Source organism: Arthrobacter sp. UYCu511 (assembly GCF_040547105.1).
Classification (GTDB): domain Bacteria; phylum Actinomycetota; class Actinomycetes; order Actinomycetales; family Micrococcaceae; genus Specibacter; species Specibacter psychrochitiniphilus.
Map to the genome: position 1 here is coordinate 403,140 of NZ_JBEPPB010000002.1, position 57,671 is coordinate 460,810.

Here is a 57,671-nt window from a genome sequence, read left to right on the forward strand (position 1 = left end):
GATTCAGTTTCATCCGCAAAGAATTGCTCACCAATAAATTTTTGCGTTTCAGGCACGTCTAATTGCCTCTGTACTAAATTCAAGACCGATCCCACTGCAACGCTCATGGCGCATTCCTTCCAGCATCCCCAGCATTTTGATCTTCCCTTGATCGTTGCTTTAGACACTACGGGCGGGCAGGAGGCACGGCATCGGTAATTACTACGTATCTTTCACCCGGAGGGGCACCACTGCATGGTTTGGTGCATGCGAAAAAATCAGGCCAGCGGGGATTGCAAGGCCGGCCAGCGGGCGCTGAGGTTGTCTCCTGAAGATACCCCGCGCAGGCGGCGGCTCACCCAAGGACCCACGTATTCTTTGGTCCAGGCTGCGTTTTCCTTGATGGTGACAGCCGTGGTGCGCACCGGGATGGGCGGCAAATCCGGCAGCGGAATACGGACAGTTTCACCCAGTTGTTCAAGGACCCGGTTGGCCATGTTGATGTGGCCCGGGGTGGACATGTGCATGCGGTCAATGCCCCAGAGACGCCAGTCGTTGTACTCGCGGAAACGCCAGTAGTCCACAAGTTCGGCGCCGTGGGACTCGGCAACCTCGCGGACAAGTTCGTTGTAAACAGCGGTGCGGCCGCGGATGCTGGCGAAGACCTTGGATGAGCTGGCGTCGTACCCGGTGAAGACCAGCAGGCGCGCACCGGTGGCCGCCAATTTGCCCAGCCCGTCGGAATATTTGGCGATCATGGCATCAATGTCCACCTTGGGGCGCAGGATGTCATTGATGCCCGCGTAAATGGTGACCAGGGTGGGGTTCATGGCCACGGCCGCATCTATCTGCTCAGCGAGAATCTGGTTCATTTTCTTGCCGCGGATGGCGAGGTTGGCATAACCCCAGGACTCTTCCGGGTGGGCCAGGGCCATTTGCTCTGCGGTCCTGTCCGCCCACCCCCGGACCTGGTTGGGAAGGGCAGGGTCGGTGTCACCCAGGCCTTCTGTGAATGAGTCGCCCAATGCCACGTACCGTGCCGAGAAATCCACGCTGCTCCTCGCCGCCAATCAAGCAAATAGCCGATCACCTGCGGTCTTGTTTCGCCAATAAATTAACTACGCTAATCCTATGACTTGGTTCCACTTTTCTAGGGTTCCACTTTTTCTGCGAGTGGGCTCGCCAGCCAGTTTGTGGGCTAGCTGGTACCGCAGCGCGGCAGGAACAAGCGGAACTTAGATGAGCCTTCGCAGGTCGGGGCTCCTCGGCTGGGCCGATTTAGGCGACCGTTTCGAGTTCTTCGCCCGCGTGTTCTTCTTCGCGGGCGGCCCGCAGCGCCGCGTATGCTCCTCCGGCGTCCCGCAGCCCTGCCGGTGTGCCCACTTCGGCGAGCAAACCACCGGCGAGCACTGCCAACTGCTCGGCGTCTTCCACCGTGGAGAGCCGGTGCGCGATGATCAGCGTGGTGCGTCCCACCGCCAGATGGTCCAGAGCCAGCTGGACTGCCGCTTCCGTGGTGTTATCCAGCGCCGAGGTGGCCTCATCCAGCACCAGCACCCGCGGATTGCGCAGAATAGTGCGGGCAATGGCCAGCCGTTGCTGCTCGCCCCCGGAGAAGCGGTGACCGCGGGCGCCCACCAGTGTGTCCAGCCCCTCCGGCAGAGACGCAATGAGGTCCGCAATCTGGGCTGATGCGAGCGCCTGCCACAGGGTTGCGTCGTCAGCATCCGGAGCGGCCAGCAACAGGTTTTCGCGGATGCTGGCGTGGGCTAGGTAGCTTTCCTGCGAAACCACACCAACAATTCGCGCCAGCACATCCGGGGCAATCTGGCGCACGTCCACACCGTCAATTGTGACGCGGCCACTCGTGACATCGTGCAGCCGGGGCAGCAAAGAGCCCAGCGTTGACTTGCCGGAGCCGGTAGGGCCAACCACGGCGGTGCTGGTGCCAGCCAACAGCGCAAGGTCGATGCCGCGCAAAACGTCAGCTCCGCCGTCGTACGCAAAATGGACATTTTCAAAGCGAACCTCACCCCGCACTGTGGCGGGATCCAGAGGAACCGGGTTCTCGGGGGCGGTGATCTCCGGAACCATGTCCAGGTATTCGAAGATGCGGCTGAACAGGGCCATGGCGCTGACCCACTGGACGCCGAGGTTCAGCAGGCCCATGATGGGGCGGAAAATGGTGGATTGCAGGGCGGTGAACGCCACGATGGTGCCGATGCTCAGCGTGGTCCCGGGCAGACCGCCGACGAAGTAGATCAGCGCGGGAATGGCGGAGAAGATGATGCTCATGGTGGCCATCCGCCAGCGGCCGGCCAGCTGCGAGCGCAGTTCCAGGCCAATGAGCCGTTCGGAGCTTTCGGTGTACCGGGCGGCGTCGCGGCCCGTGGTACCGAGCGTTTTGGCCAGGCGCACCCCGGATATGCTCAGCCCCTCCTCGACGTACGTGTTCATGGTGGCGAGCTCGGCCTGCATGGTAGAGGTGATGTCGCGCCGCAGCAGGGCCACGCGGCGGGAGAACCAGACGGCGGGCGGGATCACTAACAGGGACAGCAGAGACAGTTGCGGGGACAGCACCACCATGGCCACCGCAGTGGCAACGGCGGTGGTCACATTGGAGGCAATGCCCGTGGCCGTTGAGGTGATGACTGATTGCATGCCGGAAATGTCGTTGTTAAGCCGCGATTGCACCTCGCCGCTGCGGGTTCGCGTAAAGAATGCGAGCGACTGTTTTTGCAGGTGTGTGAACAGCCGGGTGCGCAGTGTGTGCATGATTTTTTGGCCCATGGCCGTGGTCATCCACGTCTGAATCACGCCGATAAACGCGGTTGCCGCGGCCACGGCAATCATGGCGCCTGCCAGCAGACCCAACAGCTGCAGGTCCTTGGCGGGCAGCGCTTGATCGATGATGCCGCGGACCAAAAATGGTTGCGCCAGTCCAACAATGCTGGAGACGCTGATGAGAAGCACCACGACGGCGATGGTCCCCTTGTGGGGTGCAAATAGTGCCGCGATGCGGTTGAGGCCAACGGGGTGGAGCTGGATCTGCTTCTTGTCCGCAGGGTTGATGCGGGCGGGGCCGCGCATGGTGAAATTTGAGGGGCCGGTGTCTTCACGGCCTGAATTTTGCGAGCGGTTCTTTTGAGGGCGGATGTTCTCCGTCATGGGCGACACCTCCATATGGTGTGCGGGGCACGGGACTCGCGCCAACTCATACAGAGGTTACCTCACTATGTGGTTTGAGGTCAAATTGTTATGCTTGGGCCTATGGCTTCCCCTGACGATGCACCCGAGCTCGGCGAGCTCTTTCACGCCACATTCCGGGGCTTACGCCGCACCTGGTCCGAGCAACTTGCCCCGTGGGGTCTGACCCCGCACCAGTGGCGAGCGCTGCTGACCCTCATGCGGCCTGGAGGTGGCGCCCCGGCCGCAGACTGCACCGGTTCCGGTGATGTGCGGTTAAAGGATTTGGCGCAGCGGCTGCGGATAGCCCCGCGATCGGCCACCGAAGTGGTTGATCAGCTCGAGGCCAAGGGTTTGGTGCGCCGCGAACCGGATCCTGGCGATAGGCGGGCCACACACATTGTGGCCACGGCATCCGGGGAACAACTTTTCGCCAACGTTCAAGCGGAGCGGCGCGGTAAATCCAGCGAATACTTTGCCCGGCTCAACGAGGCGGACCGAACCGACCTGGCCAGAATCCTGTCCCAACTCCCTCACTGACGGGTGCGCTCCCGCACTTTCGGGGCGTTCCCTAGAGACCGTCGGTTACCTTACGGGGGTTTTCACCGCACCCTCCGCACCCAACTACCGTCCCTATCCCAGCAATGGTGCGTTTTCGGCCGACGCTATCCCGGATCGACACGGCGCAGGCACTGGCCACCGTTGATGCGGCGCTGGCTCTGCTGCGGGAGCCAGCCACCGTCTCATAGGCAGCCGGGTTCATAGGCCACCGGAACCAAAAACGCACGGAGCATCACCCGGCTGGGCTCAGCCCTGCGGGGGTCCGGGGATATTAACCATCCATGGGACGCCGAATTTGTCCGTGAGTATGCCGAACGTGTCACCCCAGGGTGCTGTGGTGAGCGGCTCGGAAATGATTGCCCCGTCGGCGAGCGCGTCCCACCAGCCTCGCAGCACGGCGCCGTCGTCCCCACTGAGGGAAACGTTCGAATTGGCGATGAAGTCCATGCCGTTGGGGACATCGGCGCACATGATCACAAGTCCGTGCTCGCTGGTCAGCATGCCGTGCATGATCTTGTTTGCCTCGGCGGGGTCCTCAAACATCGGCATCTGCCCATAGGTACTTAGCTCTAGTGCCCCACCAAACACTAAGTGGTAGAACTCCAAGGAGGCACGAGCGCTGTCGCGGAAGTTCAGGTAGGGGTTCGGTCGCACAGTCATGGCATTCCTCCTGCGGGGTGGCGATTCACGGTGACCGTTGAGATTGCCCTCCCCAGGGCTGCCCACGTCACCCATTGGGTGGGAGAGCGTTCGTCAAAAACGCCCCGAAGGTGGGAGAGCGTTTGTCAGAAACGCCCCGAAGGTGGGATAGCGTCGGTTCTTCGGGTCAGCCGGGGAGCGCTTGGCCTTTGCGCCAATAGCCCATGAAGGCGACGGCGTTGCGGTCCATCCCCACATCCCGCACTAAGTAGCGGCGTAGCGTCCGGATGGTGGCCGCTTCCCCCGCAAGCCAAGCGTAAAGCCCGTGGCCGGGGCTTGCGGCCGGGGTCTCCCACAGGATGGAGGCGTCGATGTCCACGTCCTCGGGCTCCTCTCCGCGTTCGCAGGCGGCAGGGGCAATAAGAGCCTCCACATCCGCCACTAACGCCTGACCGTGCGGCTTCTCCCCCCGAGCAAACCAGCGGACCTCAACCCCAGGCGGGACAGCCAGGTCCAGGAAATCCTCGGCGGTGGGCACTTCTAGGACTGCGTGGCCGGTGGCGTGCTCCGGCATGCTTTCCAGGATGGCGGCAATGGCGGGTACGGCCGTTTCGTCCCCTACCAGCAGCATCCGGCGGCCCTCGCCCGGCGCGTACTCAATGCCCACGCAATCTCCCCACCGGGAGCACGGACCAATGATCATCATGGAATCCCCTGGCGCGGCAGCCGCAGCCCATTCGGCGGCCGGCCCCGAGCCGCCGTCGAGATGCAGCACAAAGTCAACATCCAGCTCGGCCGGAACGGCAGGGCGGCCACCGGCAGCGGGCACCGCACGGCGCAAGGCCCGGACGGTGTAGGTGCGCATAACCCCGCGCACCGACTCGTCCAGGGCGCGCCATTGTGTGTACCAGTCGTTCTGCAGGGAGCCGCGGATATGGCTCAGCTGCGGCAATGCGTGCCCGGGCGAGGGGATCATGACCTTGATCCGCAAATCCAGCGTTTGCCCGGCTGCGTTGGCACCAAACAATGCCAGGTCATCCCCACGGAAGGTGATGCGACGGAAGTGCGGGCTCAGCTGTGCCACCGCACTGACTTTTAGGTCAAACGCCCTGATGGGCCGGATCTCGTCCGCCTGCACGGTGCCGACTTCCCCGTTCTGTTCCTCAACTGCTGCGCTCATGCCTGCACTCCTTCCACTTCGGGCACACTCTCAAGACCCTGCAATTTCGCCGCCGCAGCTTCCGCCAGCAGCGCGGCCCGGCGCCCAATGGGCACCACCATGGGCGTGCCCACCACGGGATCGGCCACCACCACGGATTCAAGCCCAAACACTTTCTGCACCAGCTCCGCCGTCATGACCTTTTCGGGCGCACCCTGAGCCACCACTGCCCCGTCCTTCATGGCAATCAGGTGATCGGCGTAGCGCGCGGCCAAGTTCAAATCGTGCAGCACAATGGCCACCGTAATCCCGCGCCGCGCATTTAATTCCGAGACCACATCCAGCACCTCCACCTGGTGCGCCAAATCAAGGTACGTGGTGGGTTCATCCAGCAGCAGCACATCGGTCTCTTGCGCGAGCGCCATGGCAATCCAGACGCGTTGGCGCTGCCCGCCGGAGAGTTCGTCAATGCTGCGCCCGGCCAGTTCCGCCGTACCTGTGACGTTCAGCGCGGCAGCCACAGCGTCATCATCCGCCGTGCTCCACTGCCGGAACCAGCCCTGGTGCGGACTGCGCCCACGCCCCACAAGGTCGGCCACGCTAATGCCGTCCGGTGCGGTGGGCGTTTGCGGCAGGATGCCCAGCTTGCGGGCCAGGGTACGGGTGGGGACCTTGTGAATATCCTCCCCGTCCAGATGGACGACGCCGGCACCTGGCTTGAGTAGCCTGGCCAACCCGCGCAGCACCGTGGATTTGCCGCAGGCGTTGGCGCCCACAATGATGGTCACCTTCCCTGCCGGCAGTTCCACGTCCAGGTCCGCCACAATGGTCCTCTCGCCGTAGCCTAGCGAGAGGCCGGTGGCACTCAGGGTTGCTACCGGGGGCATCGCATCCGGGTTGTTTGGGCGCATGGCCATGTCAGCCTCCTTGGTTGGCACGGTTGGTGTAAATGAGCAGCCACAGCAGGAACGGCGCACCAAGCGCGCCGGTGACAACACCCACGGGCAGGGACGTTCCGGGTATGGCATTGACGGCGACAAAGTGGGCTGCGAGCACTATTGCGGCCCCCACTAAACCGGATAGAGGCAGCGACGCCGCTCCCCCGTTCAGCCGCTTGGCGATGGGTCCGGACAGGAACGCCACGAAGGCAATGGGCCCGGCAGCCGCCGTCGGCAGTGCCGCGAGCAGCACGCCGAGAATGGTCAGCAGCAGCCGGGCACGCGGCACATTGAAGCCCAGGCCCGCGGCCGTATCACCGCCCAGCGAGAGCCCGCGCAGCTCCCGCGAACCCACCGCCACGAATGGTGCCAGCACCACAAGGGCAATGGTCAGCAGGCCCACCCGCTCCCAGTTGGCGGAGTTCAGCGAACCGGTCAGCCACACCATGAGCTCCTGCGCATTGCTGACGTCCGCGCGCGACATTAAGAACGTGACCACGGCCTGCATGAATGCTGCAGCGCCGATCCCGATCAGGATCAGGCCTGTGCCGCCGCGTCCCCGTGCGAGCACTGTAATCACCAAGGCCACAAGTAGCGCGCCAATGATCGCGGCCACCGAAACACCCGCCCCGCGCACCCCGAACAGCACCACGGCGGCAACCGCGGTGGCACTTGCCCCGTAGCTGATGCCAATGATGTCCGGGCTGGCAAGCGGGTTGCGCAGCATGGTCTGAAACACGGCACCGGCCACGCCGAACGACGCCCCAGCCAGCATTCCCAACAGCGCCTGCGGCAGCTTGTTTTCCATGACAATAAAGCTCGCCCCGGGGATGGTCTTCCCGCCGAGCATGGCGAAGAAGTCGGGGATGGTGACGGTGTAGCTGCCGAGCAGGATGTTCACGGCCAACAGCGCAAACACCAGAGCAGCCATGGTGCCCATAAGGCAGGCACGACGGCGGCGCGGCGCCTTCCGCGCATCCCTCACCCAGGAGCCATCCACCATACTGGGCGCAGTCTTGCCATGACCTGTCACGGCAGTCTGGAAACTCACAGCTCTGCCTGCTTTCCGCGCCGCACCACGGCAATGAACACCGGGGCGCCAATGAGCGCAGCCAGAATCCCGGCAGGCACCTCACTGGGCAGCAGAACGACCCGGCCCACAACATCGGCAGCCAGCAAAATGGCGGGTGCGCCCAGCAGTGAAAGCGGCAGCAGCCAGCGGTAATCCGGGCCCACCAGTCCGCGCAGCAGGTGCGGAACTACGAGTCCAATGAACCCAATGGGGCCGGCGAGCGCCGTCGCGGAGCCGCAGAGCAGCACAATGCCGACGGCGGAAATGGCACGCCCCAGCCCTGGCCGGTGGCCCAGACCGCGGGCCATGTCATCACCCAGTGCGAGCATGTTCAGCAGCCTTCCTGTGCACAGCAGGATCACGGCGCCGACGGCCACAAACGGCAGCACCGCCACCACTGAATCCCACGACTTCCCGGCCAAGGCGCCCACCTGCCAGCGGCGAAACAGCTCCAGCGAATCCTGGCTCGTGACCAGCATGGCGCTCATGAGCGAGCCCATCCCGGCCGCAATGGCAGCCCCGGCCAGGGCTAGTTTCACAGGAGTTGCGCCGCTGCGACCCAGACTGGCCACGGCATAAACCACGACGGCGGCCACCGCGCTCCCCGCAAACGCCCACCACAGGTAGCTGGAGACGTTCGCAGCACCAAGGAAGAAGATCCCGGCCACCACGGCCAACGCGGCACCGGCATTGATGCCCAGAATGCCCGGATCGGCCAGCGGGTTGCGGGCCACGCCCTGCATGGAGGTGCCGGCCAAGCCCAGTGACAGGCCAACAATGAGCCCGGCCACGGTTCGAACAACACGCGAATGCACAACAGCATGGTCGCCATTGGCCGGATCAAAATGGAACAGCGCATCCAGCACCGTGCCGGGGGCGATGCTACGTGCGCCGATGGCCAGCGACACCAGGGCCACCACGCCCAAGACGAGCACCAAGGCAGTCAGCCACAGCAGGCGTCGGCGCGTGCCAAACGTCTTGGCCGGCACTGTGGGAAAACGCTGGCTAGAGCCCTGGCTGGCGGCAGTTGTGCGACCCGGGGTGGGCACAGCGGCAGCGGCGAAGGGCACGGAGGCTGGCTCCGGCGTCGTACCTTCCTTCACTGACACTGCTGCGCTGGCCATAAGATACGGCCCTTAAACCTTCTCGGCAGCGGTGTTGATCTGCGGCAGGAACGTGTCCAGCGCCCACGGCAGGCTCAGCGGTGATGCAGCAGAAATAGCCAGGGTGAGGGTTTGATCGGAATCGGCCACGAAGGCGCCCGTCTTCACTGCCGGGATCTGTCCCAGCAGTGGGTCCTTCGCAATGGCTTCCTTGGTTTTGTCATCCGGCACCCAGCTGACAAAGACGTCGGAGACCAGCTCGTTGGCCTTCTCAGCGGACCAGGGGAGGTAGAAGTTTTTGGCGCCCTTTTCGGCCTCTACAACAACGGGAGCCAATTCCATGCCGATGCTGGTGAGGAACTTGGGCCGGTTGTCGCCGGAGAGGTAGACGTTGACGCCGTCGGACTTGGCCGGCTCAAGATTGCCGTAAATGAACGTCTTGCCCTTGATGGCGGGGTACTTGGCGGCCTGCTCGGCAACGGTCTTTTCCGTGGCACCAATGAGGTCCTTGGCGGCCTGCGAGCGGCCCAGTGCTGCACCGATCATGGTGGTGGAATCCTGCCAGGCGGTGGCGTAAGCGTCCTTCGGGAAGGCGATGACGGGGGCGATTTTGCTGAGTTTGTCGTAGTCTTCCTGCGTGATGCCAGAGTAGGCGGCCAGGATCAGGTCCGGGCTGGTCTTGGCAATTTCGGTGAAGTTCACGCCGTCGGCCTCCGAATACTGTACGGGCGCCTTTTCGGTGCCAATGGCGGCGCCGAGCTTCTCCAGCGCGGCATCCTTCCACGGCGCCGAGCCCTGGGCATTGCCGCCCCATTCATTCGTGGGCATGCCAACGGGGACCACACCCAGGGCAATGACAATATCGTCATTGACCCAGGAGACGGTGGCGATGCGCTGCGGGGCGGACTTGATGAGCGTCTCGCCGTAGATGTGCTTGATGGTGACGGGGAATTTATCCGCTGCGGCCTGCGTGTCCTGCGGCTCAGTTCCACCCACTGCGCCCGTGGAACAGCTGGCCAAGCCAACTCCCAATACGGCGAGCGATGCGCTCAGACCCAGCTTGAGACCCTGGCGGCGAGTAATTTCCATAGCACTTCCCATTCCGTAAACCCCCAAAACTACGCTCGCCAGAGTTAGGCAAGCCTTAGCTACGTTACGGCACCTTGAAGTGATTAGGCAACATTTTGCTGGCCTATTTGACGGTCGGGGCTTGGTGGTAGCAAAAACTCGGGCATTTTTACGCTGAAATGTGCCTAGCATCACGCTCCCGAGTCAGCTGGACGGCACCTCAGGGATCGGCGCGGCAATTAGGTGCGGGTTGAACCGGGCGCAACGTCCAATGGCTCTCATCCAGCCCCTGTACCAGTTTGCGGCCAATGCGGGCCAGGTCAGCAGCGTCCTTCGTGCTCAGTTGATCGAACACGCTGGCCCGCACGGACTCCACATGAAGTGGCGCCAAGGCCCGAATGAGTTCCATCCCTGACTCCGTAATGGATGCCTCGGTTACCCGGGCGTCCTCGGCATGGACGGAACGCTCCACGAGGCCGCGGGCCTGCAACTTTTTGACCACATGAGATAAGCGTGAAAGGGATGCGCTGGTGCGGGCGGCCAGTTCACTCATGGGCAGCATCTGCGCCTCGGTCTGCGCCTCGGAGAGCATGGCCAGGATGTTGTACTCAAAAAGAGAGAGCTTAGCTTCCCGCTGAAGCGCCCCTTCGAGCGCACCTGGCAGCAGTGTCATTACGGACAACAGGGAGAGCCACGCGGCGCGCTCCTGCACATTCAGCCAGCGGGGCTCCGTGTTTGTCATGGCGCCATCTTTTCACGCCCCGCCCAACAACACGGACACCCCCCGCGCCCTCAACACTGCACACGCTCTCAGGCATCCACGGGACGCGTTGGCGCAGTGCCCGCTCCGAACGGCCGACCTCCCAGGGCTTCACGCCCGTGCGCCGTGGCCCAGCCCGAGGTGTCCGGACCAACCGGGACAATCTGTGTGGGGTTCAGATCCGTGTGGACAATGTAGTAGTGCGCTTTGATCTGCTCGAAATTCACGGTGTCACCGAACCCGGGTGTCTGAAAGAGATCACGGGCGTAGGCCCAGAGGACGGGCATCTCGGTGAGCTTGTTCCGGTTGCATTTGAAGTGACCGTGGTAGACCGCGTCAAAGCGAACCAGCGTAGTAAAGAGGCGCACGTCTGCTTCCGTAATGCTCTCACCCATGAGAAAACGCTGGGTTGCCAGGCGCTCCTCGAGCCAATCGAGCGCCGTGAACAGGCGGCTGTAGGCTGCCTCGTAGGCTTCCTGGCTACCGGCAAACCCACAGCGGTACACGCCGTTGTTGATCTCGGTGAAGACGCGCTTGTTGACTACTTCCATCTCCTCGCGCAGGGCTTCCGGGTACAGGTCCGGGGCGCCCTCACGGTGGAATTCACTCCATTCTGTGGAGAAGTCGAGGGTGATTTGAGGGAAGTTGTTGGTTGCCACTGCCCCGCTGGGTATATCCACCATGGCTGGGACGGTGATGCCGCGAGGATAGTTGGGGGTGCGTTTGAAGTACGCTTCCTGCAGACGTGCAATGCCCAGAACCGGATCAACCCCGCCTTCGTCTAGATCGAAGGTCCAGGAGCGGACATCATGAGTGGGACCGCACACACCGATAGAAATGGCATCTTCAAGGCCCAAGAGGCGCCGAACAATGGTGGAGCGGTGCGCCCACGGGCACGCCCTAGAGACCACCAACCGGTAGCGGCCAGCTTCAACGGGGTAGCCATCAGCGCCATCACGCGTAATACGGGTTTCAATATAATTGGTGTCCCGCGTGAACTGTGCTCCCGTCACGTAGGCGCTTTTGGTGCTGAATTCTGTCTCGCTTTTGGTGCTTTCTGTGGCCATAAAATTAGCCTATGCCCCAGCTATCCAATCCAGCCACACCTACCGCTCCGAATAGCTCATGAACCCCTCCCGCGATGTTTGCTGCCTGAATCCATCCGGGGTAAGTTCGCTGTCACAGACAATGACTCTTTACTCTGAAATTTTCCCTTGCCTATGATCTATTGGCAGAAGCTAAGCATCAGCAACAGTCAGGACTATCCATGGCGCCACAAGAAGCCACGGCAGCAACGCACGGCACCAGCATCTCCGCGCGGGAAACCATCGGCAAGGCAGGGCGTGCCATGGTTGAATTCCACGGCGTCAGTAAGATCTATCCGGGTCAAGCCGCTGTTGAGGACCTCACCCTGAGCGTGGATACGGGCAAAATCACTGTCTTTGTGGGCCCGTCAGGTTGCGGGAAAACCACGTCGCTGCGCATGATCAACCGCATGGTGGAACCCACTTCCGGCACCATTACAGTGGGCGGGCGCGATGTCAGTAGCATCCCCGCCCATGAGCTGCGCCGTTCCATGGGCTATGTCATGCAACAAGCAGGGCTACTCCCCCACCGCACAGTCATCGATAACGTCTCCACCGTGTTGCGCCTGAACAAAGTTCCGCGGGCGCCCGCCCGCCAACGCGCCTTGGAGCTGCTAGAAACCGTGGGGTTGCCTGCCTCGATGGCAAAGCGCTACCCCAACCAACTCTCCGGCGGACAGCAACAGCGTGTTGGAGTGGCCCGTGCTCTGGCCGCCGATCCTCCCGTGCTGCTCATGGATGAACCCTTCTCCGCGGTGGACCCGGTGGTCCGTGCAGAGCTCCAACAAGAACTGCTCCGGCTGCAGCGAGAACTGGCGAAGACCATCATCTTCGTCACGCATGACATTGACGAGGCCACCATCCTTGGTGACCGTGTGGCTGTTTTTGCCACCGGAGGCAGGGTTGCTCAATATGCGCCGCCCGAAGAAATCCTGCGCGCCCCTGTGGACGATTTCGTGGCCAACTTTGTTGGCCGAGACCGCGGCTTCAGGCACCTTTCCTTCAGTCCGGGCGCCTCCATACCCGTGCACCCGGCACCGCTTTCAACAACACCGCAATCCGGCTGGACTCTGGCCGTAGATGATGAGCAGCGGCCGCTGGGCTGGCACACCCCCGGCACGTCCGCCAGTCCCGGTAACGCCAAAGCCACCACGGGCCTGATCCCCGGCGGCTCCCTATTCCGTGCGGGCGATCCCCTTCGCAACGCCCTCGACGCGGCGTTGTCCTCCCCCTCCGGGCTGGGAGTTGCCGTTGATAGCGAAGGGCGCGTGACCGGCGTCGTCCTTGCCTCCGAAGTGTTGGCAGCCATTGAGGCCGCCCGGGAAGGCCGGCTCTGATGGACTGGTTCCTGGCAAACCTGCCGCAGGTGCTCAACCTGACCGGCTACCACCTGATTCAGTCCGTAGTGCCGCTTGTTTTGAGCGTCATCATCGCGATCCCGCTCGCGCAGCTGGCCCGCTTGAATAAGGCCGTAGGCGCAACCATTCTGTCCGTGGGCTCCCTGCTGTACACCATCCCGTCGCTGGCACTGTTTGTGATTCTGCCCAGCATTCTTGGCACCAAAATACTGGACTTCGCCAACATCATTGTTGCCCTGACCATCTACGCCGTAGCCCTGCTGGTCCGTTCCACACTGGACGCGCTCAACTCAGTTGAGCGCACCATCCGCGAATCCGCCACCGCCATGGGCTACCGGCCGCTACAACGCTTCCTCACGGTGGATCTGCCGTTGTCCATCCCGGTGTTATTTGCCGGTTTGCGCGTTATCTCCGTCAGTAACATTTCCCTTGTCACGGTGGGTTCACTGCTGGGCATCCCCAGTTTGGGTTTCTTCTTCACAGATGGATTGCAACGCAATTTTCCAACTGAAATTGTGGTCGGAATTGTCATTACCCTCATTTTGGCCTTGCTCATGGACGTGCTTTTGGTGCTCTTGCAGCGCTTGCTGACACCGTGGTTGCGGGCCAGCAAGGCGTCCCCGCAGACCATGGAGGTGAGCGCATGAGTGCCACAGCAATGCTGCTTCCGGCCACGAAATACACTGCTTCTGGCGCTTTCGCCCAGGGCTGGCAGTGGCTCACCGATCCGGTTAACTGGCAAGGACCCATGGGAGTGCCCACACGCGTGTTGGAACAACTGGGTTATACCGGGCTGACCTTGGTAATTTCCTTAGTGATCGCGGTTCCGGTGGGCCTGTATGTGGGGCACACGGGCAGGGGGCGCGCCATCATCATTGCCCTCGCCGGCATGCTCCGGGCCCTGCCAACTTTGGGTGTCATGACATTGTTTGCCCTGATTGCCACCTCCACCTTGTCTCTCATGCCAGCCATTTGGTCACTGGTGTTGTTGGCGGTGCCGCCCATTGTGAGCGCCACCTATGCCGGAATTTCCTCCGTTGAGCGGGACTTGGTTGATGCCGCACGCAGCATGGGCATGACCGAGCCGCAGATCCTCTTCGGAGTAGAGGTACCCAACGGGCTGATAGTGATGCTTGGCGGCTTCCGCTCAGCGGTCCTGCAAGTTGTTTCCACAGTGGCAGTGGTGGCACTCTTGGGCCTTGGCGGTTTAGGCAGGTACATCATTGACGGCTTGGCGGTGCAGGACTACGGTCAAGTTCTTGGCGGCGCAGTGGTAATTGCCGGGTTGGCCATAGCTTTGGACGGGCTACTAGTCTTGGCCCAACGGCTTATTGTTTCTCCCGGGTTGCAGCGTTCCGCCGCTCCCACCGAAGTGTCGGCACCACAGGCACAGCTGGCAGAACCGGCACCAACCCGTTAGTCACGTCGATTTATGCAGTCTCATCTAGAGGAGTAAGAACATGAACAAGCACTTGCGACCCACCCGCCGGGCCATCCTGGGGGCGGCAGCTGGCCTCTCCGTGGCACTAGCAGTGACGGCTTGTGGCGGCGGAGATCCGCTGGCCAGTGACAGCAGCGCACCCGCTGGCGGCGGCGAATCGGTAGTTGTGGGCTCCGCCAACTTCCCCGAAAGCGCCACGGTGGCAGAAATTTATGCCGGCGCAATCAATGCCGCAGGCGTTACCGCCACCACAAAGCTGAACATTGGCGCCCGTGAGGCCTACATCACCGCGGTTAAAGACGGCTCCATTGACATCATCCCGGACTACAGCGGGAACTTGCTGGGCTATTTTGATGAGAACACCAAGGCCACCACGGCCGAAGAGGTCCTCGCTGCCCTGCCGGCTGCCATGCCCGAAGGCCTCTCCGTGCTGAATGCCGCCAAGGCAGAGGACAAGGACGCCATGGTGGTCACCGCAGAGACGGCCGCCAAGTACAAGTTGACCTCCATTGAGGACCTGGCGAAGGTGTGCAGCGAGCTGACCATAGGTGCCCCTCCGGAATTCGCCACCCGCTCCTACGGGCTCCCCGGCTTGAAAGCAAACTATAACTGCGTGCCAAAAAAGTTCACACCGATCAGTGACGGCGGCGGGCCGCTGACGATCAAGGCGCTCCTGAACAATGAGATCCAGGTGGCAGACATCTTCACCACGTCCCCTGCCATCCCGGCCAACAAGTTGGTGGTCCTGACCGACCCGAAGAACAACTGGCTGGCACAGCAAGTTCTGCCCGTGATCAAGACCGCCTCGGTCAATGACGCAACCAAGAACGCTTTGAACAAGGTTTCCTCCCTCCTGACCACGGAAGATCTGATCAAACTCAACGATCAGGTGAGCGGCACAGCGAAGATGGACCCCAAGGATGCCGCGGCACAGTGGCTCAAGGACAAGGGCATCACCAAGTAAGGAACTCTCATGGCCTCCAAGAACAAGCCCGAAACTGTTGATGTTGTGGTGCTCGGCATGGGTCCGGGCGGCGAATCGGTTGCCGGTGAGCTGGCTGCCGCGGGCTTGTCCGTGGTGGGTGTTGAGGCCCGGCTTGTGGGCGGGGAATGCCCGTACTATGGCTGCATCCCGTCCAAAATGATGATCCGGGCAGGCAATGTCATGGCCGAGGCATTGCGTATCCCAGACCTCGCCGGAACCGTGGAGGTGGCACCGGATTTCACTCAAGTGGCCCGGCGCATCCGTACCGAGGGCACCGATAACTGGGATGACACGGTAGCCGCCGAGCGGTTTACGGCCAAGGGCGGCGTGCTGGTGCGTGGCACGGGCCGGCTCACTGGTCCCCGTGAGGTCACTGTTTCCACGCACGACGGCGGCCACCGCACCTTCCGCGCCAGGCTAGCCATAGTGCTCAACCCGGGCACGAATCCTGCGGTTCCGGAGGTGCCGGGCCTTGCTGGGACGCCGTTTTGGACTAACCGGGAGGCGGTCCAGGCCGCGGATGCCCCTGCCTCCATGGTTGTGTGGGGCGGGGGACCCATCGCTGTTGAGTTGGCACAGGCCTTCACCCGTTTTGGCACCAAGGTGACCATGGTGCTGCGCGGGTCACGCCTGCTCACACGGGAGGAACCGGAGACCTCCGAACTGCTGGCCTCGGTGTTACGCAACGAGGGCGTGAAGATCCTGACAAATAAGGCGCTCACGTCGGTGACGCATGCGCAGGGCCGTTTCCAGCTGAGCTTTTCCGACGGCATCTCCCCCTCATCTCTGCGGGCCGATCAACTGCTCGTGGCCACCGGACGCGCCCAGGCTCTGGCAGAGGTGGGCCTGTCAGCGGCAGAAATCAGCTGGGATCTAAAGGGCGCCCCCGCGCTCGATCAGTACCTACAACTAGCGAATGGGCTCTACCTGATTGGTGACGCTGCAGGGGCCGGAGCATTCACCCACATGTCCATGTATCAAGGAAATATTGTTGCAGGGCACATCCTGGCCCGCCATTTAGAACAAGCGGACCGGGGCACCGCAGACAACCACGCCGTGCCGCGCGTGACGTTTACGGATCCGGAGATCGGCGTAGTGGGCCTGACCGAGAGCCAAGCCCGGGACGCCGGCCTGTCGGTGCGGGTGGGCCTGACAAAGGTGAGCGAGTCCGCCCGCGGCTGGATCCATGGCGCAGGCAACGACGGATTCATCAAGGTCATTGAAGACGCCGATCCGGGAGTTTTAGTGGGCGCCACTTCTGTGGGGCCCATGGGCGGGGAGGTGCTGTCCATGCTGGCACTGGCCGTGCATGCGCGGATCCCCGTCTCCACGCTGGAATCCATGATTTACGCCTACCCCACGTTCCACCGGGCCATCCCGGAAGCCCTCAAAAACCTTCACTGATGCTCCCGTGCAGCATGGACTAGACGCTGGGGCACATCGCCACAGTGTCAATGGCAGCAGTGGCCATGGCACCAGAGGCAATGGCAGCAGTGGCCATGGCACCAGAGGCAATGGCAGCAGAGGCGGAGCCTGGAGATCAGTTGCCAGCTAATAACACCTGGCGGACGGCTGCGCTGAGTTGCATGGCCCGGCCGGTGGTGGAGCCTTCCTCATTCCAGGCTGGCACGTAGCCAAATCCAATCCCGTACAGCGGGTCAGCGTAGCCCAGTGCTGCGTTGGCGCCATCGTGGCCGAAGGCTTGGGCACTGCCAAAGTCCATGCGCGGGTGGGCTTTCATGAACGTGATGGCGAAGGCACCAGTGTCGCAAAAGACCCTGTCCAGCCCCCACACCTGTTCCTGGCTCATGAGGGCAATCGTTTCCGGGGTTAGATAAGCCGGCTGGCCCTCAATTCCGGTGATGGCACCCGCATACACGCGGGCCAGCCCGTCAGCGGAGCCTACGCCGGCTCCGCTGCAACTGCCTGCGGCCCGGACGCTGCGCACATTGGGCAGTTCCAGTAAGTTTCCTGCCTGCACATTGCCGGAGACTCCAGCAAGGGAGAACGGGTCAAAAAAGGCCGGGGGAGCCTCCTCATCAAAGAGTACGGGACGGAAACGTGGCTCTTCCGACTCCGGCAGCCCCAGGAACATGTCGGCGGCGAAGGGCACACGGATGCGGCGGTTGTAAACATCCTGCAGCCGCTCCCCCGAAACCCGGCGGCACAACTCCTCCAGGAACACGCCCATGGTCAGCGCGTGGTAACCAAACGTGCCGCTGCCGGGGCGCCACATGGGCGCCATGGCGGCCAACCGGGCAGCGACAGCGGGCAGGTCACTGTATTCCTCCATGGCGAAGCCACCCTGGGCCCCCACCAATCCCGCCTGGTGTGAGAGCAGTTGACGCACCGTCACGGACGCCTTGCCGTTCTGCGCAAATTCGGGCCAGTAACTAGCAACTGTGGCGTCCAAATCCACCAAACCGTCCTGGACCAGCAGGCTGAATGCCAGGGCGGAGACGCCTTTAGAGCAGGAGAACACGCCCGTGAGGGAATTGGCAGAGGAATCCGGGCCACCCACCAGGTCCACTACTTTCTCCCCCGCAACGTAGACGGCCAGTTGCGCACTGTAGCGAGGGTCGGCGTCGAGCATGGAATCAAAAAGTTCACGAACGCTGGTGAACTTCTCTGTGGTCAAACCTTGGGATGCACCGGCGCCGCGTGGCAGTGAATGTGTCATGCCTCCACTCTAAGGACTTCTAGACACTTATGGGCAGCAATGTCCCGGCACCATCCCCACTCGGGGCCGGCCGGTGCGCCCGCCGTGAAACGCCCTGAGCTCTCCCCGGCACCACCGGCCCCGAAGGTTGGGCCACAGTCCGGCGTCGGCTCGCGGCAGCCGCGGAGCAGGAGCCGGGGCTCAGCATTCACTATGGGAATGAGGCCGTGAAAATCGGGCAGGGCACCGATTCGGCGTGGGCCGTTGATGCCGGGGGCGCCGCGGCGACATCCGGCTCGGTGCTGACGGGCACCGCAGCGACATCCGGCTCGGTGCTGACGGGCACCGCAGCCTGGTCCGCCAGCATGTGGACCCGGGATACCCGGATACCCTGATGCGTGGTACACGATCTGGACCGGGAAAGCACCCTTTGAGGCGGCCCCCCGGATGGCAGCAGGGACACAACTATATGGACATGAGCTCCCTGCCGAACCAGGACGGGGCCATGATCGTGGGAGAGACGAAGACCATCGCCGAATACGTCCCGCGCCGGGTTCGACACGGGGCTGGGGGATGCTCAATCCCTAGGCGAACTCACTCTCCACGGGGTGATCGGGCTGCGCGGCAGCCAAGTCCGCAGCGCCTACGAGCATCAGCGGTTGCCAACGGCACAAAGAATGCTCCGGTCAGGACAAGGTTTTGCCGCCACCCTCAGGGGCGGTTCGGACAGCTGAAGCCACCCGCGCGTGGCGCCGCACTAGACTGGCCGTACCGAGCGAACAATTCCCCTCCCGGAAGGTTTTTTGCCCATGCATGACAAGCACGCCTTGATTCAGGACCGGCTCAAGCGAGTCCTCACGGAGCGGATTGTTCCGGCCATCCACACCCCCGTTGCGCCGCTAGAGTTACGCGCCTGGCATGTGGAGGGCGGGCAGGGCGAACCTGTGGCACCAGCCATCGCACTCGGGTTGAGTGAGAGCACTTTGCCGGACGACGCCGGACACCCGGCTCGCGCGGAAGCCCCACCTGCCGCTGAGGTCGTTTTTGAGCCATTCGCCGTGGGCCAGGCGTGGGGTCCACCGTGGGGCACCAGCTGGATTCATCTCACGGGCGCTGTCCCCCAAGAGGCGCGCGGGCAACGGGTGGAGCTCGTGGTGGACTTAGGCTTTAGCCAGTCGTGGCCCGGCTTCCAGGCCGAAGGTCTCATTTACCGTCCCAATGGGGAGACCGTGAAGGCCCTGAACCCGCTGAACACCTGGGTGCCCGTGGATGGGATCGCTCCCGGAGCGCCGGCGCAGGGCGGGGAGGAAATCGATCTCTATGTGGAGGCGGCTGCGAACCCGTTCGTGTTCACCGACAACCCGTTCGTCCCCACTCCGTTGGGCGAAAAGTTCACGGCCGGGGACACCCCGCGCTACACCATGGCCCGCGCCGACATCAACATTTTCCACACCGAAGTGTGGGAGTTGGTCCAAGATCTTGAGGTGCTGGACCAGCTCCAGCAGGAGCTGGATTTGGGCAATCCCCGGCGTTGGGACATCCTGTACGCTCTGGAACGCGCGCTCGACGCCGTCTCCCTCACCGACATACCCGGCAGCGCTGCCGCGGCCCGGGCACATCTAGCGGCTGTGCTGGCCCAGCCGGCCAACGCCAGCGCGCATCAGATCACCGCCATTGGGCACGCGCACATTGACTCGGCGTGGCTGTGGCCCGTGCGCGAGACCGTGCGGAAGGTGGCCCGAACGGCGTCGTCCGTGGTGAAGCTGCTGGAAGATAACCCGGAATTCCAGTACGCCATGTCCTCAGCCCAACAGTACGAATGGCTCAAGGAGCAACGCCCTGAGGTCTTCGCCAAGGTCAAGGCCGCCGTGGCAGAGGGCCGTTTCATCCCCGTGGGCGGCATGTGGGTGGAATCGGACACGAACATGGTGGGCTCGGAGGCCATGGCCCGGCAGTTCACGTACGGCCAGCGCTTCTTCCGTGAAAATTTTGGCATGCAGTGCCAGGAGGTGTGGCTGCCGGATTCCTTCGGTTACTCGGCAGCGCTGCCACAGATTGTGAAGCAGGCCGGGGCCAAGTGGTTCCTGACGCAGAAAATCTCGTGGAACACCGTGAATAAGTTCCCGCACCACACCTTCAACTGGGAGGGCATTGACGGCACCCGCGTGTTCACGCACTTCCCGCCCGCGGACACGTACAATTCCCAACTTTCCGGCGCCGAGCTGGCGCATACCGTGCGGAATTTCCGCGACAAGGGTGCTGCTAAAAATTCGCTTATCCCGTTTGGTTGGGGCGACGGCGGCGGCGGGCCAACGCGTGAAATGCTGGCCCGGGCCAAGCGCACCCGTGATTTAGAAGGCTCACCTCAGGTCACCATCGCCAGCCCGGCAGAGTTCTTCACGGCAGCCGAGGCCGAATACCCTAATGCCCCTGTGTGGAAGGGTGAGCTGTACCTTGAGCTGCACCGCGGCACCTACACCTCGCAGGCGCTGACCAAGCAGGGCAACCGGCGCAGCGAACACCTGCTGCGTGAGGCCGAGCTGTGGAGTGCCACGGCCGCGGCACGCTCACTCATCGCGTACCCCTACGACGAGCTGGATAGGATCTGGAAGCTGGTGCTGCTGAACCAGTTCCACGACATCCTCCCCGGCTCCTCCATTGCCTGGGTGCACCGCGAGGCGGCTGAGCAATACGCACGGATCGCACAAGACCTCCAAGAGATCATCTCCACGGCGGTGGACGCCTTGGCGCCCATGAATGCCGAAGATCATGCGAGCCTGGCGGAGCCGGCAACGGCGGCGAACATGGCCACAGGTCTCCATTTCAACGCCTCCCCTTACCCGCGCAATGGCGTCGCCCCGCTCAGCGCGGGTGTCCCTGAACCGGCCACCACCGAGGTGACGGTTGAGCGGGACGGAAGCAACAACGGCGAAATAGTCGTCCGCAACGGGCTGATCACGGTCCGGTTCGGTGCGGACGGCGTCATTAATTCCATTGTGGATGTGGCGGCGGATCGTGAGCTGGTGCCAGCCGGGCAGGGCGCCAACCTGCTGCAACTGCACACCGACTTCCCCAATATGTGGGATGCCTGGGACATTGACGCCTTCTACAAGAACACGGTGACGGATCTTCGTGAGCTGGATTCCATGGAGGTCACCATGTTGGGCCATCAGCCGGAGATTACCATTAAGCGCAGTTTCCGGGCCTCGCACATTACCCAGCGGGTGCGGATCTCCCCGGATTCCAAGGTCATCACCGTGTACAACGAGGTTGATTGGCGGGAGCAGGAGACGTTACTCAAGGCCGCGTTCCCCCTCGATGTGCACGCGGACCATGCCCGTTTTGAGACCCAGTACGGGCACATTCAGCGTGCCACGCATGAGAACACGTCCTGGGACGACGCACGTTTTGAGGTGTGTGCGCACCGCTGGGTCCATGTGGGCGAGCCCGGATTTGGCGCAGCGGTCATCAACGGTTCCACCTACGGCCACGACGTTTCCCGCCACCCCGGTACCAACGGCTCCAGCTTCACCACCGTGCGGCTTTCCCTGCTGCGCGGGCCGCGCTTCCCCGATCCCACCACCGATCAGGGGCAGCATTCCTTCACGTACGGGCTGGTGGTGGGCGCCGAGGTGGCCGACGCCGTGGCTGCCGGCTATGCCATGAACTTGCCGTGGCATGGCGTGCCGGGCGATTGGACCGGCCGCCCCATTGAGCCGCTGGTGCGCACGGATTCGCAGTCCGCCATCATCGAGGCCGTCAAGCTGGCCGATGACCGCAGCGGCGACGTCATCGTGCGTCTGTACGAACCGCTCGGTGCCCGCGCGCAGCTGACGCTGAGCGCGTCGTTCGCCGTGGCTTCCGTGGCGGAGAACAACCTCCTTGAGCAGCCGTACGCATCCGGATCCCTCGCCGTGGGCGCCCCCGGTGATCCCGGCGCAGCCGGCGCCCCCGGAGATCCCGGCACATCTGGTAACCCCACCATCACGCTGAAGCTGCGTCCCTTCCAAATTCTCACCCTCCGTCTGCAGAAAGCTGGCCAATGAGCCTCCCCGTTTCTCCCTCCGCACACCACGCCGCACCCGCCCGCAAGATGCCTTTGCGTTGGGGTGTGAACTACACCCCGAGCGAGGGCTGGTTCCACTCGTGGCAGGATTTCGATCTGGATGCGGTGCGGGCCGATTTTTCCTCGATCGCCAAGCTGGGACTTGACCATGTGCGCATTTTTCCGCTGTGGCCGCTATTGCAGCCCAACCGGTCGCTCATTCGCCCGGCAGGTATTGCCGATGTGGGCGCAGTGGTGGATGCGGCGGCCGAATTTGGCCTAGACGTCTCGGTGGACGGGTTGCAAGGGCACCTTTCAAGCTTTGATTTCCTGCCGTCCTGGGTGACGAGCTGGCACCGGCGCAACATCTACACCAATCCGCAGGTTGTGGCTGCGGAGGCGGCACTCATCACGGCTCTGGCCCAGGAGGTCACCTCCCGCCCCAACGTGCTCGGCATGACGGTAGGTAATGAGACCAACCAGTTCGCGGTGGAACGCCACCCTGACCAGCAAGTCACCTCTCCGGCAGAGATGGGCGAATGGTTCACAACCCTGCTCGCGGCCGCCCGCAAGGCCTGGCCCACCGGCATGCATCAGCACAGCTTTGATGACAACGCCTGGTTTGTGGACAGTTGCCCCGTCACGCCGCGCCATGCCGCAACCCTGGGCGATGCCACCACGGTGCACTCGTGGGTGTTTGTTGCCGTGGCGCACCTCTTCCCGCAGGGCCACCCGGCCAGGACGCTCTTTGCCGATTACCTGGTCCAGCTTGCCGACGCCTACGCCGAGAATCCCGCCCGGCCCATCTGGCTGCAGGAGATCGGTGCCCCTTATCCAGCGGTGCCCTTCGACGGCGCGGCCGACTTCCTGGAGCAAAGCCTGCTTCCTGTGCTGGACACCCCCAACCTATGGGGTGTCACGTGGTGGTGCTCGCATGATGTCAGCCGCAAGCTGGCCGATTTCCCTGAGCTGGAATACACGCTGGGCCTTTTGGATTCGGACCGGCGCCCCAAACCCGCGGGCCTGCGCCTGGCTGAGCTGATTGCCGCCGAGAAAGCCAACCCCACGGCGCCGCTACAACGCACCACGGCGTTGTCCTTCGATCCAGGCGATGAGGCCACCGGTGTTGGGCGTAGCATTGCGGACCCTTCGGGGGAGCTGTTCACGGCCTGGCTGGCGCGCGCAGCGTCCGGCACCAAGCCCACCCTGGTCCGTTCCACCAAGACCTCCGACGCCGATTACCTCGCCGCCCGCGGCATCACCGACGTGGTCAACTAGAACGGAAGGGACGTCCATGTTCAGTGAAGTGGCGTACTGGGATGAGATATCACGCTGGGACACGGCGGCCTTTGAGGAATCCGCAGACGGTTGGGAGCTTCTGGGTGAAAATGGCTGGTTTGCCATGATGGCTTGGGCTGCAGGGCCCGGCAATACCCGCAAAGCGGTTCAGTGTGACTCGGCCAAAAAAGTCCAGGTGACATGCCATCAGGGTGAGACCGCGACCACCCGCGCGGCGCCGTTCACCCCAGAGGATCGGTGCACCATAGAAGATTCCGTCAATGAGTATCTACTGGCGGCTGGAATTCCTGCCCGCCCCTCCGGCTTTGACTGGTTCTTGCGGGTCCCAACGGGATGGCCTGAGGGGCTTTCGTTGGCGGATGAACTGGCCGCAAGAATCACAGGGAAGTGGGAGAACGGAGCCCACCCTGCCACGTTGCGCCCGCTGTTTAGGGAAGTGGTGCAGGACTTTTACGCAGACTCGGCGAGTTGATGCACCCTGGCACCCCTTTCACCACTGGTGTACCCGGTGCCGCATGGCACTAGCTCCGGGACGCACGCACCCTAGCGGGCACACTTACCGGCGCGTAGCATCGAGGCAATACCGGGATTCGCCCCAAGCCGGCAATGCGGACACCGTTGTGCCGGCGGAATTGAGGTTGCCATGAGCCACAACTCAGCTGCTGAGAGCACCAACACCGCTGATCCGGGTGTTGACGCTCATCAGGTCAGTGCCCAGGATGCCAGAAACGCTGCTGAAGCAGCTAGGGAAGCAACGTGGGAGAGGCCCAGTTTCGCCAAGGGACTGTATTTAGGTGATTTTGAGATCTCCCTGATCCATCCACACCCGCAAGCCACCGCCGCAGAAACCGAGCGTGGGGAGGAGTTTTTGGACAAGGTGAAGACCTATGCCGAAACCCTGGACGGGGCCCGGGTGGAGCGGGAGGCGAAAATTCCGGACGAATACCTGGCCGGGCTGGCAGAGCTGGGCGTGTTCGGCATGAAAATCCCTCAGGAGTATGGCGGGCTGGGGCTCAACCTGACTTATTACGGCCGGGCACTGGCCGTCTTGGGCAGCGTCCACCCGGCTTTTGGCGCCCTCATCTCCGCACACCAATCCATTGGTGTGCCGGAACCCGTAAAGGTTTTTGGCACAGCTGCACAAAAACAAAAGTTTCTGCCTCGTTGCGCCGCGGGCGCCGTAACGGCATTTCTGCTCACCGAGGCCGATGTGGGCTCTGACCCCGCCCGTATGGGGTGCGCTGCGGTGCCCACGGAAGACGGCAGCGAGTACGTCCTGGACGGTGTGAAGCTCTGGACAACCAACGGCGTCATTGCTGAACTTGTTGTGGTCATGGCGCTAGTGCCGTCCCGGGGGCTTGATCCGGCCGGCCGAAAAACGGGAGGCATCACGGCGTTTGTGGTTGAAGCGGACTCCCCTGGCATCACGGTGGAGAACCGCAACGAATTCATGGGTCTTCGTGGCATTGAAAACGGGGTGACCCGCTTCCACCAGGTGAGGGTGCCCGCGGAAAACCGGCTGGGAAGGGAGGGGCAGGGCCTAAAAATCGCCCTGACAACACTGAACACCGGGCGTTTGTCCATCCCAGCCATGAGCGCCGGTGCTGCAAAGTGGTCACTGAAGATCGCTCGCGAATGGTCAAACGCCCGAACCCAATGGGGCCATCCGGTGGGCCAGCACGAGGCCGTAGGCAAGAAGCTGGCATTCATGGCGGCCACCACCTTCGCGTTGGAAGCAGTGTTTGAGCTCTCGGCAGCACTGGCCGATGCAGGCATGAAGGATATTCGCATTGAAGCGGCGCTGGCCAAGCTCTGGTCCTCTGAATTCTCCTACCAGTGCGCGGATGAGCTGGTGCAGATTCGTGGCGGTCGGGGCTATGAGAAAGCTCAGTCATTGGCTGACCGTGGCGAGCGCGCCGTCCCCGCTGAACAGCTTTTGCGGGACTTACGCATTAACCGGATCTTCGAGGGATCAACTGAGATCATGCATTTGTTGATTGCCCGCGAGGCAGTTGATGCCCATCTTGCTGCGGCTGGCGATTTAGCCTCCACTACGGCAACACTGGCCGAGAAGGGCAGGGCTGCCGTGGGTGCCAGCGGTTTCTACGCCAAGTGGCTGCCACAACTTGTTGTGGGCAAGGGTATGGATCCACGCTCCTATAACGAGTTTGGGCCGCTTGCCAAGCACCTGCGCTTTGTGGAACGTCAATCACGCAAGTTGGCCCGCCAGACGTTTTACGCCATGGGCCGTTGGCAGGGAAAGCTTGAATACAAGCAGGCGTTCCTGGCCCGGATTGTGGACATCGGCGCCGAGTTGTTTGCCATTTCAGCATGCTGCTCCCGGGCGGAAATGCTGCGCCTCAAGGACGCCGGCCAGGGCCGGTCCGCGTTGGCACTCGCGGATGCCTTTTCCTGGCAGTCGAGGCTGCGCGTAGAGACTTTGTTCGCCGAGCTGTGGAACAACACGGATGACTCTGACAGGAAACTTTCCCAGGACGTGCTGGCCGGGGACTTCAACTGGCTGGAGGACGGCGTACTGGACCCTTCAGAGGGCACGGGTCCTTGGATCGCTGATGCCTCGCCGGGCCCATCACAGCGGGAAAATCAGCACCGCACATACCGCTGAATGCTGATAACACTCAGGCTGCCGCACCAAAACACAAAACCCCCGCAGCTATTCAGGCCGCGGGGGTTTTGCAAACAACAGTTATTAGCCGTCGGTCTTGACGATGTACACGTCGCACGGGGCGTTGTGTGAAATCGCGTTGGCAACCGAACCCAGTACGCGGGCCAGGCCCTGCATGCGGACGTTGCCCACAACAATCATGTCCGCCTGGAGCTTGGTGGCTTCTTCCAGCAGGACATCGGCAGGCTTGCCCAAGGATGATGAGTACTCGGTCTTGACGCCGCTGATCTTCAGCTCTTCGGCAACGCGCTGGGCCACACGCTCAGCCTCATCCGCCGTGGAGAGGAACCATTCGTCGTTGCCAATAGAGACCTTCTCGGTCTTGTCCTCGCCAAATGCTGTCACAACGCGCAGGGTGCGGCCCGTTGCCTTAGCCAGTTCCGCGGCAACACGGGCAGCCTTCATGGACGTTGAGTTGCCGTCTACGCCGACAATGATGATTCCAGCCATATGCTTAATCCCCTTATTTGATCCAAGGCGCCCATGCTTTGCGCACTGACACCAGTCTTTTGACCTACTTTAGTCACAAAGCTGCACAAATAGGCCTAAACGTGCGCGAACTTACTGCCCTGTTACGGGAATCTCGCGGGAAACCACCTCGGCCAACACTTCCAGCACATGCCGGTAGTCTGCGCCCGTGGCCCGGGTCATTCCCAGCTCGCAGGTCCGGTTGCAGGAAGCATGCACAGCTGCGCCCATCGCCACTACATCGCCGGCTTGTGCGGCCGTAGCTGATTCCGTGAGTTCCGGATGCAGCATGCCCCGGTCTCCAGCAAATCCGCAGCAACCCCAGTTTTCCGGCACCTGAACTGTTTCTGCAGCGGCCTCGGCGATCTGCAAGAGGGCGGGGTTCAGGCCCATCCGGGCGGATGAACATGTGGGGTGCAAGGCCATCGATTCCACCCGTTTCCAGGTCCCCTGTAGTAGCGGCAGCAGCGCCGCAGCGGTAAATTCCACGGCATCCACCACCCTCAACGGCCGCTGGCCAGGGTCCAGAACCTCGGTTTCAATGGTGTGTAGCAGCCCTTCCGTGCAGCTTGAGGCATCACAAATAACCTCCAGCTCGCCGTCCCGGGTTGCCTTGCGGAGCAACTTCAGTGTCCGTGCATGCATCGTCTCCAGCCCGGCCGCCATCCCCTTGGAGGACCACGGCGTTCCACAACACGCATCGGAAATACCCTCCGGAACTAACAGCTCCACCCCGGCAGCCGTGCACAATTGCTCAAAACTTGCCTGCACCCCGGCATTGCCGTCACCGGCAGGGCCGAACATCACGTTGACACAGGCGGGGAAGTACACGGCCGCCGGAACACCGGACGGTGCTGGCCGGCGTCGCGCCTTCCCACCGGACGGCAATTCGGAGGAGTACAGCGGCAGCGTGTCCGCCCCAAGCACCTTCCGCCCCAATCTATTCACAGGCTGCATGGCCACAGAGGGCACCTTCGCGGCAAGGCTCAGTGCCAGCCCGGCACTTTGGGTGAGCGCACCCCAGTGTTTGGCGACGGTCCCCCACACAGCACTTTCTCCCATGCCGGCGTCCTTGGTGCGCAGGCGCTTGACCATGGTGCCGGTGTTGATATCCACGGGGCAGGCGGTCTGACACATGCCATCCACTGCGCAGGTGTCAATACCGGCGTAGTCATAGTCCTTGGCGAGGGCTTCGGCGAGCTCAGTGTCCCCGCGCTGGCGGGCCGCCTCCATGTCGCGCAGGGTGACAATACGCTGCCGCGGGGTCAAGGTCAGGTTCTTGCTGGGGCATACGGGTTCGCAATATCCGCAGGAGACGCAGCGGTCCACTTCGGGATCAACCTCCGGCGGTGCCAATTTTATATGGCGCAAGTGTGCTGTTGGATCGTCGTCCAAAATAACGCCGGGGTTGAGCATGCCGGAGGGATCGCACAGCTCCTTGATTCTGCGCATAACACCGTAGAGCTCATCGCCGTATTGGCGGCGCACAAAGGGCGCCATGACGCGGCCAGTGCCGTGCTCGGCCTTGAGTGAGCCACCCTCACCGAGCACCACATCCACCATGTCCTCGGTGAAAGATGAGTAGCGGCTCAGCTCGTCCGCACTGGAGAACTTGTCAGTCAACATGAAGTGGATATTGCCGTCCTTGGCATGTCCAAAAATGACGGAATTAGCATAGTTGTACTTATTAAAGAGGGTGTTCAATTCTAGGCAGGTGCGGGCCAGTGCCGGGACCGGGACCACCACGTCCTCTAATAGCGCAGTGGTGCCCTGCGGGCGGGCGCCGGCCACCGAGGTGTACAACCCCTTACGCAGGTGCCAGAGCTCCGCTCGAATCGTGGGATCTGAGCTGAAATCCGCTGGCCCGTCCAGCCCCAGCGATCCTGCGAGCGCCACAGCCTTGGCGTTGAGGTCCACAAGTTCCGCCGCACTGCCACTCTGATATTCCACCAGCAGGGCGGCGTGCTGCTCCACACGCAGATCCCGCACCACACCGGGCACCTGGGTGAGTCCCTGACCCACTTTCAATGAGAGCGAATCGAGCAATTCAACGGTGGCGGCGCCGCTGTCCACCAGCGCTGGCAAGGCCATGTTGGCGGCATGCAGATCCTTGAACACCAACAGCCCGGCGGTGGCATGGGCCAGTCGGGGAACAGTTCTGAAAACTGCCTCGGCCACAAAGCCCAGAGTGCCTTCGCTGCCTACTATCAAGTGGGCCAGAATGTCCACAGGATCATCAAAGTCCAAGAGTGAATTGAGCCCGTAACCCATGGTGTTTTTCATGGCGAACTGGCGCTCAATGGTGGCCCGGGAGGCCGGGTTGCTGCGGACTCGCTGCGCAAGTTCGCCCAGTCCTTTGAAAAGTTCGGGCTCTAGGGAGCGCAGCCGGGCGGAGGCATCCGGGGCGCCCGTGTCAATCACGGTGCCGCTGGGGAGCACAAGCGTCAGGGATTCAAGGGTCCGGTATGCGTTATCGGTAATGCCGCAGGCCATTCCTGAGGAGTTGTTGGCTACCACCCCGCCAATGGTGCAGGCAGCTTCACTGGCCGGGTCCGGGCCGAATTTGTAGCCAAAGCGCAGCAGCCGTGCATTTAGATCCCGCACCGTAACCCCCGGTTGCACACGGACCCGGGCACCGCCGTCGAGCACTTCAATACTGCGAAAGTTCTTGCGCACATCAACCAGCAGCCCGCCGCTGACGGCCTGCCCGCTCAGGCTTGTACCGCCGGAGCGAAGTGTCAGCTCCAGCCCATGGGTGGCGCTGACGCGCATGAGATTAGCAACCTCGGCAGCATCCGCAGGGACCGCCACGGCCTGTGGAATCAGGAGAAAATGGGAGGCGTCATGCGCGTTGGCGTGCCGGTCAAGGGCGCGGGTCCGGGTCTGTGCCGGGTCCGCCATAGCGGCGCGGATCTCCCGCTCTAAGAATCCGCCCAGCGTTGTTGTGTCCCCGGTAATTCCGTGTGTCTGCGCCGCCATCCCAACCCCTTTGCATTCCCTGCTAAATTCCGCTGCGCCAGAAACGCAGCGCCCTCGCTTCTGTTGGAGAGATCCCTCGCATTCCACGAGTATTGCACCTTATGCTGGCCAAAGACGATCTCACAGAACAGGAACACTTTGGGTATCTCCACGGCAGATATGTATGACGAACGGGGGCCGGAGCTGGCCTCCGTCTCGCTGCAATTTAGGGACTTTGGCGCTGTGGCCACTTTTAGCGGACCGGCCCGGACCATTCAATGCCACCGGGACAACGGGCTAGTGAAGGCGGTTCTGGCCACACCAGGGAACGGTTCGGTCCTTGTGGTGGACGGCGGCGGCTCGCTCCAGAGCGCCCTGATGGGGGACATGATTGCCCAATCTGCTGTGGATCATGGCTGGGCGGGCGTCATTATCAACGGCGCCATCCGCGACTCCGTGGCCATCGGCACCCTGGACCTGGGGGTAAAGGCGCTGGGCACCAACCCGGCCAAGAGCGCCAAGGACGGCTTGGGCCACCTGGATGGAACCGTGCGTCTAGGTGACGTTCAGATCCGTCCCGGGGCCATGATCTATGCCGATCCAGACGGAATTCTAGTATCCGGCTAGATGGCAGGGACGTCCTCATTGGTAGATAGACTTTCCAGACAGGACAGGACTGCGAGGATAACCATTTCTCCGATCTCACAGCGGCCGAACCGCTGAGCCCTGTCGCTGCAACCTGGCCCAAAGCAATCCGCTTCCGAGCGGAAGGCCTCTTCAAATACGGCTTCTCTTGTGGCAGAGTCGAGTTACCTCAGTAATTTCTAGAGTGGAGAAAGCCATCATGATCGAAATGTTGCACAATGCCGGCGTCAAGAGCGAGTACGCATACGCAGGGGGATTCGCATCCATCGCGCTCTCCCTAGGTTCTTGGCTGGTCAGCCGGGCCAAATCCGACCATTCCAAGGCCCAATCGGACCGGTGGGGCATTTTTGTTGGCCATTGGGCACCTACGTTCTTCGCCCTAGGTGTGGCACTAAAACTTGAGGAAAAGAAATAACAGAGGGTGTAAACCCTCGCCGCACTGACGGGATTCTCATGTGCGGTGCCGTGTGCTCTGCCAGAGCAATTTGCGCCCCATTTTTATCAGATCCGTCAACAATAAGAGCGCGAGTTTGAACTGCTACTAACTTGGCTGCTCCTGCCAAGTTAGTAGCAGACCCATAGACCATCACAGCAATCTGTGTGTCAGATGGATACGTGCACTACCGTTTTTTACCCCTGTGCCTTGTTCCCTTGGCCCTATCCGGGGAACGGACGCATGGCCACGGCCCGGACTGGGGAACCGTCCAAGCCCATTAGTCGCAGCGGCAGCGCAGAGAACAGTGGATCTTTCCACGTTATGTCTGCCAAGTTGGTGAGGTTCTCAATGATGGCACCTCCTGCTCCTAGAATGTGCTGGTGCACGGGCAAGTGCAGCGGAGCCTCTGTCTGCGTCTCCGGTGTGGGATCTGGATTCAGTGAGTCCACACCGATGACAGAAACCCCTTGGGCCAGCAAGTGCGCGGCAATGTCCGGGTCCAGGTAGGGATGGTCAAGGTAAGCGGATGTGTTGAAGTATGCGGACCAGCCCGTGTGGAAAAGTACAATGGTGCCTGGCTTGAGGTTGTTCAGCTGGGCTTCGACCGTACTGAACTCGATCATGCTGCGGGGGGCAGCCCCCGGCACGTGGACGATCCGCGCGGGGCCGTACAGCCTCGCCAGATCTAGCTCGTCAACGGCTATGCCGCCGTCGACGGTGTGCAGGGGAGCATCAACATGGGTGCCGGTGTGAGTGCCCAGATGGAGTTCAGCGACTTGGAATCCATCGGCGGCGTTGGTGGCCACTTCATTCGATGAAACAACCGGATCCCCCGGGAAAACCTGCATTCCGGTGGAAACGGGCTGGCTCAGGTCAACGATGTGCATTTTCTTGTCTTTCTGGGTTGCTTGATTCGGGCTCTGTCACCGTCAGGTGGCGTGAGACCGGTTTGTCTGTCCTGATGCTCCGGGTGAGCAGCGCCCACCCGAGGTAAAGGGCAAAAGAAATGACGAAAGTGGGGATGGTGGCACCAATAGGACTGGGCGCCACATAGGTCAAGATGACTGAGGTGCCGGCGCCCACCAACCACACGGCAATCGCGGCGATGTTCACCCCGCCCTGGTACCAAAAGCGCCCACCGCGGCCACGCAGGATGTCCGAGCCGTAGTAGCCCTTGTTCACGATGTAGTAGTCCACGATCATGATGGCAAACACGGGCAGGAACAACGCGCCAACAACTGTCAGGAACGAGGTGAATTGTTCCAGGAGTGCCAGCCATGTTGCTCCTAGTACGGAGATGGCCCCCAGAACCAGCGCAGTGGGCAGGAACCGGATCCTGCGTGAGGGGGCCATATTCACCACCGAGGAGACCATGCCGTAGACAACCATGGTGTTAGTTGCCATTACGGAGAGGAAAATGACGATCGCCAGCGGAGCGCCAAAGGCGGCAACAATGACCGTCGGGTCGAATCCAAGCGCATCACCGCCCGACAGCACCACGTATCCGATGGCCGTGGCCCCCAAGCTCATCGACAGGACTGTGGAGACAACGTACCCAATGCCTGAACCCACTACCCCCGCGGCCTGTGTCTTGGCCAGCCGGTTGAATTCGGCGGATAGCACCGTCCACGAGATGGCCGTGGCAATGACGACGTCAAGCACGGTGATGCCTGACCAGCCCAAAGTGGTGTCCACCTTGATGGCGGCGAAATCAGCAGGCGGGTGCGAGGTAAAGGCAACAATGAAGATGTAGGCCATGATGGCGAGAATTACCAGCGCAAGCCATGGCTCAACCTTGGCAATACCAGCGTGACCAAATATTGCCAACCCAACAACAAACAGCTGGCACAGGACGGAGAAGAGCACTGGATTCGAGAAGCCGGTGGCCTGCTCAACCAGGAAATTGACCGTCACCCCTGCCAGCATGGCCTGGACCCAGCTCCAGCCCATCAGGATCACCACGTTGGCGGCCACTGCAAGGAAGGATCCCCGGAGGCCAAAGGCTCCCTTGGTCAGTGACATGGTGGGAAGCCCTGTTCGGGTCCCCATGTTGCCGATGAGCACCAGAACCACACCGCCTACTAGAGACCCGGCAATGATCAGCCCGATGGCTAGGGGCCATGAGACTCCGGGGACAAATAGCGTTCCGGTCAGGAGGGTGGTGACCACAAGATTGGCCGCCAGCCAAATAAGGCCTATGCGCCGGGCGCCAAGGGTGCCCTTGATGGGGCCGTAGCCATCGGAATCGGCGTTAAGCCGCTTGGAGAGCCGGCCCCAGGGGGAGAGCCCGCTTCTTCGCTGAGCACTCACTTCGGTATTCATGGGCACTGGCGCCTCAACATTCACTAGCGGACGAAATTGGTAAACAAATGTTGTCTGAAAGAAAACTTTTGTTGTCCCATCTTGTGTGAAGCCCGACACATTGTCAAGGGGATTGATCCACCTCATTTGGAGTGTGGCGGCCCATGCTGCGTGGATTTACACTCTTGATGCCTTGATGCTCGCGACCAGCGATGGTCTGTGCATCACCTGCCGATCCGGGAGTTGGCATGGCCACTCCTGGCACATTCCACTAGTGGAGAGTTTGGAATACAGTGCCGTCAACGGAGGAGCTGCCTTAGCCATGTTGCCGCACCCGGCACCACCAATTTCAGTACACGTCTGCACCGGGTCGATGCGCTGCAAGGGGAACGCCTGATGTGTACTTGATCGTTGGAGCGCTGTCAGCTCGGGGCTACGCCATCACCGGGATCGTGCTCGATCAGCGGACCTGATCGACTCGTGACCCGAGTGCCCTGCTGTGTCGTCACCGCCATGGCCAGCACCCCGAATTCGAATCCAGAGTAGCGCGTCTTACTAAATAGGCGACCTGTCTTAGGCTCTGCGCGTGCCCCAGGGCCAACTGCGGAGATATACACGTCGTGACCCTCGTCGCCGGTGGCGAAGAAAGTGACCTGCCGCTCGAAAACCAGACCGTCGAACTGCCCGTGTAGGTCGATTATGATCTCAGCACCGACCTCGACGGCAGGATGCAGGACCTCAAGACTCCCGAGGACCAGCTCACCGACCCGCTTGAGTGAACCGTCGGCGATGCGGACGCTGATCTTTGCTGTTCCTGCCCTGACCCGACCGTCCTTCACCCAAGAATTGAAGACATCATCCCGTGGGTAGGACCCGATCGTTACCTCGTCCGCCGTCACACCAATCGCCTCCTGCCCAGGTGGTGGCCGCGACGTTCCACCCTTCACTGAACCCTAACATCAGCCATCCTGATCGTGCTCGGCTCGGCATACTGAGAAACGATGTTTGACGTGCACCATCCGTTCGACATCACCAAAATCGTCAGCGCCGAACCCCATGACGAAGACTGTGAACCTCCGTCCTTGCAAGGAAAGTCCTTCGGGACACTACTTGAGGCCGATTCCGCCTGGCATGCAGTTGAGGGATTTACTTTCCCAGGATCAGGATTTGAAGTTTTTGACTCCCTTGAGCGGCTCCAACTGAGCTTTCTTGGACTCTGCCAGCCGCACCACCGTGCCACTCGGTTCATGGAAGAACGCCAAGACCGTCTCAGCAATGACACATTTGCTCTTTGTAACTGGATCAAAAATGGCGTAGGCAACAGTGAAGCTGGCGCCCTTGATGGCGCTGACCCACACCTCAACAACCGCCGGAATATTGCGGTAGTTCAACGGGGCCAAGTACTTCACCCGGTGCTCCACCACCAGCGCCTGGATGTCCTGCGCAAGATCGGAAAATATTGGCAAGGCCACCTCCACTCCCGGTAGCCCGGTGCCAGCGGGTTGGCCAAAGGCGTGCACACGGGCCTCTTCCAAGATCCGCAGGACCTCTACATTGTTAATGTGCCCATAAGCATCCATGTCTGCCCAGCGCAGGGGGACATTGAGCGTAAGCCGCACTCCGGCGTCGGGCATCCCCTCAGGCACTGCCATGAGTGGCGCTCCTTTTCTGTTTTTGATCCTGCCATTCTCGGTTCAAGATGGCATAGTGCGCCAAGGTGACCCATTCACCCTTGCTCCAATCCGACTCTACAAAGGTGGCCTCCAAACGCATCCCCAGCCGGGCCATTAGCGCGGACGATTTTTCATTGCGTTCATCACAAATCCCTTCGACCCGGTGCCAACCAAAGTGGTTGAATGCCATATCCAAGGCCGCAGTACACGAAGCGAAGGCAATCCCCTGGCCCTGAGCTGCCGGGCTGAACACGAACCCAATTTCACCACGGCGCCAGTTCTCGGCATCCCATTTGAGCAACACCTCCCCCACCACCTCCGACGACGGCCCCTCCTCCACAGCAAGGTCCAACCATTGCCCAGGGATAGTCAGGCCCTGTTGGGCCACCATGGAGGAGATTGTCAGCTCGGTGTCTGCCAGTGTCTGCGGCTGGTGCGGGAGATAACGGGCAACCTCTGCCATTGATCTGTAGCCATTCACAGCAGGGATATCGCCCAAGGTAACGGGTCGCAGCCGAACATCACCCCGCACGAAAGGGTAGTTGGGCTGAGTTGCTACCGGGATCTTGGAGGTGTCAGCTTGCATGTACAGATACTAGTGCCGAATTCGCGGCAAACAGTCAGAGTGGTTCGGTAGCATGTGGCCATGCCTGCCGTTCCGCTTACCCGCCGCCGTGTGGAACTTGTCTTAGTTCCCCTGGTGGCCGCCTTTTGCATGGCCTTCATCATTGGTGCCATAGTTCTTGACAGAGATTCCGGGCCCTGCCCCGCTCCCACCTGGAACAACCAGCTCACACTCTCGCTGACGGGCAACGTTGACGCGGGTGCCGTGACTGCCTGTTCCGGAACGGAATGCGTCCCACTGCCACCCACCTTCGCGAAGAGCTCGGCAAAAAATTCCGGCATGCTGACGCAGCAAAAGGATGGGTCCTGGCTCTTCAAAGTTGCTACAAATCCGCCCAAAGCTGTCACGTTCCGCGTTTATGACAAAGCATGGAACGTTGTGGCTGCTCAGTCCACCGCCCTTAACTGGACCCGTATCTCAGGTGATGAGCGCTGCGGCGGACGCATGGCTTCCATCAACGTGGTGCTCAACGTCCCCTAGGCGCATGGCTTGCTAGTGGCCGCCGAAGAAGCTCTACCGATTCACGAAGTAGATCAGCACTCCCGCAGCCCACGTTCCGGCAGCCAGCACGGCGAAGCCAAATTCGGCCAAGATCCCCAACCCGGTGGCTTTAAGCGCAGCCACGGATGAGGACACTGCCGGCTTGAGCTCCTTCTGGCGGGCAAATTCCGAGAGGAACAGCCCTGCCGCAAAGCCCAACAGCAACCCCACCACGGGAACCACAAAGAAGCCCACAACGCCGAGCACCAGGCCAATGACCACCGAACGGCCGGGAATGGACCGCTTCTTCATTGCCCTGCCCGTCAGCACGGCGCTGGAGGCCATACCCGAAGCCACGAGGGCCAGGCCCACACCGAAAACAATCCAGCTTACCGGGCCACCCACCGCTAGCGCCCATACCAGCAGACTCACCGCAATGAGCATGCTGCCGGGCAGCACCGGAACAATAATCCCAACGGCACCGACAGCAATAGCGAGCCCACAAACCACTGTCCAAACGATCTGCGCATCCATAGAGCAACTCTCCCAGCCGCGGTGGTGACTGACTATTTTATAGAATAAATTTATGGGGAACTATAGCATTATTATAACGTATTCTCTATAATGGATATATGAGTATTCCGGAGATTGACCCCGGAGACCGGGGCCCTGAAGCCACACAGGATGTGGCTTCAGCCCTTCGCGCAATTACTCTTCCTTCCATTGAACCCTTTGGCACTGACAGTCCTGCCCTTGAGGGTCTACCCGCCTATGTTCCGGCTCCTTTTCAGTCTCCTTCGCAGGAACCACGTTCAAGACTGAGCGTGGCCCGGACTGTCTACGATTCTGCGGTAGCCGCGCTAGGTGCCATGAAATGCCTTGAAGACGGGGTGGCCGCCTGCAAGGCCGCTTTGGTGGCCCAGCTCATGGGGGCAGCCGCCGTGGAAGGTCAGTCAATGTCTCTGGATCCGTGGCAGGCGGGAATCTGCGAATCCAGCGCCCATAGTGAGCTCGCCTTAACCCTGTGCATCCCCGAACGTACGGCAGCTACCTTGGCCCACCACTCCACGGAATTGTTCAATAACCATCCCCTGGCCTTCGCGCAACTGCAGGCCGGGGCCCTCTCCGCCAGGCACGCGTGGATCATTGTGGATGAGGTGGAAACGCTCCTTGAGACCCCCGGCATAACGGCCGCTCAAACGGCTGCCTTTGAACAGCGCCTTCTTCAGCTGGCACCAGGTTCCAGCGCCGCCAGTTTTGCGCCAAAAGCCAGACGGACCAGAGAGTCACTCCATCCGGCAACCATCAGCACGCGCAGCAAAGCCGCCCACGCAGCACGCTCCATGACCTTGGCGCCGGGCAAGGATGGCATGTCCTGGCTGACACTTCACGTTCCATCACTGGCGGCGGAAGGAATCTGGGTCAAGTGCACCCGGACTGCCCGCGCTCTCAAGAACCGTCCGCGAGCAGGAGCGGATCTAGGCAGGGATCGGGGCGGGGATCTGGCAAACAGCCCTCTGGCCCGGGACACCGAGAACCGCACCTTGACGCAGCTGCGCGTGGATGTTGCCGCAGCTTTGTTGCTCGGGCAGCCGCCGCTTCCTGGTTTTGGCGCCGAGGACAGCGCCAGCATCACAGGGGCAAGCAGCACCCCTCCAGGCTCGCAAGCAAGGCCCAGCGGGTATGCACACGGATTGGTGGACGGAATCGACGAAAACGCTTCGCAGGAATATCTGGATCAGCTGGCAGCGCTCCAAGCCAACCTGCCAGTTGCTGACCCACCCCTACCCGAAGCGACGGTCCTGATCACTGTGCCCTTCTTGGGGGCCTTGGGCATCACCCATGAGCCCGCTGAATTAGTAGGATCCGAGGCCTGTTCCGGGCCGGTTTCACTGCACATAGCCCGCAAGCTGCTAATCAACGCGGGCAGTTTCCTGCGTGTACTGACCGATCCGGCCACAGGTGAACCTCTAGGGTTGCATCCGGAAAGATACCAGCTCCGCGAAGCGGACAAGGCAGTGCTGCGGGCGCTTGTTGGCGGCTGTTACTTTCCGGGTTGTCCCAATCCCGTCATGGATACGGAAACCGACCACCTGTTGGCTTACGGAAACGGCGGGCAGACCTTACTGGAAAACCTACGTCCCGCCTGTAAACGTCACCACGCACTTCGGCATTACAAGGACGATAAAAACCGGCACGGAATCTGCCGCAGCATTGACGATCCCGATCGCCATAACATTCGCCTGCGCGGTTGGACCCCCACCGTGGACTGTGGCGGGAGCGTTGACTGGGTGGCACCATCGGGCAGGAAGCACCGCACCCGGCGCAAGGACCATCAACGTCCCTGTTATCCCACGTGGCTCGAGAAGCTCCTGAACCCATCCGCACCTCCCGCTGTTGCACAAGAAACTGAGCACGGGACCTCACACCCTGCAGCATCCGGGACCAATACCGAAAGCAACGCCAGCCCACTCGAGCAACTCCTCGTCAGCTACGTCAAGAAGCACAATCAATGACAAACTTAAACAAAGGGGCGGCTTGTGCATCAGCACAAGCCGCCCCTTCCTAGCTATTTACAGCTACGTTTCTATTGAGACGTTGGTATTACCATCGTCCTTTAGTAGCGGCGGCGGCGCACCAAACGGTTGCTTACAATGACGCCAGAACCGAACATCAGGACCAGCAGGGCCCCAATGACGGATGCATCCATGCCCATGGCGCCTGTCTTCGCCAACGCACCAGCACCAGTACCAGTACCAGTACCAGCTAAAGCGCCTGCATTGTTCTCAGGCAACACAGCACCTTCGGAGCAGCCAAGGTTGAAGCTCAAGGCATCCAGTGATTCCCCTGCTGCATAGAAATCAGCAAACGGCGCAACCCCGCTGGCTGCGAGTGTGGTCTGGACGGCGGTTCCGGAGTACATGGTCTCCGCAGTGTTCAGTGCGGCGCCGGACAGATCCAATGTTGCCAAAACCACCGAGTTGTAGGTGGTGTTGGCACCGGGCTTTGCTCCAACAGTTGCCGATTCCAAGGAACGGCTCACCACATCTGCCTGCAGCGTGCCAACGTTGCCGTCCATGACCAAGGTCAATTTCTGCATTGTCACGGACAGGACCGGGCCGGATCCGTAATCGTGGCCCTGGAAGCGGACAACGCCGTCGAAGACAACCTCACCCGTTCGCTTGCCGGCATCAATGCTGCCGGCACCCTTGGTAAAGGTGAAGAGCTGGTCCCACGTTGCGGGAGAACCGTTGAAAGTAATCTGACCCTTGGCAATGTTGCCGGTGATGTACTTCCGGAAGGATTCCTTGACTCCCCACGTCAGGGTGCCGCCCACAACCTTGCCATTGCTGCACTTCGCATCCGCATTTAGGCTTCCTTCTGGAGCCTGCGTCGGTTTGTCAGTCACTGGCGGTGCCGTGGGCTTGTCAGTGGTGGGCGGCGTGATCGCAGCAGCTGTAATCTCTAGGGCTGCCGAAGCTTTCTGCACCCCACCAGTCTGAACAACCCCGTGAGCCAATGTGGGTACTTCAGGAGCAGTTGCTGTGGCAGTGACGGTGTACTTGCCTGACTTCTGCCGGGCGGGAACAGTCCACTCGAGTGAGAAAGCTCCGTTGGCATCAACCAGCAGCTGCTCTGCAGGAGCCAGGCTCCGCACCTCGAAGCTCAAGCCATCAAAGGATGTGCCCACCGGGTAGAAGTCAGCGAAAGCCGGCACCCCTGCCTTGGTTAGGACCGTGGCCAGATTTTTACCGGAAACGCCCTCATTGCCGCCCGTGACTGCAGTGGTATCGATTGAAACCAGGGCAACGTCAGAGTACTTATTCAGCTCGCCGTCCAATGACTTGCTAGTTGCATCGGCCAGCAAACTAGCAGCTTTGACGTCCACGCGGAGATTACTCAAGGTGACTTGAAGCGCACCGTCGTGACCCACCATGGATACCGAGCCGGCAAAGCTAGCAATCTTGTTCGCAGCATCGAAGCTGACTGCCGGGAAGTGGTAAGTGCCGTCCGGGTTGTCCGTGGCGCCACCATCCGTGACGATGGTGCCCTGTGCGATGGAGCTGCCCAAGTAGTTGCGGAATGATTCCTTAACACCCCACTCCAGTCCGCCGACGGCTGCGGAGGGAGCCCCTGGCGCAATCTCTTCACCATTGAGGTCAAAGGCAAGTGTGCTGCCCGGGGCAAAGTCAGCGCCTGTGAGTTTGACGGTTTTGCCCGCTTCAACGCTGGCCGCATCGAGAGTCAGAGTCGGTTCGTTGGCAGGAACTTCGGGCTCCGGGACGTTCGGTGCTGAGGCATCGGCCCAGGCTAGCTTGACGAATTCGTCTTGACTGCGGTCCGCGGAGTAGTTGTGCTCAATGTTGTCAATATCCAACGGTGAGGAAAACGTGGAAATGTAGAGCGTGTTGTCGATGGCATTAAAGCCACCATTTTTGAATACTGTTGTTACCGAGAATTCCACCGGACCGAAGGTTCCGTCTGGATCCACCTTCAGCCGAACAGCGTTCTCGTAGGACTCCGGCACCCTGTCAGCACCGGGGCCCTGAGCGGTTTCTGCAATATAAATCCAGCGGTCTTTTGTGTAACCAGAACCGGACACCATGACCTTGCTGGCATGTTTGAGGCCCGTTGCCGGCTCAACTTTCAGAGCAGGCTTGGCAACGGGTTCTGCAGGCTTGCCAACGGTGATTGGTGCGTAAAGTTCCTGCGCAGCATTGCTCGTCCCACCCGCAGGGTAGGTGTAAGCACCAAAATTTCCAGCCTCAGGCCACTGAACTTCACCGTTCTTGTCAGTCTTCTTCGCCACCGTCAGCGTCGCAGTGAAATTACCCTCAGGGGAAATCTCAACCCACTGATCACTAACAACCTTCTTGTACGCCGCTGGAACTGCATCAAGCGCAGCCTGACTCAAAGCCCACAACTGATCCCCCACCACACGAGCAGAAGAAGGAGCCCCCTCAGACGGCCGCCACTTATCAGCGAACTTACCAAACACCACATACACACCCGCCGGATTCCCAGCAGCAATCGGCGGACGCGAACCAGCAGGCGCAATATTGGCCTGCGGATCAAAACCAGATCCCTTAACAACAACCTTCGCACCCTCAGCAACAGGACCACTCAAAACCGTCACACCATCAGCAGCAAACACCTTCAACTCAGGCGTAAACACAGGAACAGGCTTGCCAACGGTGATTGGTGCGTAAAGTTCCTGCGCAGCTTTGCTCGTCCCACCCGCAGGGTAGGTGTAAGCACCAAAATTGCCAGCCTCAGGCCACTGAACTTCACCGTTCTTGTCAGTCTTCTTCGCCACCGTCAGCGTCGCAGTGAAATTACCCTCAGGGGAAATCTCAACCCACTGATCACTAACAACCTTCTTGTACGCCGCTGGAACTGCATCAAGCGCAGCCTGACTCAAAGCCCACAACTGATCCCCCACCACACGAGCAGAAGAAGGAGCCCCCTCAGACGGCCGCCACTTATCAGCGAACTTACCAAACACCACATACACACCCGCCGGATTCCCAGCAGCAATCGGCGGACGCGAACCAGCAGGCGCAATATTGGCCTGCGGATCAAAACCAGATCCCTTAACAACAACCTTCGCACCCTCAGCAACAGGACCACTCAAAACCGTCACACCATCAGCAGCAAACACCTTCAACTCAGGCGTAAACACAGGAACAGGCTCCTCCGCTTCGGTCACTGTCAGAGCCGCAGCCCCGCTGTAGACAACACCGCCTGCGTTGGTGAACGCGGCACGGTATTGGTTGCCATTCTCGAGCGCCGAGGCAGTAATGGTCAGTGTGGGGCTTGAAGCCCCAGCAATATCAGCCCAGTCCGCGGAGCCAGCGGCAAGAACCTGCCACTGCAGCGCATCATGCCCGGTGGCGGCGGCCGTGAATGTCACCGGAGCGCCACTCTCCACTGCCTGCGCAGCCGGCGACGCGGTCACCACCGGCACCTCAACGGGAGCAACATAGGAAACCGCAAAACTTACGGGGTCAAAAGGATCACCCTCACCGTAAAAGGATGCAAACGCAGGAACTCCACCGGCGGTCAATTTCGCAGGCAAAGCAGTCCCACTGGCTTCACCGTCCGCCACGCTCGCACCAGCGCCCAGGGTGGTGAGGTCCACGTCGTCGTAAGTCACCATTGCGGTGCCCACGCGCGACTTGCTCACCACATCAGCTACCAGAAAGCCACGCGCCAGGTCTAAACGAATGTCCGAAATCTCGACGGCGAGCTGCCCCTCATGGGCAGAATAACTTACTGACCCGCCAAAGCTGACAAGTTGCGCGGCAGGGTCAACAGCCGCGGCCGGAAAATTGTAGGTACCATCAGCGTTTTCGCTAGCCCCGCCGCCTAGTGTTGTTGTTCCCCCGGCAAAAGACATCTTGAGGTAGTTGCGGAATGATTCCTTAACTCCCCAATCGAGACTGCCAGCACTCACTTCAGGGGTGGCCGGTGCGGCAGAAGCTGCCGGGGCGCTCACCACCACGGCGCCTCCTGTCATGGCGAGTGCGGCAAGGACGGCCAAAGGCCGCCGCCACCAGAGGCCTCGTTGTTGCGATGTCATGGTCTTCCTCTGTGATCGGGGAGAATTTCTTGTGGAATTGGGCTGGTTCATTTCCCACCTCGACGCCGGGTGGTCATGACAACGGCGCCGCCGCCCAGCGCCAGCAGCACTGCGCCGCCAGCAATGTAAATGCCTGTTGTGGCACCCGTTTTTGCCAGGCCACCCTTGGCTGCCTTCTTCTCGCCGCTCTGCCCGGCGGCGTCGGCGACTGTACCGGCGCCCTTTTCCGCGGCTGCGGCCCCGAAACTAATGGGAACCATGACATCAGCGCTGCGGTCTGCACTACGGGTGTGATCTGCGCGAGTGGCAATGACGCAACCATTGGGCGCAGTGGCCGGATCTTGACAACTCGTCAACGCATCGGCCGCACTCACAGCCAACGAGACAGAGAATGAGCCCTTGCCTCCGCTCTGGGAGAACGGCTGCGCAAGTCCCTGACCATAGGCCGGAGGGTTGGAGGAAATCCACAATGAGCTGCCGCTCCCACCGGTCATATCTACACCGCCGAGGCATGGCGAGGCTACAACGCCGGGACCATTATTGACGCAGACACCCACGTAAATGCCCTTGCTCAGATCGAAACCGGCACCGCTGACCTGCACGGAGTCTCCTGCCTCGGCCAACCCTGTTGACCTGTCCACAGTCAGCGACTGGCCGCTGGGCCCACTGCTCGATGCTGCAAACGCACCAGCACCTGACGCCAGAGCCAAGCCGCCTGACAGCACTAAAACACCCAGAATGCGGGTGAGGCGCGTCTGAGCACCCCTTTGTGGCACCTGTGCCACATCGCGGCTGGTGATTCCCCTCATGATCCTCCTTGTTGGGGGCCTGCCCGGAAGCAGCCCGCCATGCGCACAGAACGAACTGTCCGTGCGCATGCTGTGATGACGCAATATCGCGTTGATTCTTTGGATTCCCGGCGAAGCATGTAGCAACTTTTCAGGCACGCACATTACGCAAGATTAGATTGACCTAAACATAACCTAACCTAGGGTAGGCTTAGTTAAGAAAAAGGACGGTTTACGGCTTGCTGCGGACCGACTTTTGCACCGTCGCCGCCTCTCTCTGGGGAACTAATGACTTTTGCTTTTCAGCCCTTTGCTGCGCCCGAACGCCGATCAAGCGCCCGGAAACACTCTTTTGCAACCCTCGCGTCAGTGGTGTTGCTTTCCTGGCTTGTCAGTGGATGCGCTCCCGCAGAACCCGGCACTAAGGGCCCGGCAAACTCCCCCAGCGCGGCCACCTCCACAACCGCGGCTCCTGTGTCCGCATGCACGGACGGCACAGCCGGCAAGCTACCGCTCCCCACCGAATGGCAGGCAGTAAGCACAAGCCCGGGCGCCTCAGCCGGCAGCACAACCTCTACCAGTTCCACTCAGGCGGGCCCCACAACAGTTGATACATCGGGGATCACCCTGCCCATAGTGGCCGCCACCCCCACCCCCGCACTCCCCACCACCGTGCTTTCTTGCGACGGGGTGCAAGTGTCAGTTACAGATGTGAGCCGAATCGTCACCATTGATTTGCACGGCACGTTGACTGAAATTGTTTATGGGTTGGGCTTGGGAGCCAACGTCATTGGCCGGGACCGTGCAGCAGACTTCCCACAGGCGAAAAATGCCACGATTGTCACCCCCACAGGCCATGATCTCAATGCCGAATCTATTACCGCACTGAACCCCAGCGTCATCTTCACTGACACCACCATCGGCCCGCTGGAAGTACAAGAACAATTGCGGGCAGTAGGCATCCCGGTAATATTTTTTGACCCGTCCCGCACCATGAACGGGGTCAGTCACCAGATCACCGCCGTTGCCGGGGCCCTGGGTATTCCTGACGCCGGCGTTGAGCTCAACAAGCTGGTTGGCGCGGACATGGTTGCCGCACTGAGCATGGTTCCCCGCGACGCTACCCCGGCGCGCATCGCTTTCCTGTATGTACGCGGCACCGCTGGCGTCTACCTCATGGCGGGCCCCGGATCCGGCGCCGATGACATGATCAAGGCTGCTGGTGCTGCCGACGTCGGAACAGACATTGGCTTGAAGATGCCTTTTACTCCTCTCACCTCCGAAGCTTTGATCAAGGCCGCCCCTGACGTGCTGCTCCTTATGTCCGGAGGCCTCGAAAGCGTGGGTGGAGCAGAAGGCCTATTCAAGATTCAAGGCATTGCCCAGACGCCTGCCGGAGCCAACAAGCGTGTGATTGATGTGGCCGATGGCACGCTGCTCAGCTTCGGGCCCCGCTCAGGCCAAATCATCAAGGCACTCTCTCTAGCCATCCATGGAAACTCCAAATGAGCACAAAAACGTCCACCAACACCACGGAGTCCGCCGCCGCACAGCTAGAAATTAGCAAACCACCCAAGCCCCGCAAAGCCCCAAAGAAATCTAGAGGTAGAGCGAAGGACCGCCTCATCCTGGGTGTCCTTTCGGCGGCACTGGCCATTACCGCCATCATCGCCGCCGGCACGGGACAACTGCACATTGCCCCCGCGGAAGTCATTGGCAGCATTCTTCACGGCATCAATAACTGGCTGCAGGGCTGGCTGGACTACTTCGGCACCGGGCTGAGTGCCCCCTTCGGCGGAGCACCGCTTCCGGAACATCCTCGAGGCTATGAAACCCTCTGGTCGGTCCGTTTTCCCCGCGTCGCCTTGGCCATGATTGTTGGCGCCGCACTGGCGTGCTCGGGCACCGTCATGCAGGGAGTCTTTGGCAACCCGCTGGCGGAACCTGCTGTGGTGGGTGTGTCCTCCGGCGCAGCTGTGGGGGCCAGCACCGCCATAGTGACAGGTCTGGCCACGCACGGGAATTGGGTGGTGGCCATCTTCGCGTTCATGGGCGGGCTCATCACCACTTTGCTGGTGTACAGCCTCTCGCGCAGCAAGGGCCGCACTGAAGTGGTGACGCTTGTCTTGACGGGTATTGCGGTGAACGCCTTCACGTTCGCAATGATCGCCTTCTATACCTATGTTGCCGATCCCAACGCCCGTGACCAGCTCATCTTCTGGCAGTTGGGCAGCCTCAACGGAACCAGTTGGATCAGTGTTCTCTCCGTGCTGCCACTGTTAGTTGCCGGCTTGGTCATGGCCTTTTCTGCGGCCGGAAAACTGGACTTGCTGGCACTGGGAGAACGCTCGGCCAGGCATTTGGGTGTCAATGTGGAACGGCTTCGCATGAGAATGATTATCACGGTAGCCCTGCTAGTGGGGGCAGGGGTGGCCTTCACTGGGATTGTCAGCTTCGTGGGACTCGTGGTGCCGCACTTGATCCGCATCATCGCAGGCCCGGGCCACAAACTACTCCTGCCCGCCAGCGCCTTGGGCGGCGCACTCCTAGTGTTGCTGGCCGATCTTGGAGCCCGCACCCTCGTCACGTATTCAGACCTTCCCCTGGGCATGTTGACGGCACTCATTGGCGGCCCCTTCTTCTTCTGGCTCCTGCGCCGGACCCGCAACGAACAAGGAGGCTGGGCATGAGCATGTTGGATGTTTTCCGCGCCCCGCCCACAGAGATTCCGGACCCTTTGATCCCCGGCGAGGTAGCAATAGTGGCCACCGGCGTCTCCGTAGAGCTGGGTGGCAAGAGGGTGCTCAACAGTGTTGACTTATCCGTCATGGCCGGGGAGGTACTGGCCCTGACGGGGCCCAACGGCGCCGGAAAGTCCACGCTGCTAGCCGCCTTGGCCGGCGATCTAGAGCTAGAAAGCGGCCAGATTGAACTCTCCGGCCGCCCACTGCACCAATGGCGTGCACAGGAGTTGGCGCTGCGACGGGCCGTGCTCTTGCAGCAGATCCAGCTCAGCTTCCCCTTCAATGTGCTTGAAGTGGTCCAGATGGGCCGCGCCCCTTGGTCCAACACGGCAGCTTCCCTGCACGACGACGAACTCATCACCGCCGCCATGGCCGCCACTGATATCAGTAACTTTGCCCAACGGCGTTTCTCCCACCTCTCGGGTGGCGAGAAGGCTCGCGTGGCGTTATCGCGGATACTGGCCCAAGACACCGCTGTATTGATGCTCGATGAGCCCACCGCAGCCTTGGATCTGCGGCACCAGGAATTGGTGCTCCAAGTGGCCCGCGCTCGTGCCGCCGCCGGCCGCGCCGTGGTGGTTGTGCTCCATGATCTGAATCTGGCAGCTGGCTATGCCGATAAGGTTGCGGTTCTAGAGAAGGGCCAGCTGGCCGCCCTTGGCACACCCGAAGAGGTGTTGACGGAGGAGATCCTCAGCCGCGTTTACCAACACGGAATCGATGTCATGGCCCATCCCGTCACAGGCCGCACAATCATTTTGCCGCGCAGGTAAAGCGCAGCTAACAAGCCCCAGACCTTGGGCACGCCCTTACTCTGCAGTGCCCGCGGCCGCAGCCAGGCATTTCACAATGCCCGGGTTAGCAGGCTCCCAGCCTAGACTTTCACGGTGAGCACAGTGCAAAAAATCAGCCCCGAGGCGACTAGTCGCCAGGACGCCCGGGATGGGCAGGACGCGGCGGCCGTTCCGCCCGGTACGAGACCCCGCATCTCGGCCGGACTGCGGGAGGTGGCTGCCTCAGCCCTGTCCCTGTCTGGACTGGTAGGCGCCATGGCCTTCGTGGTGTATTCCATGTTTTCCTGGCTGCAGTGGCAAAGCTTCACCGTCCGGTCCTGGGATCTGGGTATCTTCACCCAATTAGCCAAGGACTACGCAAACTTCCGCCCGCCCATTGTGAGCCTGAAGGGCGATGGCTACAACCTGCTCGGCGATCACTTCCACCCTATACTGGTGTTGCTGGCCCCGTTTTACAAGCTTTTCCCCAGCGCTTACACCTTGCTGGTGGTGCAGAACATGCTGCTGGCTATTTCCGTGGTGGTTGTTGCCCATTTGGCCATCAAACGGCTGGGCAGGATCACCGGCGCATGCCTGGGGGTTGGTTACGCCTTGAGTTGGGGGCTGCAATCTGCCGTGGACTCACAGTTCCATGAGATTGCTTTTGCTGTCCCGCTGCTGGCCCTATCCCTGGTTGCACTCTTGGAGGAAAAGTGGCGTTCCGCCTGGATATGGGCCTCGTTGCTTGTCTTCGTCAAGGAGGACCTGGGGCTGACGGTGTTTGTCATTGGCCTGGTCATGGCGTGGCGAGCCCGAACCGCCGCCGGCCTCTGGCTCTCAGCCTGGGGTGTGGGCTGGTTCGTGCTGACCACCAAAGTCATTCTGCCCTCGATGAACCCCGGATCCGAATGGGCCTACCAGAGCCAGCTCAACATCGCAGGCCTCTTAAAAGACCCCGCATCCCTCTTCCAGCCGGACAAGGTCACCACAGTGCTGCTCCTGGCAGCCATCACCGCCGGCCTCTGCTTGTTTTCACCACTAACACTGATTGTCCTGCCCACTCTGGCCTGGCGCTTCCTCTCGGAACTCCCCGTGTACTGGGGGCAGGAATGGCAATACAGCGCCGTCCTGATGCCAGTGGTTTTCATTGCCGCCATTGATGCGCTGTCCCGGCGAAAAGTCCTCTCCGGCACGCGGCTACGGTTGCTGCTGGGCACCACCATCATGGTCATTGCCGTGGTTCTGAGCAGCCAGTACGCCTTTGAAAAGTTGGCCGACCCGGCCAAAAACTTCCCGCTCACCACGGCAGCTTCCTCACAAAGCGCCTTGGCCGCCGTGCCGGATGGTGTCACGGTGGAAACCGATATTTCTCTCATGAGCTATTTGGTGGACCGCACCGAAGTGTATTGGATTGGCAACAAGAATCCGGTCCCGGACTACGTTTTCTTCGACGTTTCCGGCCGCCCCGGCCTGGCTGCCACCGCCATCGCCCAGGAGGCGGAACAGCGCTTCCCCGGTACCCGCTTTGTCACTGTTTATGCGGACGCTCACTACCAAGTTGCCCGCAAGGAGTAGTACCCCTTCGGGAGGAAGAACGACGGCGGCACGGGAGTGCCGCCGTCGTTCTTTGGGTTAAGCGTGTGGCTTGTTAAGCGCGTGACTTGTTGAGGGTGTGACTAGGCAGCGGCCGTGCGGGCAGCGTCCAAGTCCACAAATACTGCCCGGTTGAGTTCGAAGGAATTCGAGGCGTGAGCTAGGATGGAATCCTTTTGTTCCCGGGTGAAATCGGTGGTGTCCAGGAGGGTGCGGTAAGCGTCCTTGTACGGCTTGGGTTTGGCGATCTGATCGAAGGCGTAGAAGTTCAGGCCCTCATCGGCAATGCCGTAGTGGCGCTGGACCATGCGCTGGATGATGAGCCCGCCGGAGAGGTCGCCCATGTAGCGCACGTAGTGGTGGGCCAGCAGGAACTCGATTGATTCGCGGCCCAGAGTTGAGAGTTCATCGGCGTAGGTGCGGGTGGCGGGCACAATGGTGATGCGCCCGTCAGCAAGCTGCGCCTCCCAGTCGGCGCCGTGGTGGTAGGCCATATCGCGTTCCAGTGCTCCAACCCGGGCCAGCTTCGGATCGATGAAAGCACCCAGCTGGGGGTGGTTTACATGGGAAGCCAAGGCAGCTTCCAGGGCGCGGTAAATGATCAGGCTCTGATCCAGCAGGCTGATCAGGGCGGCAGCATCTAAAGTCCCACCCATCAGCTCGGCCACGAAGCTGGAATCCTCTGCCGCCGCGTGGGCTGCCGCGGTGTGAGTTTTAAGTTCCTGCGAGAGCTCAGCAGCAGTCTCGGGTAGAGCGGATTCAACTGCGGGTGCAGACATGGCAAACTCCATAATTAGATTAAGTAAGCCTTAGCTAATCAAAGATAGTGACAGTCTGTCAAGATCTTAACGACACAGTGTCACTCAAATTGCTCAGAGGGCCGCAGCCCTCGGCCCTCCCTTAGTCAACCCCCTTGATTTTGACGACGAACACGGCGCCAAGCAGCCCAATCACGGCGGCCGCCACATACAGGGTCACATAGCCACCGAACAGGGTAACCAGTGGCCACGCAATGATGGGCGCAATGACCTGCGGCAGGGAATTAGCCACATTGATGACCCCCATATCCTTACCCCGGCCGGCGGAAGATGGCAGGACCTGGGTCAGGAGCGCGAAGTCCACGGCCAGGTACACCCCGTAGCCAATACCCAGAACCGCAGCGCCCACAATGGCTCCGGTCCAGGTTGGGAAAAAGGCAAGAATCAGGGCGGCGAGGGCAATGATTGCCGATGAGGCAATAACAAATGGTTTGCGCCTGCCCACCTTGTCAGTCCACCGCCCGCCAATGACGGCCGTGATGAGCGTCAAAACGGCGTAGATGCCCGTCAGGACCAGGACGCCGAACGCGGGATCCTTGTGATGCACGGCGTCAGTGAGAAAGAACAGCAAGTATAAGGTGACCAGGTGGTTGCCCACGTTGACCAGGAAGCGGGTGATCCACGCCCACGCAAAGTCCGGGTAACGGCGTGGTGAGATCCAAAAGCCGGCGATGAAACTCACCCAGCGAAAGGGCGACTTCTCCCTCGCATCCAATACTGGGTCATTGGCGAAAAACAAGTACGGCACCATGCCCACCACCAGGCCAATGGCGCAGATAATGAAACCGAGTGCGAAGTTTCCGGACACTACGGCACCAATGGCCGCCCCCACCAGGATGCCCACCACGGTGCCCATGGACGCCAACCCGCCAATGCTGCCGCGCTGGCGCACCGGAACCTGGTCCGGGATGGCCGCCGTGGTGGCGGCAAGCGCCCCGTTGCAGCCCAATTGCACCAGGCACCACAGGAGCGTCATGGCCGCAACACTGGGCGCACCCGCCAATCCCACCAGGCCAATGGTGCCCAGTAAGGCGCCGATGAAAACCCAGGGGACGCGCCGGCCAAAGCGTGAGGTTGTCCTGTCACTGAACGTGCCAAAAAGTGGGTTGGCAACAAGGGAGACAGCGGCACCTGCACCTGTCACCAACGCTAGAATGCCCTCTTTCTCATCGGCGTTAAAGGTCATGGCCTGCTGCCCCAGCAGAACTTGTATGGGGCCAAAGAAGGCGGCGTTAATACCCACGTTGACTAGCACAATAGACGCTGTCCAGCGGTGCCTGACATTGATTGTGGGTTCAGCCAACGCCACACTTTGGGCGGTGGGCATGGCTCCTGCATCTGCATCTGCATCTTTGAAAGTCACGCCCGTGCCTCCCGCTCAGTCCAACTGATCCGTACCATCCTGAATTGCATGGCCCCAGCCTACGTGCCGAGCTACTTGCCGCGTCGACTTTGACGCTGACTCCGCGGAAGTGACCCTTTAGGAATCGGCACTGGCGGAAGTAGCGCTGCCGGAAGTTGCGCTGCCGGGTAAAGATCGCCCTGCGCTGGCTCGAATTAATTCAATGATTTTTAATCCTTCCACGGAATCGGCCGGATCCACCGGCACTGGGCCGCCCTGGGAAATAGCGTCCGCCAGCAGTTCATAGAAAACTGAAAAATCTCCCCGTTCGGTGGGGACCGGTGCGGCCTCCCCCGCCCGCCACACATTTCCCCACTGCTCCGGGGACTCAACACCGTAGCTTGCATCACCCAGGCGGATCCCTGCCTGGAGCTGCGCTTCTTGGATATCGCCATCCTGCTTCACATAGGCACCTTCCGAGCCCAGCACACGCAGCCTCGGGCCTTTATGCGCGGCTGTCAGATTCATCCAGAGGTGAGAAATCACCCCGTTGGCATGTTCCAACGCAACGAAAGCATCGTCGTCGGCCATTTCTGCCGGGCGCCTGGCGGCCAATTCCCCATGGACCCGCGTCACGGGGCCGAAAAGTTCCAACGCCTGATCAATGAGATGGGTGCCCAGATCGAAAAGGATCCCGCCACCTGCATCCACTGTTGCCTGCGCCTTCCAGGCCTTGGTGATGACTGGCTGCCACCGTTCCAGACGGGATTCGAAACGGTGGACCGAACCGAGGGCACCGTCAGCGAGTAGTTTCACCAGCGTGAGGTATTCCCCGTCCCAGCGCCGATTTTGGTAGGTGGTGAGAATTTGTCCGCGCGCCTTGGCCAGGGCAATCAACGCCTCGCCCTCAGCGCTGCTCGGTGTGAAAGGCTTGTCCACCACTACCGCGCAGCCTGCTGCCAACGCCCGGCTTGCCAGCCTCACGTGTGTAGCTGGCGGGGTGGCCACCACTACCAGGTCAAGGTTTTCATGACTGTTGGCCCCATCCCCTGTGGCGCTATCCCACTCCTCGCGGGAGAGCACCCGGGCACTTGGATGGGCTGCTAGTGCCGCGGCTTGGCGGGCCGGATCCGAGGTGACAATGACGTCCAAACTAAACGTATCCAACGCGGCGATTGACGGGGCATGGAAAACACTTCCCGCCAATCCATATCCCAAGACTGCCGTGCGGATTCTTTGTTCCATGGGTCATACCCTACAGTCCGGGTTACCATGTGATCCATGACCTTGCATGCGCCCCGAATCAGTTCCCCTTTGCGTCCCGAAGAACAGGCTGCCCTGACACGGACCCTCGCCGACAGTGATGATGTGACGGTATTCGTGGACGGAACCGCGCACCGTCTTGATACTGGTGCGCGGGAAGCCGTGCTGGACCTCCTGCGCCGGCTTTCGCAAGGGGACGCCGTGAATGTAGCCAGCATTGCTGAGCTACTCACCACGTCTCAGGCCGCAGAACTGGCCGGGATCTCCCACACCTTTCTGCGTAACCTTACGGATCGAGGCGAGATTGCTGTGGAATACCGCGGCTCGCACCGGCGCATCCGCCGTCAAGATATTACGGACTGGTTAGCCAGGCAAAAGGTCTCAGTGCCGGGGAGCCCCCCCAGTAGCCCGCTTTCCGGCTCGCGCGGACCGGTGCTCGCCCTGACCGGCGCTCACCCTGACCGGCCAGCCGCGGCCGCACGTCCCTTCAGCGCACCTCTTTGAGGGCGCCAAACCAGCCAATTTTTTGACAATAATTTAGTGAGGACGGTACATCATGATCATTGGCGTTCCAGAAGAAGTAAAGAATAACGAATTCCGCGTGGCCCTCACTACTTCCGGGGTTCATGAACTGGTCCGTAACGGGCACACCGTGCTGGTCCAGAACGGGGCCGGAACTGGTTCAGGTATCAGTGACGCCGAGTTTGCCTTAGCTGGCGCGGAACTCCTTGGGGATCCCGGTGAGATCTGGGCTCGCTCTGAGATAGTGGTCAAAGTCAAGGAACCCGTCAGCAGCGAATACGGCTACTTCCGCAAGGGGCTGGTGCTGTTTACGTATCTGCACCTGGCTGCAGAGCCGGAACTAACGCGCGCACTCATGGATTCGGGGGTCACGGCCATTGCGTACGAGACCGTTCAGGTGGGACGGTTTCTTCCCCTGTTGGCACCCATGTCAGCTGTGGCAGGGCGCCTGTCAGTACAGGTAGGAGCCCAGTACCTGACTGCCCCGTTTGGCGGAAAGGGCATGCTCTTGGGAGGGGTTCCGGGTGTTCGCCCAGCCAATGTGGCCATCCTGGGAGCGGGGGTCTCTGGCACCCAGGCCGCGGCCATGGCCATTGGCGCCGGCGCCGACGTGACCATCATGGACATTAACATCCCGCGGTTGCAGGAACTGGATGACGATTACCATGGCAGGCTCAAAACCGTGGCCTCTAACACCTTGGAGATCGAGCGATCACTACTGCAGGCAGATCTGGTGATTGGCTCCGTGCTGATTCCCGGCGCCAAGGCCCCCAAGCTTGTCAGCAATGAATTGGTGTCCCGCATGAAGCCGGGCTCGGTTTTAGTAGACATCGCCATTGATCAGGGCGGCTGCTTTGAAGATTCCCGGCCCACCACACACGACAATCCCACCTTCACTGTCCACAATTCACTGTTTTACTGTGTGGCAAATATGCCCGGCGCGGTACCCAACACTTCCACCTACGCACTGACCAACGTCACCTTGCGCTACGTGGTGGCCCTGGCAAACCGTGGCGTGGCCGCCGCGCTTGACGCCGATCCAGCCCTGCTGGCAGGGCTCAACGTGGCTGGCGGCTCCATCACGCACCATTCGGTTTCCACGGCACATGGCCTGCCACTGAGCACTGACTGGCGCGGGCTCGTATGAGGCTTCATCGCCGCAGTTAGGGGCTCGTGGGCTCGTGGGCTCGTGGGCTCGTGGGCTCGTGACCATCCTGCGACGTGGTTGCAGTTGAACGCCTGTTGCCTTGCGCTCCTTTATTCGCACCGTGGGCTGACGTAGCGTGATTTGTAGAGATACTGCTTGCCAAAAGCGTGGCTGCCAGAAAAAAGTGGCGGCTCAGAAACGCGGCAGCTCAGAAGCGGTGTGCAAGCATCGCATCCACCTACGTCTCATCGGGAGGCCGTCATGAGGACATCATCAGCTCTGGTACTTTTGGCCGGAATCGTCCTGGCATTGGGAGGATGCACGGGAGGCAACCGGGGCGGCTCAGCAAGCCCGGCGGCCAGCGACACAGCCGCCAGCAAAACGGCCACCTCCTCCCCCACTTCAAGCCTGAGCACCTCAAGCACTGGTGGGATTGGGGCACCAAGCCAGGATCCGGCGTCGTCCTCGACACAAGCAACCGCTGCGCCCACCACGGCAACCTTGAGCCTGTACTTCATCGCCGAGCACGATTCCGGCGTCTCTGGACCGGCGGTGGGCTGCGGGGATAGTGCGGTTGCCGTAAAAAGCGCGCCCGTAACTTATACGGACCCCGTCCAGGCGGCGCTGCAAACACTTCTCGATAACCATTCGAAGAGCTACGGACAATCAGGTCTGCTCAATGCGCTCTGGCAATCTGCTGTTGCGGTGTCCTCAGTTGAGCGGTCGGGGACAAGCATTACGGCCCACCTCACGGGCACCTTGGTGATGGGCGGGGAATGTGACATCCCGCGGGTGGAAGCGCAACTTCTACTCACTGCCAAGCAGGCCGCCGGAGCACCTGTGGCGATCACACTCAATGGGCAACCGCTCAGCGCGGCACTCAGCCTGAAGTAGCGCGCACTAAAGAAAAACTTTTGATGCCTATTTAGCAACATTGGTTATATCCTGAGCACGTGAACACTTCAGCCTCCGACGCCTACGCCGCCGAAACCCTGTCCGAAGAAGCCGTCGACGCCCTGACGCGAGCCTCTGCCAGCACACTGCCCCCGGGCGCGCACAGGCATGAAGCCCTGCTCTCTGCCCGGGCTGCCAACATCAAGCAATCAGCCGTCCGGGATGTTTTCGAAATTTCCATGCAGCCGGGCCTGGTGTCCTTGGCCGGAGGCAACCCTTACCTGCAGTCACTGCCGCTGGATCGGCTGGCCGCTTCGGCGTCCGCCATCATTGCCACGCACGGTCTGGAGGCCCTGCAATATGGCGGCGGGCAGGGCACCTTGGAACTGCGGACCCAAATTTGCCAGGTCATGGCAGCGGAGGGAATTCTCGATGCCGATCCGGAGAACGTGGTCATCACGGCCGGATCGCAATCCGCGCAGGACGTGGCGGCGAAGGTTTTTTGCGATCCAGGCGATGTCATCTTGATCGAGGATCCCACCTACGTTGGCGCACTGAACACTTTCGAGGCGTACGAAGTTGACGTACAGCCAGTGATTGGCGATGAGCACGGCATTGTCCCTGCACTGCTGCGGGAGCGCATTGCCGCGTTACAGGCCGAGGGCAAGCGCATCAAGCTGCTCTACACCATCCCGAACTTCAACAACCCCTCCGGCGTCATGCTGGCACCGGAACGGCGCCAGGAAATTGTAGATATATGCCGTAAAGCAAATATCTTGGTACTGGAAGATAATCCCTACGGGCTCTTGAAGTTCGACGGCGCCCTGCCGGAGCCCCTGCGTGCGGCCAACGCTGAAGACGTGCTGTATTTGGGCTCGTTCTCCAAGATTTTTGCACCGGGGCTGCGCATTGGCTGGGCCCTGGTCCCGGCACATTTGAAGCAGCGCTTCTACCTGGCCAGCGAGGCCGTGACCCTATGCCCGCCCACCTTCAATCAAATGCTGGTCAGCGACTACCTGAGCAACTACGACTGGCAGGACCAGGTCAGCACATACCGTGCGCTCTACCAAGAGCGTTGTGCGGCATTGCTGGAGGCGCTGACGGAATTCATGCCAGAAGGTGTCTCCTGGACCCGTCCCGAAGGCGGGTTCTTCGTCTGGCTCACGCTGCCGGAAGGGATCGACACATACCCTCTGCTGCACAAGGGGATCGATGCCGGTGTGGTGTTTGTTCCTGGCGCAGCATTCTCTCCCCAGCAAGGCCCCAGCAACAAACTACGCTTGGCATTCAGCGCTGTGCCACCGGAAACGTTGCGTGAAGGAGTGAAGCGGCTGGCTCCGGTTCTGGCCGAGGCGATCGCCGGAGTGTAGTGGAGGCCCTGCCCACACCCGCCATGTACGGTAGCTACACAGAAATGCCGCCGTTTGACGTAAATGCCCTAGTTTGAACCATGGCATTTACGTCAAACGGCGGCATTTTTCACAAGGCGCGGATTTTCTGACCGGTTCAGTCCAGCAGGAGTGCCGGCTCTTCCATGATGGCGGCAACGTCAGCCATGAATCGGGCTGAGAGGTCGCCGTCCACCACGCGGTGGTCGAAGGATCCGCCCAGCGTGGTGATCCAGCGCGGCACAACCTCACCATCCACCACCCACGGCTTTTGCTTGATGGTACCAAAGGCCACGATTGCCACCTCGCCCGGGTTGATGATGGGCGTGCCCGTGTCAATGCCCAGTGCGCCGATGTTAGTGACCGTCAGCGTGCCGCCGGCCATGTCCGCCGGTGCCGTCTTGCCTGACCGCGCGGTTGTGGCCAATCCATTCAACGCAATGGCCAGTTCCTTTAAGGAAAGGTCCTGTGCGTCCTTGATGTTTGGCACCATAAGCCCGCGCGGCGTGGCTGCCGCAATGCCTAGGTTCATGAAGTGCTTGATGATAATTTCATCGCCTGCCCACGTGGCGTTGACGGAGGGGTTGCGTGCGGCGGCCCAGATGACGGCCTTGGCCAGAATCAGCAAGGGGGAAACTCTAATGCCCTCGAAATCGCGTGACGCCTTGAGCCGCTTCACAAATTCCATGGTCCGTGAGGCGTCCACATCAACAAAGATGCTGACATGCGGGGCCGAGAACGCGCTCTCCACCATGGCCTTGGCGGTCGCCTTGCGGACACCCTTGACCTTGATGCGCTCAATGCGAGGGTCATCTTGGCGCGGGTTTTCCACCTTGCCGGTGGCGGGAGTTGAGGCTGACCAGAACTGGGCTGACTGGCCCGGAGCTGATGCGCCCTGGCCTTCTCCAGCCGCGCGCTGATCTTGGTAGCTGAGCAGATCCTTCTTGGTCACTTCGCCGCGCACTCCGGAGGCGGAGACCAGACTTAGATCGATACCCAGATCCTTGGCAGCCTTACGCACCGGCGGTTTTGCCAACACGCGATTGGATTTTGCTTGCGCCGAGAGCGCAGTGTTTGCCGCCGGGAACTGCGGCTCTGCCTGAGCCGAGACCGGAGCCGAAGATGGGTCCCCATTCGGGGTGGAAGGGGCTGCAGTGGAAGGGGCTGGAGTTTTCCGCGCACGGCGCTTGACGGCGTCAGCCTTGGGTCCAGAACCTACCAGCGGCTTTATCTGCTCTGATTCGTTCGGCACCTCGGAGGCGGCGGGGGCCGGACCCTGAGCCTCGGCTGAAAAACCCTTGGAATCACCGGCTGGCGCCTCAGAGCCAATGGCGATGATGGGTGTTCCCACGTCAACCGTGTCACCTTCAGCAACCATCAGCGCCGCAACTACTCCCGCGTAGGGCGAAGGCAGTTCAACAAGCGACTTGGCTGTTTCAATCTCCACAATCACGTCATTGACGGCCACAACATCGCCGGCCTTGACCTTCCAGGAGACAATTTCGGCCTCCAAAAGGCCCTCGCCAACATCGGGCAGCTTAAAGAAATTCTGGGTAGACATGGGAGGCCTTCCTAGTATGCGAAGGCGCGGTCCAGCGCCTCCAACATGCGGTCAATGTCCGGCAAGTAGTGCTCTTCAACTCGGGCTACCGGGTACGGCATATGGAAGCCACCCACGCGGATGGCAGGTGCCTCCAGCGAGTAAAAACAACGCTCACTGATGCGTGCGGAAATTTCCCCGCCAATGCCACCAAAAGTTGGAGCCTCGTGGGCCACAACCAGGCGGCCAGTCTTCTTCACGGACGCTTCAATGGTGTCAAAGTCGATCGGGGAGATGGAGCGCAGGTCAATGACTTCCACACTGTGACCATCCTCGGCAGCCGCGTTGGCAGCAGCCAGGGCCACGGGGACCAGCGGGCCGTAGGCCACAAGGGTGGCGTCGCTACCTTCGCGCACTACATGTGCCTTGAACGGATCCCCCGGGCTCTCCTGCGTATTGACCTCACCCTTGAGCCAGTAGCGGCGCTTGGGTTCAAAGAAGATCACCGGATCCTTGCACTCAACGGCCTGCTGGATCATCCAGTAGGCGTCATTTGCGTTGGAGGGGGTGATGATACGCAGCCCCGGAGTGTGGGCAAAGAGCGCCTCGGGAGATTCAGAGTGGTGCTCAATGGAGCCAATACCGCCACCGTAGGGGATACGGATGA

General features: G+C 61.1%; 50 protein-coding genes (2 of these 50 cut by a window edge). 23 read left to right on the plus strand and 27 right to left on the minus strand.

The genetic code is table 11. The features are described 5' to 3' along the window. From ABIB48_RS05130 to ABIB48_RS05140, 3 genes are all read right to left on the minus strand, one after another. Window positions 1-107: the 5' portion of a hypothetical protein gene (locus ABIB48_RS05130; RefSeq protein WP_110105237.1), read on the minus strand. 85 nt of this gene lie to the left of the window's left edge; 107 of the gene's 192 nt are visible here — the first part of the coding sequence; the start codon lies at window positions 105-107; its stop codon lies off the left edge, out of view. Window positions 108-257: 150 nt separating this feature from the next. Continuing rightward, on the minus strand, window positions 258-1,031 hold the full coding sequence (locus ABIB48_RS05135; protein ID WP_354212326.1) for an SGNH/GDSL hydrolase family protein: 774 nt from the start codon (window positions 1,029-1,031) through the stop codon (window positions 258-260). A 226-nt stretch (window positions 1,032-1,257) separates the two neighbouring features. Further along, window positions 1,258-3,069 carry an ABC transporter ATP-binding protein gene (locus tag ABIB48_RS05140; RefSeq protein ID WP_245932079.1) on the minus strand — a complete coding sequence of 604 codons (1,812 nt, stop codon included), beginning with the start codon at window positions 3,067-3,069 and terminating at the stop codon, window positions 1,258-1,260. 180 nt (window positions 3,070-3,249) lie between these two features. Here ABIB48_RS05140 and ABIB48_RS05145 point away from each other — a divergent pair, with 180 nt between their 5' ends. After that, complete coding sequence (locus tag ABIB48_RS05145) at window positions 3,250-3,705, plus strand: MarR family winged helix-turn-helix transcriptional regulator (protein ID WP_315913880.1); 456 nt, start codon at window positions 3,250-3,252, stop codon at window positions 3,703-3,705. Between the two features lie 267 nt (window positions 3,706-3,972). Here ABIB48_RS05145 and ABIB48_RS05150 read toward each other — a convergent pair whose 3' ends face one another. The 8 genes from ABIB48_RS05150 to ABIB48_RS05185 all read right to left on the minus strand — a co-directional run bounded on the left by ABIB48_RS05150 (window position 3,973) and on the right by ABIB48_RS05185 (window position 11,532). Beyond that, window positions 3,973-4,386: a VOC family protein gene (locus ABIB48_RS05150; RefSeq protein WP_354212327.1), complete on the minus strand. Its 414-nt coding sequence runs from the start codon at window positions 4,384-4,386 to the stop codon at window positions 3,973-3,975. A gap of 166 nt (window positions 4,387-4,552) precedes the next feature. Further along, entirely contained in the window at window positions 4,553-5,545 is a 993-nt protein-coding gene (locus ABIB48_RS05155; RefSeq protein ID WP_354212328.1) for a siderophore-interacting protein, read from the minus strand. Next, window positions 5,542-6,441: an ABC transporter ATP-binding protein gene (locus ABIB48_RS05160; protein WP_245932069.1), complete on the minus strand. Its 900-nt coding sequence runs from the start codon at window positions 6,439-6,441 to the stop codon at window positions 5,542-5,544. Before ABIB48_RS05160 ends, ABIB48_RS05155 begins: the two co-directional genes overlap by 4 nt. A gap of 1 nt (window position 6,442) precedes the next feature. Further along, a complete protein-coding gene (locus ABIB48_RS05165) occupies window positions 6,443-7,402 on the minus strand; it encodes a FecCD family ABC transporter permease (protein WP_315914114.1) in 960 nt (319 codons plus the stop codon). 107 nt (window positions 7,403-7,509) lie between these two features. Further along, the gene (locus tag ABIB48_RS05170; protein WP_354212329.1) at window positions 7,510-8,658 is read right to left on the minus strand and encodes a FecCD family ABC transporter permease; all 1,149 of its coding nucleotides are present in this window, start codon (window positions 8,656-8,658) and stop codon (window positions 7,510-7,512) included. A 12-nt stretch (window positions 8,659-8,670) separates the two neighbouring features. Beyond that, complete coding sequence (locus ABIB48_RS05175; protein WP_354212330.1) at window positions 8,671-9,726, minus strand: iron-siderophore ABC transporter substrate-binding protein; 1,056 nt, start codon at window positions 9,724-9,726, stop codon at window positions 8,671-8,673. Between the two features lie 199 nt (window positions 9,727-9,925). Then, window positions 9,926-10,447 (minus strand): MarR family winged helix-turn-helix transcriptional regulator, encoded by a 522-nt coding sequence (locus ABIB48_RS05180; RefSeq protein WP_354212331.1) that lies wholly within the window; start codon window positions 10,445-10,447, stop codon window positions 9,926-9,928. 68 nt (window positions 10,448-10,515) lie between these two features. Then, complete coding sequence (locus tag ABIB48_RS05185; RefSeq protein ID WP_354212332.1) at window positions 10,516-11,532, minus strand: glutathione S-transferase family protein; 1,017 nt, start codon at window positions 11,530-11,532, stop codon at window positions 10,516-10,518. A 281-nt stretch (window positions 11,533-11,813) separates the two neighbouring features. Here ABIB48_RS05185 and ABIB48_RS05190 point away from each other — a divergent pair, with 281 nt between their 5' ends. The 5 genes from ABIB48_RS05190 to ABIB48_RS05210 are packed head-to-tail and all read left to right on the plus strand — an operon-like array spanning window position 11,814 to window position 16,738. Next, window positions 11,814-12,887 (plus strand): ABC transporter ATP-binding protein, encoded by a 1,074-nt coding sequence (locus ABIB48_RS05190; RefSeq protein WP_354212389.1) that lies wholly within the window; start codon window positions 11,814-11,816, stop codon window positions 12,885-12,887. Continuing rightward, window positions 12,887-13,555 carry an ABC transporter permease gene (locus tag ABIB48_RS05195; RefSeq protein WP_354212333.1) on the plus strand — a complete coding sequence of 223 codons (669 nt, stop codon included), beginning with the start codon at window positions 12,887-12,889 and terminating at the stop codon, window positions 13,553-13,555. Before ABIB48_RS05190 ends, ABIB48_RS05195 begins: the two co-directional genes overlap by 1 nt. Then, the gene (locus tag ABIB48_RS05200; RefSeq protein WP_354212334.1) at window positions 13,552-14,328 is read left to right on the plus strand and encodes an ABC transporter permease; all 777 of its coding nucleotides are present in this window, start codon (window positions 13,552-13,554) and stop codon (window positions 14,326-14,328) included. The genes ABIB48_RS05195 and ABIB48_RS05200 overlap by 4 nt, the downstream gene beginning before the upstream one ends. Window positions 14,329-14,368: 40 nt before the next feature. Then, window positions 14,369-15,313 carry an ABC transporter substrate-binding protein gene (locus ABIB48_RS05205; protein WP_110105249.1) on the plus strand — a complete coding sequence of 315 codons (945 nt, stop codon included), beginning with the start codon at window positions 14,369-14,371 and terminating at the stop codon, window positions 15,311-15,313. Window positions 15,314-15,322: 9 nt separating this feature from the next. Further along, entirely contained in the window at window positions 15,323-16,738 is a 1,416-nt protein-coding gene (locus ABIB48_RS05210; RefSeq protein WP_354212335.1) for a dihydrolipoyl dehydrogenase family protein, read from the plus strand. Between the two features lie 136 nt (window positions 16,739-16,874). Here ABIB48_RS05210 and ABIB48_RS05215 read toward each other — a convergent pair whose 3' ends face one another. Then, a complete protein-coding gene (locus ABIB48_RS05215) occupies window positions 16,875-18,014 on the minus strand; it encodes a serine hydrolase domain-containing protein (protein WP_315913872.1) in 1,140 nt (379 codons plus the stop codon). 206 nt (window positions 18,015-18,220) lie between these two features. Between ABIB48_RS05215 and ABIB48_RS05220 the strand changes: the two genes are divergently transcribed. From ABIB48_RS05220 to ABIB48_RS05240, 5 genes are all read left to right on the plus strand, one after another. Beyond that, window positions 18,221-18,388 carry a hypothetical protein gene (locus ABIB48_RS05220; RefSeq protein ID WP_354212336.1) on the plus strand — a complete coding sequence of 56 codons (168 nt, stop codon included), beginning with the start codon at window positions 18,221-18,223 and terminating at the stop codon, window positions 18,386-18,388. Window positions 18,389-18,802: 414 nt separating this feature from the next. Further along, window positions 18,803-22,039: an alpha-mannosidase gene (locus ABIB48_RS05225; RefSeq protein WP_354212337.1), complete on the plus strand. Its 3,237-nt coding sequence runs from the start codon at window positions 18,803-18,805 to the stop codon at window positions 22,037-22,039. Then, complete coding sequence (locus tag ABIB48_RS05230; RefSeq protein WP_354212338.1) at window positions 22,036-23,316, plus strand: glycoside hydrolase 5 family protein; 1,281 nt, start codon at window positions 22,036-22,038, stop codon at window positions 23,314-23,316. Before ABIB48_RS05225 ends, ABIB48_RS05230 begins: the two co-directional genes overlap by 4 nt. A 16-nt stretch (window positions 23,317-23,332) precedes the next feature. Then, window positions 23,333-23,809 (plus strand): DUF5956 family protein, encoded by a 477-nt coding sequence (locus ABIB48_RS05235; RefSeq protein WP_354212339.1) that lies wholly within the window; start codon window positions 23,333-23,335, stop codon window positions 23,807-23,809. 171 nt (window positions 23,810-23,980) lie between these two features. Next, on the plus strand, window positions 23,981-25,963 hold the full coding sequence (locus tag ABIB48_RS05240; protein ID WP_354212340.1) for an acyl-CoA dehydrogenase family protein: 1,983 nt from the start codon (window positions 23,981-23,983) through the stop codon (window positions 25,961-25,963). An 84-nt stretch (window positions 25,964-26,047) separates the two neighbouring features. Here ABIB48_RS05240 and ABIB48_RS05245 read toward each other — a convergent pair whose 3' ends face one another. Together ABIB48_RS05245 and ABIB48_RS05250 are read right to left on the minus strand one after the other, a co-directional pair. Next, complete coding sequence (locus ABIB48_RS05245) at window positions 26,048-26,473, minus strand: universal stress protein (protein ID WP_110105255.1); 426 nt, start codon at window positions 26,471-26,473, stop codon at window positions 26,048-26,050. 111 nt (window positions 26,474-26,584) lie between these two features. After that, window positions 26,585-29,392 (minus strand): FAD-binding and (Fe-S)-binding domain-containing protein, encoded by a 2,808-nt coding sequence (locus ABIB48_RS05250; protein WP_354212390.1) that lies wholly within the window; start codon window positions 29,390-29,392, stop codon window positions 26,585-26,587. Between the two features lie 216 nt (window positions 29,393-29,608). Here ABIB48_RS05250 and rraA point away from each other — a divergent pair, with 216 nt between their 5' ends. After that, the gene (gene rraA / locus ABIB48_RS05255; RefSeq protein ID WP_315913867.1) at window positions 29,609-30,076 is read left to right on the plus strand and encodes a ribonuclease E activity regulator RraA; all 468 of its coding nucleotides are present in this window, start codon (window positions 29,609-29,611) and stop codon (window positions 30,074-30,076) included. A 217-nt stretch (window positions 30,077-30,293) separates the two neighbouring features. Next, entirely contained in the window at window positions 30,294-30,509 is a 216-nt protein-coding gene (locus tag ABIB48_RS05260; protein ID WP_170120893.1) for a hypothetical protein, read from the plus strand. A 242-nt stretch (window positions 30,510-30,751) separates the two neighbouring features. On the opposite strand, the gene ABIB48_RS05265 is transcribed toward ABIB48_RS05260, so the two are convergent. The 5 genes from ABIB48_RS05265 to ABIB48_RS05285 form a co-directional block, all read right to left on the minus strand. Continuing rightward, window positions 30,752-31,417: a cyclase family protein gene (locus ABIB48_RS05265; RefSeq protein ID WP_315913866.1), complete on the minus strand. Its 666-nt coding sequence runs from the start codon at window positions 31,415-31,417 to the stop codon at window positions 30,752-30,754. Next, complete coding sequence (locus ABIB48_RS05270) at window positions 31,404-32,852, minus strand: purine-cytosine permease family protein (RefSeq protein ID WP_315913865.1); 1,449 nt, start codon at window positions 32,850-32,852, stop codon at window positions 31,404-31,406. Before ABIB48_RS05270 ends, ABIB48_RS05265 begins: the two co-directional genes overlap by 14 nt. 401 nt (window positions 32,853-33,253) lie before the next feature. Beyond that, window positions 33,254-33,730 (minus strand): hypothetical protein, encoded by a 477-nt coding sequence (locus ABIB48_RS05275; RefSeq protein ID WP_354212341.1) that lies wholly within the window; start codon window positions 33,728-33,730, stop codon window positions 33,254-33,256. Window positions 33,731-33,991: 261 nt separating this feature from the next. After that, entirely contained in the window at window positions 33,992-34,483 is a 492-nt protein-coding gene (locus ABIB48_RS05280) for an acyl-CoA thioesterase (protein WP_245932072.1), read from the minus strand. Beyond that, on the minus strand, window positions 34,470-35,090 hold the full coding sequence (locus ABIB48_RS05285) for a GNAT family N-acetyltransferase (protein ID WP_354212342.1): 621 nt from the start codon (window positions 35,088-35,090) through the stop codon (window positions 34,470-34,472). The genes ABIB48_RS05280 and ABIB48_RS05285 overlap by 14 nt, the downstream gene beginning before the upstream one ends. A gap of 60 nt (window positions 35,091-35,150) precedes the next feature. Here ABIB48_RS05285 and ABIB48_RS05290 point away from each other — a divergent pair, with 60 nt between their 5' ends. Continuing rightward, a complete protein-coding gene (locus ABIB48_RS05290) occupies window positions 35,151-35,609 on the plus strand; it encodes a hypothetical protein (RefSeq protein WP_110105261.1) in 459 nt (152 codons plus the stop codon). 33 nt (window positions 35,610-35,642) lie between these two features. Here the strand turns inward: ABIB48_RS05290 and ABIB48_RS05295 are convergent, their stop codons facing one another. Beyond that, complete coding sequence (locus tag ABIB48_RS05295; protein ID WP_354212343.1) at window positions 35,643-36,143, minus strand: DUF456 domain-containing protein; 501 nt, start codon at window positions 36,141-36,143, stop codon at window positions 35,643-35,645. Between the two features lie 98 nt (window positions 36,144-36,241). On the opposite strand from ABIB48_RS05295, the gene ABIB48_RS05300 reads away from it, so the two are divergent. Then, window positions 36,242-38,125, plus strand: coding sequence for an HNH endonuclease signature motif containing protein (locus ABIB48_RS05300; RefSeq protein ID WP_354212344.1), 1,884 nt, complete (start codon window positions 36,242-36,244; stop codon window positions 38,123-38,125). A gap of 101 nt (window positions 38,126-38,226) precedes the next feature. Here the strand turns inward: ABIB48_RS05300 and ABIB48_RS05305 are convergent, their stop codons facing one another. Together ABIB48_RS05305 and ABIB48_RS05310 are read right to left on the minus strand one after the other, a co-directional pair. Further along, window positions 38,227-42,192 (minus strand): HtaA domain-containing protein, encoded by a 3,966-nt coding sequence (locus ABIB48_RS05305; RefSeq protein WP_354212345.1) that lies wholly within the window; start codon window positions 42,190-42,192, stop codon window positions 38,227-38,229. A 47-nt stretch (window positions 42,193-42,239) separates the two neighbouring features. Next, window positions 42,240-43,001, minus strand: coding sequence for a neocarzinostatin apoprotein domain-containing protein (locus ABIB48_RS05310; RefSeq protein WP_110105265.1), 762 nt, complete (start codon window positions 42,999-43,001; stop codon window positions 42,240-42,242). A gap of 267 nt (window positions 43,002-43,268) precedes the next feature. Between ABIB48_RS05310 and ABIB48_RS05315 the strand changes: the two genes are divergently transcribed. The 4 genes from ABIB48_RS05315 to ABIB48_RS05330 all read left to right on the plus strand — a co-directional run bounded on the left by ABIB48_RS05315 (window position 43,269) and on the right by ABIB48_RS05330 (window position 48,072). Continuing rightward, window positions 43,269-44,489: an ABC transporter substrate-binding protein gene (locus tag ABIB48_RS05315; protein ID WP_354212346.1), complete on the plus strand. Its 1,221-nt coding sequence runs from the start codon at window positions 43,269-43,271 to the stop codon at window positions 44,487-44,489. Continuing rightward, the gene (locus ABIB48_RS05320; RefSeq protein WP_354212347.1) at window positions 44,486-45,670 is read left to right on the plus strand and encodes a FecCD family ABC transporter permease; all 1,185 of its coding nucleotides are present in this window, start codon (window positions 44,486-44,488) and stop codon (window positions 45,668-45,670) included. The genes ABIB48_RS05315 and ABIB48_RS05320 overlap by 4 nt, the downstream gene beginning before the upstream one ends. Beyond that, window positions 45,667-46,497 (plus strand): heme ABC transporter ATP-binding protein, encoded by an 831-nt coding sequence (locus tag ABIB48_RS05325; RefSeq protein ID WP_354212348.1) that lies wholly within the window; start codon window positions 45,667-45,669, stop codon window positions 46,495-46,497. The genes ABIB48_RS05320 and ABIB48_RS05325 overlap by 4 nt, the downstream gene beginning before the upstream one ends. 114 nt (window positions 46,498-46,611) lie before the next feature. Further along, window positions 46,612-48,072: a DUF2079 domain-containing protein gene (locus ABIB48_RS05330; protein ID WP_315913857.1), complete on the plus strand. Its 1,461-nt coding sequence runs from the start codon at window positions 46,612-46,614 to the stop codon at window positions 48,070-48,072. A 101-nt stretch (window positions 48,073-48,173) separates the two neighbouring features. On the opposite strand, the gene ABIB48_RS05335 is transcribed toward ABIB48_RS05330, so the two are convergent. From ABIB48_RS05335 to ABIB48_RS05345, 3 genes are all read right to left on the minus strand, one after another. Then, the gene (locus tag ABIB48_RS05335) at window positions 48,174-48,869 is read right to left on the minus strand and encodes a biliverdin-producing heme oxygenase (RefSeq protein ID WP_315913856.1); all 696 of its coding nucleotides are present in this window, start codon (window positions 48,867-48,869) and stop codon (window positions 48,174-48,176) included. A gap of 121 nt (window positions 48,870-48,990) precedes the next feature. Next, a complete protein-coding gene (locus ABIB48_RS05340; protein WP_354212391.1) occupies window positions 48,991-50,235 on the minus strand; it encodes an MFS transporter in 1,245 nt (414 codons plus the stop codon). 153 nt (window positions 50,236-50,388) lie between these two features. Continuing rightward, window positions 50,389-51,495, minus strand: coding sequence for a Gfo/Idh/MocA family protein (locus ABIB48_RS05345; RefSeq protein ID WP_354212349.1), 1,107 nt, complete (start codon window positions 51,493-51,495; stop codon window positions 50,389-50,391). Between the two features lie 36 nt (window positions 51,496-51,531). On the opposite strand from ABIB48_RS05345, the gene ABIB48_RS05350 reads away from it, so the two are divergent. The 4 genes from ABIB48_RS05350 to ABIB48_RS05365 all read left to right on the plus strand — a co-directional run bounded on the left by ABIB48_RS05350 (window position 51,532) and on the right by ABIB48_RS05365 (window position 55,446). After that, entirely contained in the window at window positions 51,532-52,017 is a 486-nt protein-coding gene (locus ABIB48_RS05350; protein WP_315913854.1) for a helix-turn-helix domain-containing protein, read from the plus strand. A gap of 52 nt (window positions 52,018-52,069) precedes the next feature. After that, entirely contained in the window at window positions 52,070-53,182 is a 1,113-nt protein-coding gene (ald, locus tag ABIB48_RS05355; protein ID WP_315913853.1) for an alanine dehydrogenase, read from the plus strand. Between the two features lie 261 nt (window positions 53,183-53,443). Then, window positions 53,444-54,076 (plus strand): hypothetical protein, encoded by a 633-nt coding sequence (locus ABIB48_RS05360; protein WP_315913852.1) that lies wholly within the window; start codon window positions 53,444-53,446, stop codon window positions 54,074-54,076. A gap of 59 nt (window positions 54,077-54,135) precedes the next feature. Next, a complete protein-coding gene (locus ABIB48_RS05365; RefSeq protein ID WP_354212350.1) occupies window positions 54,136-55,446 on the plus strand; it encodes an aminotransferase-like domain-containing protein in 1,311 nt (436 codons plus the stop codon). 136 nt (window positions 55,447-55,582) lie between these two features. Here the strand turns inward: ABIB48_RS05365 and ABIB48_RS05370 are convergent, their stop codons facing one another. Then, on the minus strand, window positions 55,583-57,025 hold the full coding sequence (locus ABIB48_RS05370) for a dihydrolipoamide acetyltransferase family protein (protein WP_354212351.1): 1,443 nt from the start codon (window positions 57,023-57,025) through the stop codon (window positions 55,583-55,585). Between the two features lie 11 nt (window positions 57,026-57,036). Next, a protein-coding gene (locus ABIB48_RS05375; protein WP_110105279.1) for an alpha-ketoacid dehydrogenase subunit beta crosses the window boundary here: on the minus strand, window positions 57,037-57,671 show its 3' portion. The gene runs 340 nt beyond the window's last position; 635 of the gene's 975 nt are visible here — the last part of the coding sequence; the start codon falls outside the window, past its right edge; the stop codon is at window positions 57,037-57,039.

Bases quoted from the DNA above. Each gene is read 5' to 3' on its own strand.
- ABIB48_RS05295 (WP_354212343.1), bottom strand. From the start codon at position 36,143: ATGGATGCGCAGATCGTTTGGACAGTGGTTTGTGGGCTCGCTATTGCT.
- ABIB48_RS05155 (WP_354212328.1), bottom strand. From the start codon at position 5,545: ATGAGCGCAGCAGTTGAGGAACAGAACGGGGAAGTCGGCACCGTGCAG.
- ABIB48_RS05170 (WP_354212329.1), bottom strand. From the start codon at position 8,658: ATGGCCAGCGCAGCAGTGTCAGTGAAGGAAGGTACGACGCCGGAGCCA.
- ABIB48_RS05340 (WP_354212391.1), bottom strand. From the start codon at position 50,235: ATGCCCACCGCCCAAAGTGTGGCGTTGGCTGAACCCACAATCAATGTC.
- ABIB48_RS05315 (WP_354212346.1), top strand. From the start codon at position 43,269: ATGACTTTTGCTTTTCAGCCCTTTGCTGCGCCCGAACGCCGATCAAGC.
- ABIB48_RS05245 (WP_110105255.1), bottom strand. From the start codon at position 26,473: ATGGCTGGAATCATCATTGTCGGCGTAGACGGCAACTCAACGTCCATG.
- ABIB48_RS05350 (WP_315913854.1), top strand. From the start codon at position 51,532: ATGACCTTGCATGCGCCCCGAATCAGTTCCCCTTTGCGTCCCGAAGAA.
- ABIB48_RS05150 (WP_354212327.1), bottom strand. From the start codon at position 4,386: ATGACTGTGCGACCGAACCCCTACCTGAACTTCCGCGACAGCGCTCGT.
- ABIB48_RS05370 (WP_354212351.1), bottom strand. From the start codon at position 57,025: ATGTCTACCCAGAATTTCTTTAAGCTGCCCGATGTTGGCGAGGGCCTT.
- ABIB48_RS05215 (WP_315913872.1), bottom strand. From the start codon at position 18,014: ATGACACATTCACTGCCACGCGGCGCCGGTGCATCCCAAGGTTTGACC.
- ABIB48_RS05265 (WP_315913866.1), bottom strand. From the start codon at position 31,417: ATGCACATCGTTGACCTGAGCCAGCCCGTTTCCACCGGAATGCAGGTT.
- ABIB48_RS05300 (WP_354212344.1), top strand. From the start codon at position 36,242: ATGAGTATTCCGGAGATTGACCCCGGAGACCGGGGCCCTGAAGCCACA.
- ABIB48_RS05200 (WP_354212334.1), top strand. From the start codon at position 13,552: ATGAGTGCCACAGCAATGCTGCTTCCGGCCACGAAATACACTGCTTCT.
- ABIB48_RS05230 (WP_354212338.1), top strand. From the start codon at position 22,036: ATGAGCCTCCCCGTTTCTCCCTCCGCACACCACGCCGCACCCGCCCGC.
- ald (WP_315913853.1), top strand. From the start codon at position 52,070: ATGATCATTGGCGTTCCAGAAGAAGTAAAGAATAACGAATTCCGCGTG.
- ABIB48_RS05195 (WP_354212333.1), top strand. From the start codon at position 12,887: ATGGACTGGTTCCTGGCAAACCTGCCGCAGGTGCTCAACCTGACCGGC.
- ABIB48_RS05360 (WP_315913852.1), top strand. From the start codon at position 53,444: ATGAGGACATCATCAGCTCTGGTACTTTTGGCCGGAATCGTCCTGGCA.
- ABIB48_RS05175 (WP_354212330.1), bottom strand. From the start codon at position 9,726: ATGGAAATTACTCGCCGCCAGGGTCTCAAGCTGGGTCTGAGCGCATCG.
- ABIB48_RS05325 (WP_354212348.1), top strand. From the start codon at position 45,667: ATGAGCATGTTGGATGTTTTCCGCGCCCCGCCCACAGAGATTCCGGAC.
- ABIB48_RS05290 (WP_110105261.1), top strand. From the start codon at position 35,151: ATGCCTGCCGTTCCGCTTACCCGCCGCCGTGTGGAACTTGTCTTAGTT.
- ABIB48_RS05345 (WP_354212349.1), bottom strand. From the start codon at position 51,495: ATGGAACAAAGAATCCGCACGGCAGTCTTGGGATATGGATTGGCGGGA.
- ABIB48_RS05210 (WP_354212335.1), top strand. From the start codon at position 15,323: ATGGCCTCCAAGAACAAGCCCGAAACTGTTGATGTTGTGGTGCTCGGC.
- ABIB48_RS05140 (WP_245932079.1), bottom strand. From the start codon at position 3,069: ATGCGCGGCCCCGCCCGCATCAACCCTGCGGACAAGAAGCAGATCCAG.
- ABIB48_RS05305 (WP_354212345.1), bottom strand. From the start codon at position 42,192: ATGACATCGCAACAACGAGGCCTCTGGTGGCGGCGGCCTTTGGCCGTC.
- ABIB48_RS05185 (WP_354212332.1), bottom strand. From the start codon at position 11,532: ATGGCCACAGAAAGCACCAAAAGCGAGACAGAATTCAGCACCAAAAGC.
- ABIB48_RS05310 (WP_110105265.1), bottom strand. From the start codon at position 43,001: ATGAGGGGAATCACCAGCCGCGATGTGGCACAGGTGCCACAAAGGGGT.
- ABIB48_RS05240 (WP_354212340.1), top strand. From the start codon at position 23,981: ATGAGCCACAACTCAGCTGCTGAGAGCACCAACACCGCTGATCCGGGT.
- ABIB48_RS05285 (WP_354212342.1), bottom strand. From the start codon at position 35,090: ATGCAAGCTGACACCTCCAAGATCCCGGTAGCAACTCAGCCCAACTAC.
- ABIB48_RS05235 (WP_354212339.1), top strand. From the start codon at position 23,333: ATGTTCAGTGAAGTGGCGTACTGGGATGAGATATCACGCTGGGACACG.
- ABIB48_RS05225 (WP_354212337.1), top strand. From the start codon at position 18,803: ATGCATGACAAGCACGCCTTGATTCAGGACCGGCTCAAGCGAGTCCTC.
- ABIB48_RS05250 (WP_354212390.1), bottom strand. From the start codon at position 29,392: ATGGCGGACCCGGCACAGACCCGGACCCGCGCCCTTGACCGGCACGCC.
- ABIB48_RS05270 (WP_315913865.1), bottom strand. From the start codon at position 32,852: ATGAATACCGAAGTGAGTGCTCAGCGAAGAAGCGGGCTCTCCCCCTGG.
- ABIB48_RS05205 (WP_110105249.1), top strand. From the start codon at position 14,369: ATGAACAAGCACTTGCGACCCACCCGCCGGGCCATCCTGGGGGCGGCA.
- ABIB48_RS05335 (WP_315913856.1), bottom strand. From the start codon at position 48,869: ATGTCTGCACCCGCAGTTGAATCCGCTCTACCCGAGACTGCTGCTGAG.
- ABIB48_RS05165 (WP_315914114.1), bottom strand. From the start codon at position 7,402: ATGGGCACCATGGCTGCTCTGGTGTTTGCGCTGTTGGCCGTGAACATC.
- ABIB48_RS05160 (WP_245932069.1), bottom strand. From the start codon at position 6,441: ATGGCCATGCGCCCAAACAACCCGGATGCGATGCCCCCGGTAGCAACC.
- ABIB48_RS05260 (WP_170120893.1), top strand. From the start codon at position 30,294: ATGATCGAAATGTTGCACAATGCCGGCGTCAAGAGCGAGTACGCATAC.
- ABIB48_RS05190 (WP_354212389.1), top strand. From the start codon at position 11,814: ATGGTTGAATTCCACGGCGTCAGTAAGATCTATCCGGGTCAAGCCGCT.
- ABIB48_RS05320 (WP_354212347.1), top strand. From the start codon at position 44,486: ATGAGCACAAAAACGTCCACCAACACCACGGAGTCCGCCGCCGCACAG.
- ABIB48_RS05180 (WP_354212331.1), bottom strand. From the start codon at position 10,447: ATGACAAACACGGAGCCCCGCTGGCTGAATGTGCAGGAGCGCGCCGCG.
- ABIB48_RS05280 (WP_245932072.1), bottom strand. From the start codon at position 34,483: ATGGCAGTGCCTGAGGGGATGCCCGACGCCGGAGTGCGGCTTACGCTC.
- ABIB48_RS05145 (WP_315913880.1), top strand. From the start codon at position 3,250: ATGGCTTCCCCTGACGATGCACCCGAGCTCGGCGAGCTCTTTCACGCC.